50 protein-coding genes and 1 tRNA gene (1 of these 51 cut by a window edge) are annotated in these 42,438 nt (G+C 35.5%); 6 read left to right on the plus strand and 45 right to left on the minus strand.

Annotation, left to right across the window (positions count from 1 at the left end):
* The 5 genes from nuoD to FFS26_RS15615 all read right to left on the minus strand — a co-directional run.
* Nucleotides 1–388 carry the beginning of an NADH dehydrogenase (quinone) subunit D gene (nuoD, locus tag FFS26_RS15595; RefSeq protein WP_002983543.1) on the minus strand. The gene continues 836 nt to the left of window position 1, outside the view, so 388 of the gene's 1,224 nt are visible here — the first part of the coding sequence; the start codon lies at nucleotides 386–388; its stop codon lies off the left edge, out of view.
* Nucleotides 389–450: 62 nt separating this feature from the next.
* Nucleotides 451–945 carry an NADH-quinone oxidoreductase subunit C gene (locus tag FFS26_RS15600; protein ID WP_110009632.1) on the minus strand — a complete coding sequence of 165 codons (495 nt, stop codon included), beginning with the start codon at nucleotides 943–945 and terminating at the stop codon, nucleotides 451–453.
* 6 nt (nucleotides 946–951) lie between these two features.
* Nucleotides 952–1,512, minus strand: coding sequence for an NADH-quinone oxidoreductase subunit B (locus FFS26_RS15605; RefSeq protein WP_002983540.1), 561 nt, complete (start codon nucleotides 1,510–1,512; stop codon nucleotides 952–954).
* A gap of 103 nt (nucleotides 1,513–1,615) precedes the next feature.
* Nucleotides 1,616–1,987: an NADH-quinone oxidoreductase subunit A gene (locus tag FFS26_RS15610; RefSeq protein WP_137905481.1), complete on the minus strand. Its 372-nt coding sequence runs from the start codon at nucleotides 1,985–1,987 to the stop codon at nucleotides 1,616–1,618.
* A 500-nt stretch (nucleotides 1,988–2,487) separates the two neighbouring features.
* Nucleotides 2,488–3,615, minus strand: a complete 1,128-nt coding sequence (locus FFS26_RS15615; RefSeq protein WP_110009631.1) for a GNAT family N-acetyltransferase — start codon at nucleotides 3,613–3,615, stop codon at nucleotides 2,488–2,490.
* A gap of 104 nt (nucleotides 3,616–3,719) precedes the next feature.
* Between FFS26_RS15615 and FFS26_RS15620 the strand changes: the two genes are divergently transcribed.
* Nucleotides 3,720–4,430, plus strand: coding sequence for a zinc metallopeptidase (locus FFS26_RS15620; RefSeq protein ID WP_171006330.1), 711 nt, complete (start codon nucleotides 3,720–3,722; stop codon nucleotides 4,428–4,430).
* Here FFS26_RS15620 and FFS26_RS15625 read toward each other — a convergent pair.
* The 7 genes from FFS26_RS15625 to rbfA all read right to left on the minus strand — a co-directional run bounded on the left by FFS26_RS15625 (nucleotide 4,427) and on the right by rbfA (nucleotide 12,334).
* A complete protein-coding gene (locus FFS26_RS15625) occupies nucleotides 4,427–5,032 on the minus strand; it encodes an IMPACT family protein (RefSeq protein ID WP_110009658.1) in 606 nt (201 codons plus the stop codon). The genes FFS26_RS15620 and FFS26_RS15625 overlap by 4 nt on opposite strands.
* A gap of 95 nt (nucleotides 5,033–5,127) precedes the next feature.
* Complete coding sequence (gene ribD / locus FFS26_RS15630; RefSeq protein ID WP_110009630.1) at nucleotides 5,128–6,153, minus strand: bifunctional diaminohydroxyphosphoribosylaminopyrimidine deaminase/5-amino-6-(5-phosphoribosylamino)uracil reductase RibD; 1,026 nt, start codon at nucleotides 6,151–6,153, stop codon at nucleotides 5,128–5,130.
* 64 nt (nucleotides 6,154–6,217) lie between these two features.
* Nucleotides 6,218–8,017: a DUF349 domain-containing protein gene (locus FFS26_RS15635; RefSeq protein WP_137905482.1), complete on the minus strand. Its 1,800-nt coding sequence runs from the start codon at nucleotides 8,015–8,017 to the stop codon at nucleotides 6,218–6,220.
* Between the two features lie 74 nt (nucleotides 8,018–8,091).
* On the minus strand, nucleotides 8,092–8,829 hold the full coding sequence (locus FFS26_RS15640) for a shikimate dehydrogenase family protein (RefSeq protein WP_137905483.1): 738 nt from the start codon (nucleotides 8,827–8,829) through the stop codon (nucleotides 8,092–8,094).
* A gap of 63 nt (nucleotides 8,830–8,892) precedes the next feature.
* Complete coding sequence (locus FFS26_RS15645) at nucleotides 8,893–10,686, minus strand: endonuclease (protein ID WP_137905484.1); 1,794 nt, start codon at nucleotides 10,684–10,686, stop codon at nucleotides 8,893–8,895.
* Nucleotides 10,687–10,765: 79 nt separating this feature from the next.
* Nucleotides 10,766–11,971, minus strand: a complete 1,206-nt coding sequence (locus tag FFS26_RS15650; protein WP_137905485.1) for an ABC transporter permease — start codon at nucleotides 11,969–11,971, stop codon at nucleotides 10,766–10,768.
* A 3-nt stretch (nucleotides 11,972–11,974) separates the two neighbouring features.
* Entirely contained in the window at nucleotides 11,975–12,334 is a 360-nt protein-coding gene (rbfA, locus tag FFS26_RS15655; RefSeq protein ID WP_002983518.1) for a 30S ribosome-binding factor RbfA, read from the minus strand.
* Nucleotides 12,335–12,427: 93 nt separating this feature from the next.
* Here rbfA and mce point away from each other — a divergent pair, with 93 nt between their 5' ends.
* The 3 genes from mce to FFS26_RS15670 all read left to right on the plus strand — a co-directional run bounded on the left by mce (nucleotide 12,428) and on the right by FFS26_RS15670 (nucleotide 14,316).
* Nucleotides 12,428–12,826, plus strand: coding sequence for a methylmalonyl-CoA epimerase (mce, locus tag FFS26_RS15660; protein WP_137905486.1), 399 nt, complete (start codon nucleotides 12,428–12,430; stop codon nucleotides 12,824–12,826).
* 62 nt (nucleotides 12,827–12,888) lie between these two features.
* Nucleotides 12,889–12,962 (plus strand) — tRNA-Ile (locus tag FFS26_RS15665).
* Nucleotides 12,963–13,068: 106 nt separating this feature from the next.
* On the plus strand, nucleotides 13,069–14,316 hold the full coding sequence (locus FFS26_RS15670) for a hypothetical protein (RefSeq protein ID WP_137905487.1): 1,248 nt from the start codon (nucleotides 13,069–13,071) through the stop codon (nucleotides 14,314–14,316).
* A 3-nt stretch (nucleotides 14,317–14,319) separates the two neighbouring features.
* Here FFS26_RS15670 and FFS26_RS15675 read toward each other — a convergent pair whose 3' ends face one another.
* From FFS26_RS15675 to FFS26_RS15690, 4 genes are all read right to left on the minus strand, one after another.
* Nucleotides 14,320–14,646 (minus strand): hypothetical protein, encoded by a 327-nt coding sequence (locus tag FFS26_RS15675; protein WP_137905488.1) that lies wholly within the window; start codon nucleotides 14,644–14,646, stop codon nucleotides 14,320–14,322.
* A 63-nt stretch (nucleotides 14,647–14,709) separates the two neighbouring features.
* Nucleotides 14,710–15,264 (minus strand): N-acetylmuramidase family protein, encoded by a 555-nt coding sequence (locus FFS26_RS15680; RefSeq protein WP_137905489.1) that lies wholly within the window; start codon nucleotides 15,262–15,264, stop codon nucleotides 14,710–14,712.
* A complete protein-coding gene (locus tag FFS26_RS15685) occupies nucleotides 15,261–15,833 on the minus strand; it encodes a hypothetical protein (protein ID WP_137905490.1) in 573 nt (190 codons plus the stop codon). Before FFS26_RS15685 ends, FFS26_RS15680 begins: the two co-directional genes overlap by 4 nt.
* Complete coding sequence (locus FFS26_RS15690) at nucleotides 15,796–16,353, minus strand: phage holin family protein (RefSeq protein ID WP_137905491.1); 558 nt, start codon at nucleotides 16,351–16,353, stop codon at nucleotides 15,796–15,798. The genes FFS26_RS15685 and FFS26_RS15690 overlap by 38 nt, the downstream gene beginning before the upstream one ends.
* Nucleotides 16,354–16,417: 64 nt before the next feature.
* Between FFS26_RS15690 and FFS26_RS15695 the strand changes: the two genes are divergently transcribed.
* Entirely contained in the window at nucleotides 16,418–17,074 is a 657-nt protein-coding gene (locus FFS26_RS15695) for a GDSL-type esterase/lipase family protein (protein WP_137905492.1), read from the plus strand.
* On the opposite strand, the gene FFS26_RS15700 is transcribed toward FFS26_RS15695, so the two are convergent.
* The 26 genes from FFS26_RS15700 to FFS26_RS15820 all read right to left on the minus strand — a co-directional run bounded on the left by FFS26_RS15700 (nucleotide 17,071) and on the right by FFS26_RS15820 (nucleotide 40,331).
* Nucleotides 17,071–18,141, minus strand: coding sequence for an SGNH/GDSL hydrolase family protein (locus FFS26_RS15700; protein WP_137905493.1), 1,071 nt, complete (start codon nucleotides 18,139–18,141; stop codon nucleotides 17,071–17,073). The two genes, FFS26_RS15695 and FFS26_RS15700, sit on opposite strands and share 4 nt — an antisense overlap.
* Entirely contained in the window at nucleotides 18,141–19,547 is a 1,407-nt protein-coding gene (locus FFS26_RS15705; protein WP_137905494.1) for a hypothetical protein, read from the minus strand. The genes FFS26_RS15700 and FFS26_RS15705 overlap by 1 nt, the downstream gene beginning before the upstream one ends.
* Nucleotides 19,547–20,419 (minus strand): hypothetical protein, encoded by an 873-nt coding sequence (locus FFS26_RS15710; RefSeq protein WP_137905495.1) that lies wholly within the window; start codon nucleotides 20,417–20,419, stop codon nucleotides 19,547–19,549. The genes FFS26_RS15705 and FFS26_RS15710 overlap by 1 nt, the downstream gene beginning before the upstream one ends.
* Nucleotides 20,420–20,487: 68 nt before the next feature.
* A complete protein-coding gene (locus FFS26_RS15715) occupies nucleotides 20,488–23,706 on the minus strand; it encodes a hypothetical protein (RefSeq protein WP_137905496.1) in 3,219 nt (1,072 codons plus the stop codon).
* On the minus strand, nucleotides 23,703–27,653 hold the full coding sequence (locus FFS26_RS15720; RefSeq protein ID WP_137905497.1) for a tape measure protein: 3,951 nt from the start codon (nucleotides 27,651–27,653) through the stop codon (nucleotides 23,703–23,705). Before FFS26_RS15720 ends, FFS26_RS15715 begins: the two co-directional genes overlap by 4 nt.
* Complete coding sequence (locus FFS26_RS15725) at nucleotides 27,643–28,389, minus strand: hypothetical protein (RefSeq protein WP_137905498.1); 747 nt, start codon at nucleotides 28,387–28,389, stop codon at nucleotides 27,643–27,645. Before FFS26_RS15725 ends, FFS26_RS15720 begins: the two co-directional genes overlap by 11 nt.
* A complete protein-coding gene (locus tag FFS26_RS15730) occupies nucleotides 28,376–28,621 on the minus strand; it encodes a hypothetical protein (protein WP_137905499.1) in 246 nt (81 codons plus the stop codon). The genes FFS26_RS15725 and FFS26_RS15730 overlap by 14 nt, the downstream gene beginning before the upstream one ends.
* Nucleotides 28,621–29,118 carry a hypothetical protein gene (locus FFS26_RS15735; protein ID WP_137905500.1) on the minus strand — a complete coding sequence of 166 codons (498 nt, stop codon included), beginning with the start codon at nucleotides 29,116–29,118 and terminating at the stop codon, nucleotides 28,621–28,623. Before FFS26_RS15735 ends, FFS26_RS15730 begins: the two co-directional genes overlap by 1 nt.
* Nucleotides 29,119–29,262: 144 nt before the next feature.
* On the minus strand, nucleotides 29,263–30,162 hold the full coding sequence (locus tag FFS26_RS15740) for a hypothetical protein (RefSeq protein WP_137905501.1): 900 nt from the start codon (nucleotides 30,160–30,162) through the stop codon (nucleotides 29,263–29,265).
* An 11-nt stretch (nucleotides 30,163–30,173) separates the two neighbouring features.
* A complete protein-coding gene (locus FFS26_RS15745; protein ID WP_137905502.1) occupies nucleotides 30,174–30,695 on the minus strand; it encodes a hypothetical protein in 522 nt (173 codons plus the stop codon).
* Complete coding sequence (locus FFS26_RS15750) at nucleotides 30,692–31,354, minus strand: hypothetical protein (RefSeq protein ID WP_137905503.1); 663 nt, start codon at nucleotides 31,352–31,354, stop codon at nucleotides 30,692–30,694. The genes FFS26_RS15745 and FFS26_RS15750 overlap by 4 nt, the downstream gene beginning before the upstream one ends.
* An 11-nt stretch (nucleotides 31,355–31,365) precedes the next feature.
* Nucleotides 31,366–31,605 (minus strand): hypothetical protein, encoded by a 240-nt coding sequence (locus FFS26_RS15755; protein WP_137905504.1) that lies wholly within the window; start codon nucleotides 31,603–31,605, stop codon nucleotides 31,366–31,368.
* 18 nt (nucleotides 31,606–31,623) lie between these two features.
* Nucleotides 31,624–32,853 carry a hypothetical protein gene (locus FFS26_RS15760; protein WP_137905505.1) on the minus strand — a complete coding sequence of 410 codons (1,230 nt, stop codon included), beginning with the start codon at nucleotides 32,851–32,853 and terminating at the stop codon, nucleotides 31,624–31,626.
* A 1-nt stretch (nucleotide 32,854) separates the two neighbouring features.
* Nucleotides 32,855–33,694, minus strand: coding sequence for a hypothetical protein (locus FFS26_RS15765; RefSeq protein ID WP_137905506.1), 840 nt, complete (start codon nucleotides 33,692–33,694; stop codon nucleotides 32,855–32,857).
* Nucleotides 33,691–33,816 carry a hypothetical protein gene (locus FFS26_RS22900; protein ID WP_262710323.1) on the minus strand — a complete coding sequence of 42 codons (126 nt, stop codon included), beginning with the start codon at nucleotides 33,814–33,816 and terminating at the stop codon, nucleotides 33,691–33,693. Before FFS26_RS22900 ends, FFS26_RS15765 begins: the two co-directional genes overlap by 4 nt.
* A 1-nt stretch (nucleotide 33,817) precedes the next feature.
* Nucleotides 33,818–35,146 carry a phage portal protein gene (locus tag FFS26_RS15770; RefSeq protein ID WP_137905507.1) on the minus strand — a complete coding sequence of 443 codons (1,329 nt, stop codon included), beginning with the start codon at nucleotides 35,144–35,146 and terminating at the stop codon, nucleotides 33,818–33,820.
* Nucleotides 35,147–35,228: 82 nt separating this feature from the next.
* Complete coding sequence (locus tag FFS26_RS15775) at nucleotides 35,229–35,624, minus strand: hypothetical protein (protein WP_137905508.1); 396 nt, start codon at nucleotides 35,622–35,624, stop codon at nucleotides 35,229–35,231.
* Between the two features lie 12 nt (nucleotides 35,625–35,636).
* Nucleotides 35,637–35,942: a hypothetical protein gene (locus FFS26_RS15780; RefSeq protein WP_137905509.1), complete on the minus strand. Its 306-nt coding sequence runs from the start codon at nucleotides 35,940–35,942 to the stop codon at nucleotides 35,637–35,639.
* Nucleotides 35,943–36,066: 124 nt separating this feature from the next.
* On the minus strand, nucleotides 36,067–37,566 hold the full coding sequence (locus FFS26_RS15785; RefSeq protein WP_137905510.1) for a phage terminase large subunit: 1,500 nt from the start codon (nucleotides 37,564–37,566) through the stop codon (nucleotides 36,067–36,069).
* Entirely contained in the window at nucleotides 37,553–38,056 is a 504-nt protein-coding gene (locus tag FFS26_RS15790) for a hypothetical protein (protein ID WP_137905511.1), read from the minus strand. The genes FFS26_RS15785 and FFS26_RS15790 overlap by 14 nt, the downstream gene beginning before the upstream one ends.
* Nucleotides 38,057–38,058: 2 nt before the next feature.
* Nucleotides 38,059–38,571, minus strand: coding sequence for a ParB N-terminal domain-containing protein (locus tag FFS26_RS15795; protein ID WP_137905512.1), 513 nt, complete (start codon nucleotides 38,569–38,571; stop codon nucleotides 38,059–38,061).
* A complete protein-coding gene (locus FFS26_RS15800) occupies nucleotides 38,568–38,771 on the minus strand; it encodes a hypothetical protein (protein ID WP_137905513.1) in 204 nt (67 codons plus the stop codon). Before FFS26_RS15800 ends, FFS26_RS15795 begins: the two co-directional genes overlap by 4 nt.
* Nucleotides 38,772–38,773: 2 nt before the next feature.
* On the minus strand, nucleotides 38,774–39,157 hold the full coding sequence (locus FFS26_RS15805) for a hypothetical protein (protein WP_137905514.1): 384 nt from the start codon (nucleotides 39,155–39,157) through the stop codon (nucleotides 38,774–38,776).
* A gap of 2 nt (nucleotides 39,158–39,159) precedes the next feature.
* Nucleotides 39,160–39,714: an NUMOD4 domain-containing protein gene (locus FFS26_RS15810; RefSeq protein WP_137905515.1), complete on the minus strand. Its 555-nt coding sequence runs from the start codon at nucleotides 39,712–39,714 to the stop codon at nucleotides 39,160–39,162.
* A gap of 19 nt (nucleotides 39,715–39,733) precedes the next feature.
* Nucleotides 39,734–39,952 (minus strand): hypothetical protein, encoded by a 219-nt coding sequence (locus FFS26_RS15815; protein ID WP_137905516.1) that lies wholly within the window; start codon nucleotides 39,950–39,952, stop codon nucleotides 39,734–39,736.
* 127 nt (nucleotides 39,953–40,079) lie between these two features.
* On the minus strand, nucleotides 40,080–40,331 hold the full coding sequence (locus FFS26_RS15820) for a helix-turn-helix domain-containing protein (protein ID WP_137905517.1): 252 nt from the start codon (nucleotides 40,329–40,331) through the stop codon (nucleotides 40,080–40,082).
* Between the two features lie 168 nt (nucleotides 40,332–40,499).
* Between FFS26_RS15820 and FFS26_RS15825 the strand changes: the two genes are divergently transcribed.
* Complete coding sequence (locus FFS26_RS15825) at nucleotides 40,500–40,808, plus strand: hypothetical protein (RefSeq protein WP_137905518.1); 309 nt, start codon at nucleotides 40,500–40,502, stop codon at nucleotides 40,806–40,808.
* Between the two features lie 359 nt (nucleotides 40,809–41,167).
* Here the strand turns inward: FFS26_RS15825 and FFS26_RS15835 are convergent, their stop codons facing one another.
* From FFS26_RS15835 to FFS26_RS15845, 3 genes are read right to left on the minus strand one after another with little or no spacing between them, the layout of a single operon-like run.
* Nucleotides 41,168–41,521 (minus strand): hypothetical protein, encoded by a 354-nt coding sequence (locus tag FFS26_RS15835; RefSeq protein WP_137905520.1) that lies wholly within the window; start codon nucleotides 41,519–41,521, stop codon nucleotides 41,168–41,170.
* A 2-nt stretch (nucleotides 41,522–41,523) separates the two neighbouring features.
* Nucleotides 41,524–41,973 (minus strand): hypothetical protein, encoded by a 450-nt coding sequence (locus FFS26_RS15840; RefSeq protein ID WP_137905521.1) that lies wholly within the window; start codon nucleotides 41,971–41,973, stop codon nucleotides 41,524–41,526.
* 1 nt (nucleotide 41,974) lies between these two features.
* On the minus strand, nucleotides 41,975–42,337 hold the full coding sequence (locus tag FFS26_RS15845; protein ID WP_137905522.1) for a hypothetical protein: 363 nt from the start codon (nucleotides 42,335–42,337) through the stop codon (nucleotides 41,975–41,977).
* Nucleotides 42,338–42,438: the final 101 nt, after the last annotated feature.

Raw genomic sequence — 42,438 nt, forward strand, 5'->3', positions numbered from 1 at the left:
AGATCAGGTGGTCACCGATTCTGGCAAGCTCCATCAGGATAACACGCATATAGTCTACACGTTTTGGAACTTCTACGCCAATCAGTTTTTCTACTGTCATGTGCCAGCCTAAGTTATTGATTGGTGCAGAACAGTAATTCATACGGTCCGTAAGGGTAGTGATCTGAGAATAGTTTCTTCTTTCGGAAATTTTCTCAAATGCTCTGTGGATATATCCTACGGTTTGCTCAGCATGAAGGATTCTCTCTCCGTCCATCGTTAAGATATTCTGGAAAATCCCGTGCGTAGCAGGGTGGGTAGGTCCCAGATTCAGGGTATATAATTGTCCGTCAATCTGTTCCTTACTTTCGTACTGGTTTAGTATATTAGATAATGAGTTATCTTTCATAATGATTGCTTTTAGCTATTTGCTTCTGGCTATTGGCTAGCTGCCATTGGCCATTCGCTTTTTTATCTTCCGAACATACTATCGTTCTTGTCGGTTCTTGTACCGTCTTCAAGGCGATATTCCTTCAACATTGGGTGGTATCCCAGGTCTTCCATATTCAGGATAGGTCTCAGATCCGGGTGTCCTTTAAATTTAATCCCATAAAAATCAAACGTTTCTCTTTCCATCCAGTTGGCTCCTACATACAGATCTACAAGAGAGTCTACTTCAATATTTTCTCTGGACATAAAGATTTTCAGACGTAATCTGAAATTGGCCATCATATTATGCAAATGGTATACAACGCCAATTTCCTTTTCAGGGAATTCAGGATAGTGAATACCGCAGATATCCGTAAGGAAATTAAATTCCAGAGATGAATCTTTCAGATAGTGAATGATTTTCTTAATATCTTCTTTCTTCACTTCAATCGTCAGCATCCCATAAGGTTCTGAACTTGAAATAACAGATTCCGGAAATTCTCTTGTGATTGCTTCTAATACAAATTCGTTTGTCATTTCCGTTTAGTTGCTTATGTTGTAAGAATCTAATAATTTCTGATATTCAGGCATGTCTCTTCTTCTGATGCTTTCGCTTTCTGCAAGAGCCTGTACCTGCATTACACCTTCAATGATCTGCTCAGGTCTTGGAGGGCATCCGGGAACGTAAACGTCTACCGGAATAATTTTATCAATTCCCTGAAGTACAGAATACGTATCAAAAATACCACCGCTGGAAGCACAAGCTCCAACTGCTACCACCCATTTCGGCTCAGCCATCTGAGTGTACACTTCTTTCAGGACAGGTCCCAATTTCTTTGATATAGTTCCGCAAACCATCAGCATATCTGCCTGTCTTGGAGAGAAAGAGTTTCTTTCCATACCAAATCTTGAAGCATCATATGTCGGGTTCAGGGTAGCCATAAACTCGATACCACAACAAGAGGTTGCAAATGGTAACGGCCAAAGTGAAAACTTTCTTGCCATTCCGATTACACTGCTCAGTTTTGTTGCGAAAAACCCTTCTCCTTCATAGCCTTCGGGAGCAGGTGCATCTGTTCTTATTACTGGTTTTTTATCTGACATCTTGTAGATGATTTTAGATTTTAAATTTTAGATTTTAAATTAATTCTTAATGGCATAACTTAAAATCACCATCTAAAATGTTTAATTAAAATTTATAATTACTTTATTTATCCCAATCCAGCGCACCGCGTTTCCAGACATAGAAAAACGCTACGAAGAATATCGCAACGAATGTAAGTACGGCAAGGAATCCTTCCATACCGAATTCTCTGAAGCTGACAGCATAAGGATAAAAGAATACGATTTCAATATCGAATAGTACGAACAATACCGCAGTCAGGAAGTACTTGATAGAAAACGGTGTTCTGGCATTTCCTTCTACAGGAACCCCACATTCCCAGCTTTGGTTTTTTACAGAGTTTCCTTTTTTCTGCTGTGGCCCCAAGAAATGTGCCCCAAGCAAAGAAACTGCTACAAATCCTACTGCTACACCAGCCTGGATAAGGATTGGAATATAACTTTCAGGTAAATTCATTTTTGCATTATTATCTCAATTTGCAAATTTAGCGAATAAACAAGAAAGCATGAAATTTATCAGCTTAAAAGTAGGATGAAAATGAGTTAAACCGGTAATTTAGAATCAATAAAAATTAGCTTTTTATGATTATTTTTTTGGTGTGTTTTTCCCCATTTTTTGTAGTATCTGTGGAAAGACGGACTCTCTTTCCCTGCATTTGGAATATTTTGAATTTATTTAATACCCGAAAGAGCTTACATGACAAACCAGTGCTGCTACTGTTTTATGGTCTTATTTTTTCATTTTTTTCAGAAGAGTATAAGCCATAAAAGAAATGTAACCAAAAAGAATACTCGCAAAAAGAATATTGATCACGGTGTTTGTTTTGTCATCAGGTGACTGGAAAAAGATATTATAACTGATAAATCCAGCAATTAAAATAGCAAATATAATGAGCTGCGGTTTCATAAAATTCAAAGTTTAGGTGATAAATTTATATCGTAAAAAGACGGTATCAATTATTTGATTTCCATTGAATAGGTTCTTCTTCTTTTATGATTCACCGGATTATAATCCTGCCATAGCAGCTGAATGCTTTTGTTTTCTTCGAGTTCCGGGTTGGTTTCAAGGTATTTTACTCCTTTTTTTCTGAAAATATCCCAGATTTCTTTGAAAATAATAGAAGTGACCCCTCTTCTCTGATAATCAGGGTGAATACCGATCAGGTAAAAATTGGCTCTGTCATTTTTCTTTCCTGCCTGTAAAAAATGCCACCAGCCGAATGGAAGCAGTTTTCCGCCGGACTTCTGCAACGCCTTGGAATAAGAGGGCATTGTAATGGCGAATGAGATCAGATTGTTGTGTTCATCAGCAATACAAACAATGAAATCTTTATCAATAAGTTTGAAATATTTCTCTTTGTAGGTTTTGCGCTGTTCATCCGAAATAGGGGTATATGTGGAAAGATGTTTATAAGTCTCATCCAGAAGATCAAACATAGGATCCACATACTGAATAATCTCTTCTTTCGTTTTGAATTTTAAAACTTTCAGTTTGTACTTTTCAGAAATAAGCTGATTGAACTTGTGGATTTTTTCCGGCAAGGTTTCAGGGAAAATGATTTCAAATTCTACCCATTCTTTTTCTTTGGTTAAACCCAGGTTTTCAAGATGCTGAGGATAATACGCATGGTTGTAAATTCCAATCATGGTTGCAAGCTGGTCGAAACCTTTTACCAGCATTCCTGCTTTGTCAAGATTGGTGAAGCCCATAGGCCCTTCAATTTTGTCAATACTTTTTTCTTTAGCGTAATCAACTGCTTTTTGAATCAATGCCTTTGAAACTTCAGCATCATCAATAAAGTCGATCCATCCGAAACGAACTTTTTTAATTCCTAATTCTCTCTCTTCCTTATGATTGATCAGAACGGCAATTCTTCCAACGATCTTATCATTCTTATAGGCCAGATACTGTTTTGCCTCAGAATATTGAAGCGCAGGATTTTCATCAGCATTCCAGATGTTGATTTCGTCATTGATAAAAGACGGAACATAGTAGGGATTGTTTTTATACAAATCCATCGGAAACTTTACGAATTGCTTGAGCTGACCCGCTGTTTTTACTTCAATAATTGAAACTGTAGACATGTTTTTTGAGAGGAATTAAAGGACAAATATAAATAATAATATCGTATACTTTGGCACAGTTTTTATTTGATTATGGGTAAAATTAAACACAAAATTTATATAAAATGGTGGGTTATTATATCATTATTGGTATTTCAATGTTGGTGAGCTGGTGGGTTTCGTCCAGATTGAAATCGAAATTTGAATATTATTCCAATGTACACCTTCGAAATGGCCTTTCAGGCAAAGAAGTAGCGGAAAAGATGTTGAGAGATAACGGGATAAATGATGTTCAGGTCATATCAGTACCCGGGCAGTTGACGGACCACTATAATCCGGCAGATAAAACAGTGAACCTTTCTGAGGGTGTTTATATGCAGAGAAACGCAGCGGCCGCGGCAGTAGCAGCTCACGAGTGTGGGCATGCAGTGCAGCATGCGGTAGGATATTCTATGCTGAATTTACGTTCAAAACTGGTTCCGATTGTAAATATTAGTTCTAATCTGATGCAGTTTGTTCTTATTGCAGGTATCGCAGTAATGGCGGCATCAAGAACAATTGAAAACCCAAATGGAAATACGACTGTTCTTGCTATCGGAGTAGCAATGTTTGCGATGACCACTCTTTTTGCTTTTGTAACGCTTCCTGTAGAATACGATGCGAGTAACAGGGCAATGAAGTGGCTTAAAGACACGGGAACTGTAACTGCAGAAGAATTTGTTGGAGTACAGGATAGTTTGAAATGGGCAGCAAGAACTTACGTGGTGGCAGCCTTAGGCTCTCTGGCACAACTTCTTTACTGGGCATCTTTGCTTCTTGGAGGAAGAAGGGATTAATCATTAAATTCAAATGAAACATATTGCATCTCGGAAAGCTTTTCTGAGATGCTTTCTTTTTGTGCCAGTTTCAGTGAGGCGGTAAGAATACAGTTTTCATTCGCATCGAAGTTCAAAACTTTAGCATCAAATTTTGAAAGCAAGGTGAAAATCGTGTTCTGCTGATTGAAGTTGAACCTGATCTCTACTTCTATTTCCAGTTCTCTGGTAATGATGCTGGCTTCTTCCAATGTGATCTTTGCCGATTCTTTATAGGTTTTTACCAATCCTGAAACCCCTAATTTGGTTCCCCCGTAATAACGGACAACAATGACAAGCACATTCGTGATTTCATTAGCCAGAAGCTGGTTGTAAATTGGTAAACCTGCACTTCCGGAAGGCTCACCATCATCATTGGCACGGTAATTTTCACCATTTAATCCCATTCTGAAGGCATAGCAGTGATGAGTAGCTTTCGGATGTTCTTCTCTGATCTTTTCCAGCGCACTCTTTAATTCTTTTTCATTGGTTACCGGGAAAGCAAATCCGATGAATTTGCTCCCTTTTTCTTTTAAAAGAGTATTTTCTATGGGTTTTTCTATGGTTTTATATTCAAACGTCATTGGAGGTTCCTGCTTTGTTGATGCAAAAATATTAAATGCTTTACGATTCTGCACCATGATCATAAATTAAGCCGTCAGTTTAGACGGCTTTTATTTTATTTTTGTTTGAAAAATGAGATCGTATTATCTCTGAAGTTTTCAACTTTAGTAGGTGTATAATTGAATTCAGGGGCTTTTGTACCATTTTCAAGGATAAGATTTTCATTTTTTATCACTATTGCTTCATCCCAGAGACCTGCATTAATAAATTCCTGCAGCGTAAAACGGCCGCCCTCGATAATAACTGACTGTATCTGTTCTTTATACAATGCCATCATGAGTTCAGCCAGAAAATCAGCCTTGTTGATTTTAATGAATTGAATATGTCCTTCAATACCTTCTTTCACAGAATTTAAAACCAATGTTCTTGCTTCATTGTTATAAATATTGAAGCTGGCAGGAACTTTTAGATCAAAATCAATTAAAATCCGGACAGGGTTTACTCCTTCTGCATTTCTTACGGTAAGACTTGGATTGTCATTGAATGCAGTTTGAGTTCCTACTAAAATGGCATGCTCGTCAGCTCTTAACTGATGAACAAACTGATTCACTAACGAGTTTGAAACAGCAGTCGGTTTAAAATCTTTATCAAGAAAACCATCACCGGATTCTGCCCATTTTAAAATGATATAGGGTCTTTTCTTTTCGTGGTAGGTGAAAAATCTTTTGTTCAGTTCAATGCATTCTTTTTCAAGAATTCCTGATACGGCTTCAATTCCAGCATCCTGAATGATTTTTTTTCCCTTGCCGTTCACTTTGTCATGAGAATCCATAGCACCAATCACCACTTTTTTAAAGCCCAGTTCTTTAATCTTTAAAGCACAAGGCGGTGTCTTGCCATAATGGGCGCACGGTTCGAGTGATACATAGATCGTTGATTCCGGGATCAGATCTTTATTTTTAACGGAATTGATGGCATTGATTTCTGCGTGGTTTTCTCCCGCCTTATGATGATATCCTTCACCTATAATTTCCCCATTGTGCACTATAACGCTTCCTACAAGAGGATTGGGATAGGTGTTGCCGAGAGCTTTTTGAGCCAGTTCGATACATCTTTTAATATAAAATTCGTCGTTGTTCATGTTTTATAAAAAGAAAAAGCGAAGACAAATTGCTTTGCTCCGCCTTTATTCATTTTGTTATGTATTATTCTCCGCTGATAATGCTGTGGAGATTTTGTTTTAATGTTTCAAGATGAGCTTTTTTCTCATCAATCGTGTTATAAGTATCTTTCAACAGAGGGTTTTCTCTCGACGGTTTGTTGAAGAAAGAAAGGTTGTTTTCCAGTTTTACGATTTCTGCCTCAAGATCAGAGATTTGATTTTTGATCTTTCTTGCTTTGTCGGTAAGCTGATTTTCCGATAAACCTTCTTCTTTCAGCTCAAGCTCGTTGATCTTGTTTATTTTCAATTTCTCTCTCAATGTTTTGTTGAATTCAGAGTTGATTGAAATTTTGTCTCTCGGAACTTTTCCGATGTTATTCCATGAAGTCTTGATCTGCTCAATTCTTTCGATGCTTCCCTCTTCATTGGAAACTTCTTTCAGTTCATCAAGAAGTGCTTTTTTGTTTTTATAGTTTTCCTTCCAGTTGTCGGTAGAAGTATTGCTCTTCTCTCTGTAATTGTTGAAGAATGCATTACAGGCGTCACGGAATTCATCCCATATTTTATTGGTCATGCTCTTTGGAACGTGGCCGATTTTTTTCCAGTCTTCCTGAAGTTTTTTAAATAACGGAACAGCAATATCCCATTCCTCATTATTCATATTGTCCTGTGCGGTCTGGATCAGTTTTAATTTTTCTTCAAGATTCGCTTGCTGAGAACCTTTCAACGATTTATAATAGTTGTTTTTCGTTGTATTGAAACCTCTTAGTGTCGTTTTGAAGTCATTCCAGTTTTGGTTGGAAAGTTTTCTTGGAACACTTCCTGTTTTTAAGAATTCAGAACGCAGATCTTCCACTCTTTTAATGGCATTCTGCCAGTAGTTGTGGTTGGGCGTTTCCGAAGGTTCAGACAGTTTCTTGATTTCAGCGATGATCTCATTCTTCTTTTCAAGGTTCACAGCCTGCTCTTTTTCAATGGATGCGGAAAGTTCAGACTTTCTTTCGTGAATTTTGTTGGAAATTTCTTTGAATTCCTCCCATGTTTTTTCGCGGAACTCTTCAGCAACAGGCTCTGCTTCTTCTTTCCAGAGTTTGTGAAGATATTGAAGCTCGTTTAACGCTTTCTGAATTACAGGCTCATTTTCAAGCTCTTTGGCACGGGCAATGATATGTTCTCTCTTTTCCAGGTTGTGGCTGTATTCCTGTTCCAGAAATTCTTTATTCAGATCCAGCATCTGATAAAACTGATTCAGATGGTGGAAATAATTATTATTAAGAATCTTGAATTCAGACTTGGCAACCTGTCCGGCTTTTGACCAGTCTTCTTTAATCTCACGAATAGATTTGAAAAGATTGATTCCCGGTTCTGAGCTTGTGTATAGATTTTTAAGTCTTTCGATAATACTTTGGCGGTGGTCCAGATTCTTCTTTTGTTCTTCTTCCTGTCCTTTCTGGAAGTCATCATGTTTTTCCTTGAAGATATTAACCAATGCAGAATACTTTGCCTGAGATGGATGTTCATAGCTGAAATTTTCAACAGGATTTCCGGCTTCTACATATTCATGCTTTTTATCTTCCACTTCATCATGGATATAATGACTTGCTTTTTCCTTCAGCTGATTGAATCTTTTGAAATTCTCACCGGCATTGGGAGTGTTGATGATTTTTTCCATTTCCTTTAAAGCATCGGCAAGGGAAATTTCTTCTTCATGTTCATCCAGGTGTTCTGTATCATCGTCATGGTGGTTTGCATCATGAGAAACCGTGTTTTCTGATGTGTCCTGAGATACTTCGTTAGGATTTTTCTTTTCTTCGTTTTCAGAAAGATTGTTTTCTGTAGTCATAGCAAATCTTTTATGTGAGTGGCGTTAATATCCTTTAAATATAGCTGTAAGGCCAATTAAAGTACTAATTTATGTTATTTTTTTTGAAAATTCCAAATTTCCCAGGCTTTTTCTGCTTGCTGTTCAAGCATATAGTAGCCATTCACGGTTTTTGCTCCTTTTTCAGAGGCATTGATGATGAATTGGGTGTAGTTGGGATTGTAAATCAGGTCGATAACCAAATGATCTGAAGAAAGCCCGTCAAAAGGAAAATTAAGACAGTCTTTCACATTCGGGAAAGTACCTACCGGCGTACACTGAATGATAATTTTATGGTCGGCAACAGTTTCCTGATCAAGATTTTCAAAATTGATTTCCGTACTTCTGGAAATGGTGACTGAAGGAATACTGTGTTTATCCAATGCATATTTTACGGCTTTTGCAGCTCCTCCGTTTCCTAAAATCAAAGCTTTATCCTGTGACGATTTTCTGTGCAAAAGAAGCGTCTTTTCAAAACCGAATGCATCTGTATTATAGCCTGTTTTCTTACCATCCTGAATAAGAACGCAGTTTACGGCGCCTATTTTCTCCGCTTCATCACTTAATTCATCCAGATAATCCATTATTTTTTCTTTGTAGGGAATCGTTACATTGAATCCTAACAGGTCCGGAGACGTAAAAAGTTTTTCTACTTCATTAATTTCGTTCAGATCAAAAATATCGTAGGAGAAGTTCTTCAGCATGAGCTTTTGGAACTTGTTTTCGAAGAATTTTTTAGAAAAAGAATAGGAAATGTTTCGTCCTATCAATCCTAATTTTTTATTGGAATCCATCTATCAAAAGTAAAAAAAAGACCGGATAAATCCAGTCTTTTAATTTGAAATATTTTTTAATAATTAATCTACGATAAATTTAGTAGAGAAATTATCTGTTTTCAGAATGTAAGTTCCTTTAAGCAAACCTTTAAGGCTGATCCTATTTGAATGTCTGAAAGGGTTGGCAATCGTTTCAATTAATTTTCCGGAAAGATCATAGATGTCAGCTTTTGAAATTTTGCTAAGGTTTTCTCCTTTTACAAATAATTCATTATTTCTTACCGGGTTAGGGTAGATGGTAAACGCTGATTTATCATTTTGGTTTTCGGTAGTAGCCAAAGTAGTTCCGAAACATGTCCAGCTTAGGTCATCCAGAGCAACTCTGTTGGTAAGAGAAGAATTGGTCAGTTTAATGACAGCATTTCCGCTTACATTTATATTATTAATGGTAGTTGTAGTAACAACATTACTGTAAGGAATAGTTCCTACATTGACGTCGTTTACAAGAACATTGAAGTATCCTGCGCTTCCGGAGAATTTCAATTGAGTTGTTAATGTTAAACTCTGAACTCCACCTGAGAAAGTTGAACTTGTTAAAGTTCCATTTTTTATGGTAATAGCTTTATTATTGATGGTCTGGTCAACTCTTGCGTCTGTAGCAGTCCATGAAATTCCATTATTGGTCCAGTTTACTGTCATGTATGTATTTACAGGACCGGTGATCATTTCAAAATTTTCAGTTCCGCAGCTTCCTCCTCCGGCAGGTGTGTCAAGAGTGGTTTCTGTAGCGGTTGTACTTTGTGGAGAAGAGTTTGAGAAAGCATCTTTAGCAATGATATAGAATGTATATTGAGTAAGCGGGGATAATCCTGAAACAATAGTAGATGTTGTTGTTCCTGAAACAGTAGCTTTTAATGTTCCGTTGGCGTAAATCTGGTAAGACGTTACTCCTACATTATCTGTTGCAGCTGTCCAGCTTAAAGCAATAGAGTTTGAAGTTGGATTGCTGGCAACAAGATTGGTTGCTGCTGTAGGGGCCTGGCTGTCAATAACCGGAGCTCCCCAGATCTGGGTAACATATTCAGGGTGATCAATGAAAGGGTTTCTGTTTCCCTGATAGGTATAAGAAGCATTGTTTCTGGCAATTTCTTCCGGCGATACCGGATCCATTGCATTCCATGCTAAATATTGATTAAGTGCCCAGGGCTGTAATCCCGGAAATGCGGTGTTGCCAAGCATATCACCAGTAGTGAAATTAGGAAGTTTATCCTCATATCTTGTTACGAAATAAAGAATCATTCTTGCGATATCTCCTTTGAAAGCATCAATGGGTTCAAATACGGTACCTGCATATCCTGCAGATACAGATGTGCCTAGTTTTGATCCGTTTTTAGAGGTGAAAGAAGGGGTTCCTACAATTCCGAAAGGGTAGTTGGATCTCATTCCGTTTACTTTTCCGTCTGTAGCACGGATAAAATGAATGTCAGCTACCATTGGGGAGGCATTGTTGAACAAACTTTGAGGAACAACGTGCTCTCTGTTGTAGCAGTCACCTTCATTAGAATATCCGGCAGATCCGCACTGACTGGTCCCCAAGGTGAAATTATATTGATCTGGCCCATTTGGATTTTCAGAATAAATATCCAGAATAGTTCCATCATTTTCATAAAAATAATCACGGTCAGTATTGGCATAGCCAGTCCATAAACCTCCATAGCCATTGTCTATATGTCCGTTGCTGATAATAGTTTTCAGAGCTGTTTTCAGAGCTGCACCTGTTAAGGTCGGTGATTGGTTATAATATCCAGCCGGAGCCTGTGCCAAAGCGCTTATAAATGTCACGCTTAAAAGAAAAAAAGATAAAATTTGTTTCATTTTTTAAAATTGGGGCGTAAAGGTACGAAAAAATGAAACCCAAGTATATTAATTGTGTGTAATATATATACTTAAAATATTAGTTTTTAGTAATATATTCTTTGCTGATTTTTGAAAAGAACCAAGAAATAGTGATTCCAAATAAGGAAGCCGTAAGGGCTACAATAAGATAGTTCTTTCCTACAATTTTTACCGGGAATGGCAGAACCTCATTGGCTCTGAAGAATTCTGTGTAAAGCTGGAAATAGCAAAGTGCTGTTCCAAGAATTAATCCGGTAATTACTCCGGAAATAACAATCAGGAGTCCGGTGTAGAAATAGGTCATTCTTAAGTGGCTTAAAGGGAAGCCGAGTGATATCAATGATTTTGCCTGCTCTTTTTTATCAAGCTGAAGGATGATAATTGCTCCGGCAAGATTAAAGGTGGTAATAAAGATGACCAATGCAAAGATCAGGTAAATAAAAAGCTTTTCAGTGTTGATCATTTTCCAGAAAGCAGCATTCTCTTCTTCCTTGGTTTTGATCTCAATATTTTTTCCGAGTGAAGAAAGCAGACTTTGTTTTACTGCATCTGCATTTTCCGGATTTTTCAATTTAATAACAATCTGGTAAGCCGAATTTTTAGGAAGACTAAGCAATTCTTCCGTAAGCTCAATAGGAGAAACGATATAATTGTCCAGCTGGTCTTTTCCGGGGAAAACACCCGTTACCAGAATATCTCTTTTATTATAGATGTCTTCTTCCTTGGTAATAATCCCTGTTCCCGGTTTGGGCATGAAGACTGTTGCATAATGATTGGAAGAATCTACAGGAATTGATAGTCTGTTATCCAGACTGTTCTCCATCAATACCTCATTGGAGTATCTGAAACTTGGATACGTTCCGTAGAATACTTCTTTATTGATAGGATTTACCTTCACATAGGCAGAATCTACACCTCTTAAATAGGCAATGTCACCCTTTCCGTTGAAGCTGATGTATACTTTTTCTTCAATAACACGGGAGAAACTGCTGATTTCTTTGTTGCTGGTGAGAGTTTTTGTGACATTATCCAGATTTTTAATTGTTTTTCCGGAAGTGCTTTTTAAAGTAAGATCAGCATGAAGATTGGAAATGAGGTCTTTATTCAGGTCTTCAAGTCCTGAAAATACCGAAATAATGACGAACATTGCAGCCACAGCAACCGTCATGGCACCCACGGCCAGCCACGTAATGAACGTAACGGCAGTACTTCCTTTTTTAGCCAAAAGGTATCTGGATGCTATGTAAAATGCAATATTCTTCAAGATCTATAAAACAGGATTGTCGCCTTCGCCTCTTAATTCTCTTTCCAGTCTTTCAACATCATCAAGAGCGGTATCCAGGTAAAAGTTAAGTTGTGGAATAATACGCACCTGCTTTGCCATTTTCTGGCCAATGAAATTTCTGTATTGAGGTTTGTTTTCTTCAATCTCCTTCATCACAGCGGTACGGAACTCCTGTGGAAAAATGCTTAAATAAATTTTGGCAATTCCTAAGTCGGCAGTTACTTTTACATCCGAAACAGATACCAATATGCTCTGTTTGCTTTCTGCAGCCTGTTTGCGGAAAAGCTCCGCGAAGTCTTCCTGAATGATCTGTGCTACTTTTCTTTGTCTGTTACTTTCCATAATTTCTGCAAATTTAGTACTTTTGTTTGAATTGATACTTTGAAATTCAACTGTAGTATCAAATTTACGATTTAATTATATTGATTACTATTTATGAAGCTAGAACATATTGGTATTGCCGTAAAGTCTTTAGGCGTTTCTGATGAACTTTTTACAAAACTATTAGGAAAAGAATCCTATAAAAAAGAAACGGTGGAAAGAGAAGGTGTGGTGACTTCTTTTTACGAAACAGGAGAAAGTAAAATTGAACTTCTGGAAGCCAGTAATCCTGAAAGTCCGATCTCTAAATTTATTGATAAAAAGGGAGAGGGCATCCATCATCTCGCATTTGGGGTTGAAAATATCCTAGAGGAAGTAAAAAGATTAAAAAAAGAAGGATTTCAGTTTATCTCTGAAGAACCGAAAGAAGGTGCTGATAACAAATTAGTTGTATTCCTTCATCCGAAGTCTACCAACGGCGTGCTGGTAGAACTTTGCCAAGAAAAGCAATAAAAAATTTTGTAGTGAAAGAAATTTTACTATTTTTGCAAACACAAAATTTAACCAAGTTTTGAGGTCCTATAGCTCAGTTGGTTAGAGCACCTGACTCATAATCAGGTGGTCCCTGGTTCGAGCCCAGGTGGGACCACTACTCGGAAAACCATTTGCCACATTAGGTTTTCCGAGTTTTATACAGCTTTAACATGAGTAGAAAAAGTCTGAAGGGTAACTTTTCGGGTAACTTTTACTACATCATGAAAAAAAATCTTTTAAATGGTTGTTCAAGAACCAGTGTATTTATAAGTCCAGCGGGCTATAAAAAATTCACAAAAAAATCTAAATTTCCTCGACAATGGAGAGTGAAGTGTATTTTTCACGATCCTACACAAACAGATAAATATCCTAACGGATTTCAGTTTGTGAAGAAATTTTCAAGTGATGATCTTGCCTATTTGAAGGAAGAAGCAGAACTTCAAAAGGATATCATGGAAGACATGTTGGATAATAGGAACTATAATCCTATTACGCATCAATACATGACTAAAAAAGTTGTTAAGCTGCATCCTAAACTTCCTATTATTGAGGCTCTCAAAATAGCCCATCAAAATAAGTCCAAAAAATGGAGTACCGGATATTCTAACGATGTATTAAGGCTGGTTAATGATATTGATAAAATACTTATTGAAGTCGGTTTTATGAAACTATTGATTGGAGATGTGGAAACCTGGCATATTAAAACAATCCTTGATTATTTGAATCTTACAGATAGTGTTTTTAATCATTCAAGAAGCCACTTGCAGTCACTTTTTAAAGAATTGAAGCAATATGGTTGTACTGGCAAAGAAAACCCTGTAAATGATGTTGAAAAGAGGGTAGAAGAGATAAAAATCAGAGAGGTGCTTACTATAGAAGATATGATTTGCGTTCATAAGTATCTTCAAACAAAATGTTACACATTCTTCAGGTATGGAAAAATATTTTTTTATGCTGCAGGTAGATCAACAGAATTTATGCATATCCAGAAAAAACACGTTGATTTGGATAATCAGGAATATCAGGTTTTAATAAAGAAAGGAAAACAATATACCTGGGAAAAGAAAATTATATTAAGGGCTGCGATTCCATATTGGAGAGAGATTTTATCTGAATGCCAGGATGATGATGATTATTTATTTTCCGCCGGCTTGGTTCCAGGAGAAAAGCCGATAAGCGCAAAACAAATTTCAAGACGCTGGAAAAGGCATGTAAAAGATTCTGATGATATAATGGACTCTGAAGGTAATATTTTAAAAGTGACAGCTGACTTCTATACTCACAAACACTTATTTCTTGATATTCTTGATGAGATGCACGACGACAGATTGAAAGATCTGGAAGCCCCAGCGCAAAGAATGGCAAACCATACAACTGACACGACAACTGGTAAATATGCAGTAGGTAGAAAAAATAGAAAAAACAAAGATTTGAAAGAAATAATTGTTGACACATTGGAGCGTAGCTAAAAACTACGCTTTTTTATCTTTTCCCAATCTGAGTTCACCAATGGTAGGACCCTCCCTGAAGTCATCTTTTTTGCGTTTCCCCTGGACTATTCTCGTAGGAAAAATAATATAGTATAACCACAACTTACATAGCTTTTCACCACGTAGTTCTATAAACTCAGGAGCTACAGCGAACGCAACAATAGATCGTACTATTACAATATGTTCTGTGAGTAGCTGTTTCTTTTTGGGAGTCAAAAAAATATCAAAATCTTTTGTCTTACCGTAAAGGTTAGATTTTACTACAACTTTTGTGTCTGATATGCTTACTACTTCACCTCTTATTTCCATGTTTCAAATTTGAGACAATTTGTATCTATATCAAAATTTTAATGATACAATTTGTAACAAATTTTATTTTGAATACTTTTTATATGCAGCTGCCATTTTCTCATCATAAGCATTTATATGATAATTTCTACCATTATATATGCGGGCGAAATCGGACCATCTTTTATCTCTTAATTCATCATCCAGCTTATTTGCTTTAATGAATTTTACAAAGGCTTTTAGCTGTTCCCCTTCACTTTTATACATGGCATTGATAAAATCTTGCAGAACAGGGAAACCAACCAAACTATGATTAAAACCCATAATCTGGAATTTTCCCCATGAAGCAGATTTTAAAGCTGCAGTTCTATTTAATTTTGCAGCTTTGTCAAGTCTGGCATGTTCATTTTCCTTTGTATATCCTCCCGGACGTTCATTTGATATATCCGGAAACTCTTTACTGTATTTTCCTTTAGTGAATTCATGGAACTTATGACGTTCAAATAATATTGTCGGTCTGCCATCTGCCTGAAAACCACCTTTAGGAGCTTCAACTTCACTCACAGTCTTTATTGCTGCAACTTCACAACCTAATTCTTTGGCTGCATTTATATAATCTTGTTCTGTTAATGTTTTCATTTTCTTTTTAAGTATTTATAAATTCCAAATATTATAATTGCCACGACTCCGAAAACAGCCAGGACAATCCACAATCCAGCCTGAAAGCCTTTTGCTTTGATGTCATTGGTTTTCTTCTCAACTTCTGCAGCAACTTTTTTTATAGTCTCTTTCGACACGGCCGTTTTTGCAAGATCCTGAATTATGTTTGTTTTTTCTTCGCTGGATCTTTCTTGTTTATCTTCTGCAGACTTCCGGTAGTGATTGTTTATGTAATAATCAGCGGTTCCGCGAATGACAATACTTTGAAGTGTATCACCAGAGACTACATTGTGAAAGACCAGCGGGTTTAAAGTGTCAGATTTTCCTTTTATGACAATATCCCCGGAAAAATCTTGCAGATTCTTTTTAACAGTCTGATCGGTTACTTTCTTGGTTGACTCTTTTACCGCTTTTTCTTTAACTGAATCCAGTTTCAAACGTTCAATTTCCGTTCGTCCTTCCTTGGAATAGAAAGACGTTTTATGCTTTGTCCTACAACCGAGTAACAAACTACTCAGAAGTATTATTATCAGTATTTTCAGTTTCATTTGCTGTATTTTTCAAGTCTTTTAAATCTCCTGTTTTATTGAACTTTGCAATCCTATTAAGCACAAACAATGGTGGAAATTTTCCACCCGTAAGAATTCCCATATTGACCATTACATTTCCAGCTGGCCAGGCGAAAAGTAAAATTCTTAGAAATCCGGTTATAGCTAAAGACTCATATCCAGAATCCTGTAAAATCTGTAAAAATGCTTCTGAGAAAAAGTAAAAAAGGATAGAAAACGCCAGTTTCTTTGTAAATCCCCATAGCATTTTTTCAAAGGAAAAACTATGATTTTCCAAATGCTTCCAAACACCTAAAATCAAATCAGCAATTAAAGAGAAGGCCAATATTATTATAAAGCTTTCTCTTTCAAGATACCAACCTGTTATCCTTTCTGAAATAGATAATCCAACAGCTGGAACAGCAGCCAATTTTAAAGCCGAAAACGCTTTACTATATGCTGGACCTGAATGAATCGAAATCAGGTTATTAACGATAAAATTTATTATTGGATTTCCCATTTCATTTTTTATAGATTATTAGATAAATACTTTTGCTTTAATATTTTTTATATTTTTGTTTAGCATGAAAAAATTATTTATACTCTCATTATTAGTTTGTTGTTGTTCCAAGCAAGAACCAAAAGACAAAAATCTTGTTACTATTACATATAATAAAAAGGACCTGGATAACGCCAAAATCCAAATACAGAATTCCTTCCCTATTAAAGAATCGGATATAGTACTTCTCGGCGACAGTAAAACAGAAGGCTTTCCAACACAGGAGATTTTTAATGACCTGAACATCAAAAACAGAGGAATAGCCGGAAATAAAACAACTGATGTTTTGTCTCGACTCCGTAACATTGTTATAGGAAGACCAAAAAAAATATTCTTAGAGATCGGATTAAACGATCTCAGTGAAAACAATAAAGTTGAGACTGTCTTTTTTAACTTCTCTAAAATTTGTGACCAAATAGAAAAAGTGAGTCCTAATACCATAATAATTGTTCAATCTGTTTTACCTACTGGTTTTGATAAAAAACATCTAAATTCTTCTATAAATACATACAATTCTATGCTTAGAAATTATTGCCTTAAAAACAATATTTCTTACATTGATTTAAACTCTCATTTTTTGAAAAACGGTGAATTAGATTCCCGCTATACTTTTGATGGCGTTCATCTGAATGCCAAAGGTTATTTTCTTTGGAAAAACTTAATAAATCCATATTTAAATTAATTATGCCATTGCATTAATATACTTGCTATTAGTGAGTTGTTACCTGGCGGATTTAAGGGAGTAAATGTATAATATGGCGAAGCCAATACATAATTTCCTATTGCTTGATGTCCTGCATTATTTGGGTGGACATTATCCCCAGAATTATATTCCGGCTTCATATTTGAGTTTCCAGACTGTTTAGTAATCGAAAAAACATCAAAATATTTACTGAAATTTGCAGCTATATAAGTTTGATATGCCGTCATATCTCTGTTAGAATTCGCATAAGGCGTTATCAGAATAAATACAATGTTTCTTTGGCTAATCGAAGATTTAAAAGCTTGTAGATTAGTTTTCCAAACCTCAATATCTAAATCGTTGGTTCCAAATGCATATATTACACGCTTTGGTTTAATAATATTCGTAATCTCATAAAGTAATTGTAAAGCTTCTGAACTTGTGTCTCCCGGACTTCCTTCCACTTGAAAACCTGCAATGGTTCCCCATCTAAGGCTTGATGTCGTTGCACTGCTTCCATATGCAATAGAATCTCCAACCAACAAATTAAGAGGCTGATATTCCTGATCTGATGTCTTGATTAAACTAATTACTTCTAATGCAGATGCGGACCATAATCTCAACTTATGTATAGTTACAGCAACTGGTGCAGTAACCGTTGTTTCAGTTCCGGTGGTAATATTTTTTACCGTAAAGGAGATGGTCCATTGATTTTTGGTAATTTGATATTCTAAAACGTCACTAGGGCCTATTGAAATCGCTGACGATGATAGCCCTGACGTATTATTATAAGCATAATTCCATTTTGCCTTCCCCGATTCAACACTAAAAGTTGTTCTGATATTATTATCGGAACGAATACCATATAATTGAACATTAAGTGCTGCAGAGTTCGTACGAATTTTCCATAAAAAATTATCTAATGCAGAGGCATATCTATATTGTAAAATAGAGTTTCCGCCGGAAGAAATTAGTTTCCCTGCTGAAATCTCCCAGTTACCTTTTAGATCAAATTCAGTTAGATCTGTAAAGCTGTTTTTACTATAAATTGTACCTATTGCTGCCATTATCTTCCAATTGCTGACATTAATGTATTAAAATCAGTAGTTATTGCTGCAGCTTCTGAATCAGACAAGCCATCAGCTAAAAATGCCCATTTCGTAGTTCTTGTATCATCAGCGATTGTTCCATTATCATTGTACCCACCTATTGCAAAATTTATATTTGGCAATGTAGCTGACCCCTGCGATGCCGAATGCGTTAAAATCGCAGATCCATTCTTATATAATTTTGCGGTTGTACCTCCCGTTCTTGAAACAACATAGGCTCCTAAAGAATCAGCATTAGCAATCTGTCCAAAAACATCCCTATTTGGTCCAGAAATTAATGATTGTCCTGAAGGCGAGGTTCCAGTTATCAAGAACGTGATTCCGCTCGTGGCACTAACTCCACACCCCATACTACGAATATTGCTATATATTGCTGTAGTGTTATGTAAGCCGTACGAAAAACTAGTTAAGCTGAATATATCAGACGGTTTCATTCCTGAATCTAATACGCCCCCGATTCCGTCTGCTGTAATAGTTCCAGAAGCAAGTGTAGCATCAGGTCGACCAGAAATACCATTAAGTAGTTTTGCAGCTGCATTACTACCTAGAACAAAATAAAGACCTTTTAACTTTGAAAAATATCCATTTGCTTTGGCCGCCAAATAGAAGTTGTTCATTGCATTGGTTTCTGCTGTCGAAAGTGTAGCCCCTGCAGCAAGAATTTTGTCATAGTAAATTTGTGCATCTGGATCTAAATCAACAGGGGTTACTTGTCCGGACTTGGCAACATTAACAATAACAGCGGGGATTTTAAACTCCACCAATTCTGGACGTGTAAAATAGATCTCTTGATTTTTTGTTTTGTCAATTTCTCCAATGACATCAAATGATGATGAGAAGTTAATATCGCTTACACCATCAGAAACAATGTAACGTTTGTCAATAGCTTCTTTGGTTACTCCAGATGGGTCATAAGTGAAATTTATCGTTCCAGCTTGATTAATTGTCGAATATTTTTTCTTTTGATCAAATTTTACAACACTAGTAAAAGTTACTTTTACTGAATCATCAGCCTTTGGCAAACCTACTTCAGTTTTAATCCAGTTAGTTCCATCATACCAAAAAAGAGTATCATATCCTACACGGGCTTTCAAGCTTCCTGCATTTGGATAATTTGTCCCGGGATCAACGCTACTTGTAGTGGGTTTATACCATGAGTTTGCAATAAAAGGCCCCGCATCCGTTGGAGAAATAGGTTTTGCAATACTATGCAGTATCTGATAAAACGTATCTGTACTAATTCTATACTCTTTACCATCTTCAGCTTGATACAGCATATGTCCCCCCGGTTCAAGAGAAGTTTTTTCTGGTAATCCATCAATTGGTTCTACTTCAATGAATGGTATTGGAATTAAATTTTCCATTATCTTGTTTTTATTGCTTTGTTAGTATTGTATACATACACTTTTGTTTTCTCTTTATTTCCTAATGCATATTTGAATACATCAGCGAAAATTTGTCTTTCATCCATAATGATATTCAATCCGTTTTCGTCTTTTACATTTGCAAACTTCATTGTAATCTCATTGGTGAAGTCGGTTATTTCTGGTTTTTCCTTCCGGGTTCTTTTGGTTCCATCAATATATAAATCTTGGTTTGTGGAGTGAACTGCTATAAATGAGAGAATATTGTTATCTCCTTCAGCTCGGATCTTGTATGAAACATTCTCTTCAGTCCATGCTGCATTTATAATAGTAGAGCCTAAATTGCTAGTTTTCGAAGACTTAATATCTTCATCAATATCAAATTCACCCATACAATAAGCCGGAAGAGTTGTGATCATCCAGTCATGTTGTTCATCAGCATAAGAGAAAAGATTTCTGTTGTAGTTGCATTGTGTTGCAATTCTTATGAATTTTCTTCCATCATAGTCTGTGCTATCAACAAACCTCACACAATTTGAATAAAAAATAGCTGTTCCGGAAGAATCTCTTATTTCAAAGTGTCCCTGTATTTCATCGAAAGAAATAAAGGTAATACGGAAAAGCTTTCCATCACTTATACCAAACTCACACGGTATTTGAACTTCATCATCACCAACCAAAAACAAACTTAACTCCTGCGTTGTAACTTCATTCTGGTAATTTGGTATCAGATATCTGTGATAAGAATTTACTTCCAAAGGATATGGTTTAACGTGCCCGTAATACTGTGCGTTTTGCGGGTTTGTCATATCTTCTAACTCTTCGAGAGTTTTATAGAATCTTACCGGGCTATGATACCAGAACATGTGCATAAAACAAAATTATGCTGGCTGCATTATGGTATTGTCAAGTATAAGTATACAATTTGATTTACAACGACTTATTCCGACGGAGAATAATTCGTGTACTTCTTGTCTGTTAAGGTCATCAAATCAAATTCTTTTGATGTATTTGTGATTGTATCAGTAAATTTTACAAGCAAGTTGGCAAATACAGTATAAATATCATTCCCAAATTTGCAATTCAAAGGCTGTAAATTTTCCGTTTTATCAGAATTTAATAACTCCATGAACAAACGTCCTGTATTACCACTAATATTTAACGTTGTAGTCTCCGTTCCTGACACTGGAAGCCCGTACCCGGTCTCAATTATTACATTTCCTCCGGTACCATCCAAATTCGTAACATATAGTTTACCACCACCTGGCGAAAATTCGTAACTGTATTCAATTTCAAAATTAGCCGTTCCCCTGACATCTATAACTAATCGGCTGTAACCACAATCAGCATTTTCCGCTTTATTATTTACTAATATTATGTATGGATTAAACTGCCAGTTTACAGTTAACGTATTCGATATTTTATTGTAAAAATCATCGGCATTAACAATGATTCTGAAATAAACATCTGTCCCTGAAATTATGCTGGTAAAAACATCATCTATAATTACACCTTCTTTTGTACTTCCGTATTGACGAAGTGTTATCCAGTTGATTCCATCAAGTGAATATTGAACATCAATAATAGTATTTACATATTCTTCTGCATAATCCCAATGTAATGTGACTGTATTTTTGTTGTCCTGCACAACAGATACAAGAACTGGATTAGCTACGGATTTTCCTTTTATTTTACCTTTGAAACTAAGAATGTTTGTTTTACGATCATGAGAAAAGGCACCATCACCAAACGGATATGCATCATAAATACCGATCGGAGTATTCAAAGTTACATATCCACGGCTTTCCAATCTATTACCTTCAATTCCGTATCTCCAATTTTCATACAGTGATATGAACTCTTGGAATGTTACGTTGGTGTAAGAAATTTCAATTTTTTCTCCGGAGAAAAAAGGCTGTTTATAAGATCTCATTCTTCCCAAGTTTTCATCCGCTCCTACAGTAATTAAACTAGGTAATTCATTGGCAAGATCAGTTGAATTTATTTTCATCTGAGCCTTGTCGTTATTCTTGTAGTTCGTCACCTTTAATAACTCTGAACTTTGCTTTTTTCTTAATCCGCTACCAAACCATTGAAACCACCTTGCCATATGATATTTTGGATTGTGACGTGAATTCGTAGAAGTTTCAGGATTTCTTACATATTGATCTTCTGTAAATCCATCTCTTATGGATCTATTTTTTACCAGTGATGGTATATTATATCTGATTGGAGTATCATTTGTGCCAGATTCTATTCCTGATGTTTTATTTAAAGTTAATTCAGCTTTGTTTATATTTAAAATAGTCCAAGTACCAGAATTATAACCTTCAGTAATTTGAACGCTTGATCCAACCTCCATAAATGTCGTATCGAAGGCCAATTGAGCACATGTTAAAACTAATTTATTGTCTTTATTTTGATGTATACAATTTGGGAAAACTCCTGAATCCCAATAATCTGTTTCATTAACCATATCAATCATAACCAAATCATCATCGTTATCATTGGTTGAAGAACTTTTATCTTCTATAAGTTCTTGAATCTTATATTCATCAACAATTAAATCAGTTTGTTTATCAAATTTATTTTTGATGCTTTTAATTGGGGTCGTAAATTCTGCCGATGTTATAAAGTTTTGGATATCATCTTTTACATTTTTTGAAAACTTTTTTGAACCAAAAAGCATGGTGTTAAAAACAACATCTTTATCATGTTCTACACTAAACCCTTCTTGCATGTATATTTTATCAGATAAATCAAAAACCTTTACATCTTTAAAAAAATATCCTAAATCTTCTATTATGACATTTTCATTAAGGACATCAAATCCTAAAACCAATAATTTGGCCGCCCCTTCAGTAATCAATGATTTGAAAGATGTTTTAATTTTTTGACCTGCAGTATAAATAGTCGGTAGCCCTCTTAAATATACACCTGTAGATACGGATGTGTTGTAATAAATTCCCCCTAAGCCTAAATAATTACTAACGACACTTAATCCTGATGCTGTATAATTTTTTACTACCTGTTTTATAGCATCAAGTAAGCGTATCCCGCTAGTTTTAACAATAGGAGATTCCATATTAGTAGTGATTTCAATACTGGTATTAGTTTTTAACGATGTCATTATAAATTGATCATTTATATCTGTTGTTAAAAACAAAAAGCTTAAATTTTGCCCAGGTGATATATTGGAAACGTCATTTATATTTAATGTGAAAATTTCATTGTCAATTTTTATTTCAGAACTATTTCCAGATTGTGATGTAAAATTTTTCAATAATTGTGTATAAAAAAATCCTGACCCGGAAATAACGGCGTATAAACCAACATTTGGAGGAATAGTAATAGAACTATTAAATCTACCAAATACAACTTGCATATTGCTTACTTCAATTTTTATTGATTTTAAAGTAATATTCGTTGATACAAACGGCCCCTGATCAAATGTAACTGTTCCAATACTTCCCAAATTAACATTCTTTATTCCACAATATTCATTAGTATTACTACCAAACTCATATTCTTCTGATCTACTAAAAGAAAAGAATCCTGATGTACTTGGTTTAATGCTTAATATATCTTGTGAAATGTCCCATGAATAAAAATTTGAAAGTTTTGCAGCTCCCTTCTTGTAACCCAATTGAAATGTTTCTACAGGAGTAATAGTATTTTCGTCAAGATCTTTAGTCCCGAACAAATCTATAGTAACATCATCCCGATTAAATAGCTTATTTTGGGACTCGCTTTTTATCAGGTCCACATCAATAACGAAAGTATTGTTTTCGAGTGTATTTTTGTACTTATTCATATTCACCTCGAAATTATCTTGTAGCAGATCATACTCTACACCATTTTTAACGGCTAACCATTTAAAGATAATCCGGCCGTCAGTACCTTGTTCTTCTTTTACGTTGTAAAGTACATCATAAGCTATTTTGTTACTGTACTGGTAGAATTTCAGCTTTGTATTTTCACCAATGATAAAGTCTTTCACAAACAATAATTCATCATCAATATTGACAATAGAGTCTACATCATCCCACCCGTCAGGTTTATTTATGACATATTCCCCCTGGAAAGATCCAGAGGGTACTATGAATTTGAAAATATTTTTAACACCGTTTTCGTTTATAATATGGTTAATTGGTATCATCTGTAATATTTTTCTTCTAATGTTTTTAAATCATATTCTCCGACAAGTTCAGCATTATTAGCGCCCCTATGTCTAAGTATCTGCCCAAAAACTCTTTCAGTAGTTGGATGTGAGTATTTCTCTAATTTTCTGTCTAGATATTCTCCAATCTTTCGCGAAAGTTCGTCTGAATTATCTCTGTAATTATTCACTATGGAAATTTGCGGGGCAATCATGCTTTCTCTTGCAATTCTTTGAAAAACCTTATTCCCAATTTTAGCAGAAGGACCCATAGTCTTTAAAATCCGCTTCGTTTCATCAGCTGTGTAAACAGTATCACCTTTATCAAGCCATGTCATTTTATCCCCGGAATCAGAACCTAACGATTTAATACGACCGTCTTCACCTGCAATAATCTCACGTCCCCGATCTTGTGTAATTGCGAATTCTGCTTTTCCTCCAGTTCTACCTTTCCAATATTTCGGAACTGGATCTTTTGACATAATAGCAACTGATTGAGCGATACCAAAACCAAGAGCGAGGGCGGCCGGAATTGCGCCGGCAATAAATCCCATCTGAGCGAGTGTCATCGTAGCGGCCAAAGCACCATTAATAAGGGCCTGTTGAGCTGCAGCTTTTTGTTCGGCTCGTGCTTTTTGAGTTTCAATAAGTTTTTCACGTTGTCTTTGCTGATCTTTATAAACTCTTGCTTCATCTTCTAGTCTATTTCTATCGGCCGTCTGTTCTGCTGTAAGCTCTTCAAGACTATTTAAAGCTTCTAAACGGCTATTTATGAAACCTAATTCCTGTTCGGTTGCTTCTTGGGAATATTTCAGCTGCTCATCTAAAGCAGAAATAGTTTTTTCTTTTTGAGCATTGGTAAACATTTGGGCGAAATCAGAAATTACAGCTCCTGCTGCTTCAAATATTTCCTTATTCGATAAAGAAAAGTCCTTTCCTTCATCCAGAATTTTCTGATACATTTTTGTAAACTGATCCGAAACCCGATTCAATCCCAGATCGTTTAGTCCGCTGGAAATCAAATTTACAAAGGGCTCAAAACCTTTTGCAATCTTATCAAAGTTTAGGAGATCAAGATCTTTCTTATTCTGAATATTTACATTTGTTAACCTTTCTATTTCAGCACCATATTCAGCAAGTAATTTTATATCTTCCTTCGTTGGGGTTCCAGGTAAACCAATTGCCTTTTCATTAAGAAGGCGACTAGTTATTGAGTCTCTAAGCTTTGTCTGTTTTTCAATTTCCTGCTCAGTAGTCTTGATCTCGTTTTGCTTATCCAGAACAGCTAACTGATAGGACCTTTCTTCTGCACTTAGCTTTTTATTGGTAAGGATTAATTGTCTTTGTTTTTCATAAGAAATATCCTTGTTTGCAGAAAGAATCTCACTTTGATATTCGATTTCACTTCTGATCGCTTCAGGAATAGCAGCCATACGCTGAAGCCTTTGATCTTCTATTTTAGCAATCTCTTCATCCCTATCACGTTCCAGCTCTAACACTCTTTGTCCCATACTGGCCGCCAGCTGGATTCTTTTTTCATAAGAATCAGCTGTTTTCTGAATAAGTTCGGAATCAATATCAATTTGCTGCCTTAATCGGTCGGCATCGCTTATGTTTTGGTTTTTTTGAATTTCTCTATTCTTACCTTCAATAATATTCTTTTCTTTATTGAAATTAGTTTCTAGGTTTTTAGATCTTTCGCTATAAAGTTTTTCATTTGATTGCACGGCTGCATCGAGAGCTTTTTTATAAGAAGCACCCTTCAACTTGATCTCTTTGGCGTTTGCGCCTTTTAAAAAGTCCTGAAGTTTTTTATCATATCGGATAGCAATGTTTTCTTTTTCCTGAAGATAATCTTCATAACCAATTTTTAAAGCAAGCCTGTCACGTTCTAAATTTGCCAGCTCAGTACTTCTTTCCCCATCTAAAATCATGAGGAAATCTTTTTGACCACCTGTTAAGGAAGATCCTCTTTGTCTTGATGGTTTATTGTCACCTGGTAAAACGGTTTTTTTAACTTGTGTCTTTTTTTCTAGCTTATCACCCCGATCAATGTATTCATCAAGGCTTTTACCTGTATTTCTACCTGTTGAAGTGGAGAAATATTTTCCTTGGTAATTAAAATATGCTGCCTTAGACGCTTTTGCATCATCCCAGGCTTTTTTGTATCTATTTGTCTCTTCCTCTCTTTGTCTTATAGCTCTTTCGTTTGGAGTTAATCCAGAAAATAATCTATCAGCATCATTAGTAAGCTTATCCCACTTTTTGTATGAATTTATGAGACTATCTGCACTTTTTTCCATTTTCTGGCTAAACTTATCCCATCCATTCTCCTCAAACATTGTTGAGAAAAAGTTTGAAACAACACTTGTCAGATATTTAATGGCAGAAGCTAAAATATTTACATCAGCACTCACAAACTGTAATGTAGCTTGGAATTTCTCCATCTTGGTAGATGTGGTCTCTGTAATACCAGTAACAGTGCCTAAAGCATCAAACAACGAGCCTATAATATCAATCAAGCCTCCTACAATTTCTCTTCCAGCTGATCCATCTTTAACCAGAATATCCAGTAAGAACTTAACAGCATAAGACAATGCATCTATACTACCAGCGAGGAAATCTACATTATCTTTATTATCAGTGAAATCACTTAAGAAAGATGTCCACTCGTTTTTTAGACGGTTTTGAGCAGCTGCTATCGTGTCAATGTTTCCTGCAGTATCTAAATTGTAAACCTCAGAAAGTCTTTCCGCAACCTGAGGTAGTACATTATCTGCTACAACCGTTCCCGCTTTCAACATTTTATCCAGTTCAGCCGTGGAAACCCCCATACCATCAGCAAACAATTTGAATGCACCTGCCATTCTATCGCCTAACTGCCCGCGTAATTCTTCAGCTTGAATTTTGCCCTTGGAAATCATCTGTTCCAAAGCCTTGAATATACCAGTAGATTGTTCAGCTGATAATCCTAATTTTGCAGAAGCGCCGGAAAAGCTATCAAATATTTTTCGGGCCTGTTCACCTTCCAGGTATGTACCTTTTACAGCGGCCGAATACTTCACATATGCATCTGTAGTAGATACCAGCTCTAATCCATATTTGTTGGTTAATTCAGATAGGTATTCTTTCTGAAATGCCATTTGAGCTTCAGTCTCAAACACGCTTTTTAACGCTAGATTTTGAGCATCTAACGCTTTTACAGTCTCATATGCATCTGTAGCAATTCCAACAATTCCGGTGGCAATATTACCGATAGCACTAGCACCTACAACACCTTTTAAGATATCCGTAACTCTTCCCTGTAACGCACCGCTTCTTTGATTGGATGGTAATGTCTGTTGATTTACACGTCTAAGTTCTCTCTCAAGACGTATTGCTTCATTCGTTGTACTTCTGAAATCTCTATTAAGTTGAGATATTTGGCTTCTGTATTCACGTTGAGAAATTGTACCTTGTCTGAGCCTTTCTCTCAATAATACCATTTCGGAACCATAATCCCGGGCCGTCTGTCTTGCTTGCCGGGTTTGTTTTGTCAGTTGAGCATGAGCACTGGTTGCTTCTCTGTTAGCTCTCGCTTCTGCTGCAGCTTCTCTTGCTGACTGTTGTCTTTCACGGCTTTCTGATCTTCTAGCTTCTGCTAGTTCTCTTCTGGTTCTGGCTTGTTCGGTTTGAAGTCTCGCTTGTTGACGTTCTAAATTTGCTGTTCTAGCCAAAGATTCAGCTAATTGTCTTTCTGTATTTACATATTGAGTAGTAATGGAATTTAATTCTCTGAAAGAAGCTGTATAATCTCTTAATCTTCCAGAATTAAATCCATTATTTATTTTTTCGGTTTGTTTTACAGTTTCCTTGAAAGTAGTATTAAGCTTTCTTGCTTCAGATTCAACCGCTTTTAATTCCGCAATAATAGCTTGAGCTTGCAATATGGCTAATTTATCTGGCATCTCTGTTCATTTTATTTATTTCGTCAACTCTTTTAATGAGAGCCTTCACCATCAAACCGTACTGGAATAAGGTTATTTTTGAATCATCAACTGGAATTTCCAAACCAATACAAACACTTACAAACTGCTCTTCAATATCAAAATCAGACTCAATATTATTTTCCTTTACTTTTTCTAACTGGCTGTTAAGTTTTAAAAGCTGGTTATTAAGCTTATCAAGTCTGTTTTGAAGGAATTGCCTTTGTTTGTATAGATCATCACTTTTTTGCACTTTAAAATCAGCAAGAAGATCCTTTATATCTGAAGCATCAAACTCAGAATGTTCCATTGAAGACAAAGCCATAAGCATTTCAATTTCTTCAGCATCTGATTCTTTATCATCTTCTGCGATTTCCTTAATCAATTCTTGCAATTTTGCTCTAAGTTCCTGTGCCTTGATAGCCTGTTCAACAAAAAGAAGGAGAATATTAAACTTGTTGAATTCGTTTGTAACAATTGCAACTTCACCATAGGTAAGCACATCAGAGTTTTTGGTGTTGATCGAAGCAGCATAATCTTCTTCTATCTCCTTAAATTTAGCCTTCAAAACATCAACATCTGCATTGATGGAATCACCAGATTCATATCCTTTTACCATGTAATAAAAATCCCCTGTCTGTACTATTCTCTTGTAGTTCAAAAAGGGGATTTCTTTACTGTCTTGGTATATTCTTATATTTTTACTAAGTTTTTTCATATAAACATGGGTGCTCACGCACGAAATACCATTCAGGCAATCCATCAGATCCGATAAATTCTCTTTCAATGGCAATTTGGTTTGGGTTTATTTCTTTGGGCACTTGAGCGATTTCTAAACCTCGTTCACCGTCAAAAACATGGTAAATGAAAGTTCTGCCTTCCGGGTCTTCAACATATTTCCTGAGAATCTGACATTCTGTTTTTGTGATGGGTTTACTGCAGTTACACATTATTTTTTTAATTTTCCTTCGTTTATTATTCCAAGGATCTGTCTTTCAAGTTTTGGCTTGTTTTTGATCTGAGCATCAATCATCTGTTGTTTTGTTATACCGATAATTCTATGTTTTGGAATGATATAGTAAATATCTCGCATGTACACCGGACTGTAGTTAGTGGAGAACTGAACGTTTTTTAGCGTAATTTTTACTTTGATACTACGATAAAATAAGCCGTCATACTTTTTATTCCACCAGTGCTTTAAATCCCATCTACGATTGTTCAAAGGGTTCATCCTATTCTTGTAGTCAGCATAGAATACATTTCCCCGGCGATACTTTTTAGAGTAAGGGGGCATTCGGCCCCCGTCACTCGTTTTTCCTCTTAATAGGTTATCCTGGTTTATTAATGGAAGGTTTGACTCTTTTAACGCCTGCTGTACCAGTTTCGGTGTCATCTTGGATGCCAGCTGAATTCTCTTCAGGAAGGTTTCCGGATTTATCGTTGCCATTATTGGTAATTTTAGGCGTTAGATGCTTTTCGATCGTCTTAACATCCAATTCTGGATATTTTTCTTGGATGTATTCCACCGCCTTTTCGAAAGAAGGAAAAGGCTTTGGTGGAACAATCTTATAGATTCCAACTGCATATTCCATTACGCTGATACTTTTTCGGTTATAGATTTCCCGGCGTAATAGTCGGTGTCTAATACATAGACCGAATATCCAGCGTCATTAATTTCAAAGGAAATATCCTGATTAGCAACCAAAGGAGCATGAGTGAAAGTATATTCACCATTTAGTTCTGCAACTGCTGTCACAGCCTCCAATGTTCCGTTTCTTCTCATTCCCCAATTTTCTGGAACTGTAAGGCCTGTAACTCTACTATCTGCACACTGGTTTGTTACTAAAACTTTTGTAGATGTTGCAGCAGCTACCAAAGGAGAAGTAATATCAACGGAAACGCCTGTTACTGGATTTAGTTCATTGAAATCAACTTCTTTACTTTCTACAATAGCAGATTGACCCTGCCAATATTTCATGGCATCTGGAAGAATATCCACTCTCAATACTGAACCACCGCCTTCTGCAGCTGTTTTAATTTTTTTGACACCAGTGAATAGTTTTACATTGAATCCTTTGATTTTTCCGTCTTTCATCAACTGGCCCAGAATTGAACCGCTTTTGAAAATCGGAAGGAATGAATATCTTTCACTTCTGTCAAGCTTTTGAATTTCGTTCTGGAAACAGTTTCCTTTATTGAACATAAAGTTCCATTTCTTGATTCCGTCTGTATTCTTGGTACTTTCACCGGTAGAAGAATCGGTATAAGTTGGATCTACATCAATATCTTCTGCTGAAAAGAATTTTATAGCTCCAATAATCTTATCCTGTTGAATTAAATTATCCAATACAGTTTTAGTGAAAGTTGCAGGATCAAGTCTGACAGATCTATCCATCAGTAGGAATCCATAAACCTGCTCTTCATCGCAGAATAGACCGCCAAGTCTGGCAACCATATCTGAAATACTACATTTTTTAATTGTTAATGGCATATTTTTATTTTTTATTTAATTATTAAATCTGGAAAACAATCATTTGAAATGGTAATATCTGTTTCAAACAGAACAGCATCCCATACATCAGTGATTGCGGTTAATTCTGGAATTGGATTGCCTTTATCATCTTTTGCAATGTCATTAAGAGGAAATACCATGTAAGAATCATTATCTGCAGCAGTAAGGCCTTTTGTTTTTCTAAACTTCTCATCCATTCTTTTAAGCAAAGGATAAAGTATATGATCATAAGTGCTTTCAAATCTATTTTCATACCTGGCTGTCTTGCTTCCAAGGGTGATCAAAAAAAACTTGCATCCTACCATTTTGGTAATTCCTTCCTGCTTTCTTCTTTCAACTGAATATCCTGTCTGAAGCCAGATGATAGGGTACTTTGTTGTTGAATCTTCCAGTTTTGCTACAAGCTCAAAAAGATCTCCTTCTGTGTAATTGACAACCCAGTCACGATCTTGGAATTTTATTATGATTGTACGGTCCAGAACCTGATACATCAATTTATTATGGTTTATCATATTCCGAATTCGTTTTTAAATTCTCCAAAACGTCTATAATTATGATCAAGCATAGGGTAAGACTCTTTATTATCAAACAGGAATTGCATTAATGATACTTCTCCATCTTTCGGATAAATGCCATAATAATCTCTACAACCCTTGATTATCCAATAAGGACGTCCCTCAATTGTGAATCCTGCAGGATTAGATCTGAAACCACCATGAAGTTTTGATATGAACCTGTTCCATACCTTTACGATTTTAGGAATCATAGAGGTGCTGTTTCCGACTTTACTTTCAATCTTGGCTTCACCTATACCCGTTGTAGTTGTGACATCATCAGTATGGTATTGACAATAAACATAATCCGCTAAAAGACTTTCCTTTGTTTCTTCCTGAATAAGACCGGTCCAAAAGCACTTTTTTCCATCTTTTAAATAGGATTTACCGATGATTATGTCTTTGTAATGCTGTGGCGTCAATGGGTCCATTCCGTTGGAAATATAAGGCTTGAAATCATTCCACATTTCTATTCCAAAGGCAAAAGACAGTACATCACGCTCACCCTTAACTATATCAAGTTTAAGAACGTTACCGGTTTTCTTGTCCGGGTCCGGCTCCGTAACGTTTGCTACTATATTGGAGTCAATGAAATATGTACTGTCTATTAGTGGCATGATAATACTTTTTAGTCTTCGATGATTTGAGTTTGAGATTTGGCGACTTCAATCGATCCCTTTGCCTCTGTTGCAGCCTTCTTCCCAATTAGCCTTTTCGCTAAATGCTTATGCTCAACATATACAGGACCTGTAGGTTTTCCGTCTGGACCATTCAATTGAATAGCCATATAGTCCTCGGCTGAATTGAAAGAAATTTTTTCTCCCTCAATCTTTTTGTCTTTCTCCGTTTCTTTTATTTTTGCTGACATTTTATAATATTTTTAAGGTTATGCAGCAGGTTTTTGAAGCGCTGCTTTTACTGTTGCTAGGTTCACTTTAACGATACCAGGATAATGAGCTGGTGCAGCATTTAGAACAGAGAATACTTCTCCGATGGCTGTATATTCGTTTTTGATAAATTGATCATCATACTGACCTCTTCTGAAGATAAATCCAGTGTGGATCTCTTTATAAATTCCGAACTCACCAACTAAAGCTGTTCCAGCATCCATTTTTAGAGAAGGAACCAGCCTTACACCTCCAATTCTGTTTCCGTTAGCATCGATGTATGGTTTCAATTGCAGATTTCCATTTGCATCCTGCGTGTAGATAGCAGCATCAATATCAACCGGATTCATTACAACAGCATCCGGAATAAATCCAAGCGCTTTAATTTGTTGCATAGTAGCGATGATTGCAAGCCCGTTATCAGGGTTGATCAATGTATCATCTAAGGATGAAGAAACATAAGCGGTTGCATTAGCTTCGATAGTCTCAATGATACCATCTTGCCATGCTGTCAGCACGTCTCTTTCAAACATTTCAATGATAGCATCCAGTAACGCTTCAAAATCCATTTCAAATTCTTCCGTCCACTCAATACGACCAGCGTATTTTTTTCTTTTAGTGGCTGTATTTTGGAACTTATACTGAACTAAAGGCTTAATACCTCCTTCAGCAACAACAGCAACTGCGCCTTCACCTGGTACTTGTTGTTTTTTTACTACCATTTCTGGCACTTTGGATCTTTGGTTATTTCGGATAATTGAAAGAATAAAGTTCTCAGGAACTCTGATCATTGCAATATCGTTATCCATTTCAAAAGTTCCGGTAGGGAAGTTTTCAAGGCCTGCGACATTGGTAACTGTACCGTTGTTTGTCATATGCATTGCAGCAACCTTTTCGATAATGAATTTCTTTGATCCTTTTTCCTTGAAATTCTTTACAATTTCTTCGTGATTCTCTTTGATAACCGTATGAAGGAAATTCTTTAATTCAGGACCTACTTTTGATTTCATAGCCTCCTTAATTGCATTTACATCTTCCATCACGGTAGCCATATCTTGACCCGCTTTATCCTGGTTTGAAACGATAGGCTTTAAAGCTTCAGCAATAGAAGCGTCCAGTTGATCTTTTGCAACTTTGTCTTCATGAGTCTTTTTGTCAGCCAGATACTTTTCTTGTTCGTCCGGCGACATAGCATTAATCTCTGCTACTGTTTTGTATTTAAAATCCATTTTAAATAAATAAGTTTAAATTAATAATTGGTTTCTGTTCACTTTTTGGAGTGGCGGTCGCCGGGTCCGGTGTATCTTTTTCTGTTTTTGTTGAAGTGTCTGTAACGGGTTCAACTGACATGGTAGGTGTAGCGAAGTTAGAACCGAACACTACAGCACTACCTTCTCTTATTTGCTGTTCTAATACAGCCCAGAAATAGCCGTACTGATCAACATCTTCTTTATTTGCAATTTTAGGATAGTATTTATCCCAAACTTCCTTTTCTTCTCTATTCCATTCAGCTTCTGAATTGATAGCAAGTTCAATCTGAATATATCTTAATCCTGCTGAATGTTCTTTTACATAGCCTTTAGCGTATTGTTCAAACATGAATGGATTGCGGTCTTTTCTTAACCGGGCATAGAACACAAGACATTCTGTGCTACCTTCGTAATCGAAGCCTAAATCTTTCCAGCTAATAACTTCTACTTTCAATTCGATTTCATCTGAAATAATTTTATCAAATTGTGCTTTGTGAGCTTCCAGTAATAGAACCCTTTTCGCGTTCTTCACTGTACGGTTCCAACTGCTATCTATTGAAACATCACTGTGTGAATCAAAAAGGTTACAGCTATTGATAACCACTTTTACATCCAATACGTTGATCTCTTCAAATCGTACTTCACCAGCTTTTAAAGCTTCTTTCTTTTCATTAACAGCGAATGAATAGGCTATGCTGTCAGACTCTTTCATCTGAAGCATTTTATTAGCCTTTAAAAGAGCCTTATTTGCAGACAATTCTTTAAACAACTCTTCTTTTGTTGCGAACTGTTTGCCTGGGAATTCTTTTACTGTTATCATTTCTTTACCGTTTTATTTTTAGAAAGGATCTCTTTCTTTTTTTCTAAGTCTGCTTTTAAAACCGGATCTAAATCTTTGCGGTTTAAAGCCTTTTCAATTTTTATGATCACTTCTTTTTCCATTTTAAGTCTGTTTAAAGAATTCGGTTAACTGGTTATTGATCAGAAATTGATCATATGGAGCATCCGGGTATACGGTTTTGTATCTTTCGTATGCATCAATACAAGCTGAAATTGACTGTACACGCTTAAGCAAGCCTTCATTTTTCAATTTCTTAGTAGTTTCAACTACTGCTTCAACATGTTCGTATGAACCTATCAATCTTGTTCCTTTCCTCTTGAAGTATTCAGGACTCTTGTTTGTTAAAGTATTGCAGAAATTATCTGTAATAGTCTTTGCAGGACCTAAAGTAAACCTGGCTTCAGAGAACTGTTTATTTTCGTATGTGGAATCTCCAAAGTAGTCTTTAGGTATTGAAAGTCTGGTTCTTACATTTTCCTTTGCATTATTCTGCATTTCGATATTCTGAAGCTTTTTGTTATCTCTAACCATATCCAGCTTCTTATATGGAATGTTTGTAACAATGATATCTCCAATTTTACCTCTTCCGGCTCCATATTTACCACGTCCACTTAATTTCTCTTCTGCATCATGCTTCTGATCATCAGCAGTAGGAGCGTGATCACTCTTTTCTTTGGATAAAACAGAATTAACAGGGCTATTGACTAAATACGCCATAGTTTCCTGTGAACTTATAAGAGTGTGTAAATTGGAAAGTAAAGGGAATATTCTTGATGTTGGATTAAAAAAATTACGGCTATTAAAACCTTCTTCAGAAAATCCCTTTTGGGGAATTCTATCATAGAAATAAGCAAGCTCGTACAGCCTCAGATCCCTGCGTTCCGAACCTTCTAATTGCTCTTTGAATATCAACTCCGAAATAGCTTTCTTTGTCAATAAATAAGGGTTTTTAATCCTTGGTGTAGATAATCTGTTGAAGTCTATATTGTATAACTGAGCATCTGATCTTAGATTTCCATTTTTGAAGAAATTTCCATAGCTAATTGATATCCCAGATGTCAAATTATTAATAACCATTTCTGAAATTAATTCAGATTGATTTTGTAGACCGTTCGGCTCCTGTAGAAAAGAAACGTATTCTGAATTTGGAACTTCGTTACCTTTGGAATCAACTTCCATTAGTTTCACCCTATTGCATGTATCAACATAAATATCTATGCAGTCAGATAAAAAGAAACATTCAAAGTAGTATGACTTTAGATTTTGGTAAGGGGTGTAATAAGGGGTTCCTATTCCAAGGTAGCTCAAAAGATTAGCAGGCTCATAGTAGAAGTGAGTTCCGTCATCTAAACGCTCATAAGGGGCGCTTCCGCCTCCCCATGATTTTACAGCCGCATAAATCGCATTATCTAATTTGGTTAAAATACTCACTAATACTTTGTTTTAAAGCAAAAGTAAATACCTGTTATTATGGTGTTGTGAAGTATAAAGCAGAAACAAAAAAAACAGCCTGTTAAGACTGTTCTAATTTTAATTCTTCTTGCTGGGTAGCAAAATATAGATTTTGTAGCTGATGTACATATTTTATTTTCTTGTATTCGAATAGAGTTCTATTTACATCTTGCAGTGTAATTCCTTTATCTTTATTCCAACATATCCACTTTTCTTTTTGAATTTTCAATAAATACATGTCTAATGATTCGGAATGAAAAAATCCAAACTCAAGCAACCACCACTCATTTAAAGGTATTCCAACGATGGTGTCATATGGGAATCTAAATCCTTTCTCGTCTTTCATTCCATCTTTAGTGAGTTCATGAACTACGATTTCATTAAAAGTAAAAGTTTCAACACCATTACTTACAACAGCGTTTAAAATGTTTCCTATTCTCAATTCTTTTGCATCCATATGGCTGTGAAATTAATTCATTTTCTCGGTATATATTTTCATAAGCTCTGTAATTTCCACATGAAATTTTGTAAACGCTGCAAAAGCATCCGATTCAATCGGGTTTGCCTTCTTCTGTATTTTATACACCGGAAGACCATCATTCTTTTTGTATAAAATACTGAGTATATCAACATAAGCGTTAATATCTTCAATAAGCTTATCATTACACTTTCCTTGAGCGTGTAAGATATTGAAAAAGCCTACTATCTCGGTAGCCTTGATTCTATTTTCTTTCTTGATCAATCCGTGGATTAATTTTGCTTCTGTGTTTGTCATATTCAAATTTAATTATTTTGGCAATATTTATTTTTTTTTAAATAACCCAATTGTTATTTTGGGTTTATTAAAAACCCACTGGGTTTTTTGGGTTTTTATTTTAACCCAATTTATATTTTGGGTTTTATAATTGGATGTTATAATATTCTTTAACACCCCATGAAACATATTCTGTAGCGTTCATATAGTGATCATCTTTTTTTACCGGCTTTCCGGTAGGAGTATCATTGATATATTCCCATTGATAACGGTCTAATTCATATTCAAACTTACCCTTTTCATCATATCCGTTCTCTTTATCATCTAATCCTGCATCTTCAACGTAATAGAAAATACAATTACTCATAAAATCAAACCTTGCCTTATATGTAGGCTTGTTTGTCTTGAATAGATTTAGATTGTAATTCGATCTTAAACCATTTGTTAAAGGCATATCGCTGCCTGGATCTGCGTCACTACTATCAGCCCAACCAATAGACTTGTTTCCAGGAATAGCGCCGGCAGCAATTAATTCTTCACCTAAAGGATTTCTCATTTTATTCATAGGCCTGTATAAGCAAGGTAGTATGTAAAACGATCTATCCCCGTCAAATTTAACCTTTACAAAGGCAGAAGGAGAAGCAGAACCATAATCTAACCCCATGAACTCCATTAGGTCCAAAGAATCGTATTTCTCCCTTGTGATAGGATAGAAGTTATGATGAATTCGTTTCGGGTTTTCTGCCTTTAATCCAAGTCCGTAAACTATCCACTTATATTTGTTAATTGTTTTACGCTCCTTGTTTATTTTATGTACAGGCGGTTCATGATTTCCTGTTACTGGCTTACCTTGATACATTATCTTTCCGTCAATAACTTCATAGGAATCAGATTCCCAAGGCTCATAACCTAAAATCTTCATCTTTTGACCAGCTGGACAAAATGGATTATCCCGGAAAGTGGAGTAAATAACCTTACATCTTGGATTCTTTACAAGCTTTTCAGCCCAAGACAACCCGACTGGGTTAATATCTATAATAACCTGATTAGAACGTTGGTCAATCTGATCAAACTCATCTTCTCCAATTTTGTAAGGTTCGTTTAGCCATGCAATATCCTGAGTGGTTCCGTGTGCATTTGTTTGATCTGCTCCTTTAGGTGAAATAATTGAACCGTTTTTAAATACAATTGGAGTAGTATTTCTATTCATCCGCATTGTTCGTCCGGATAATGGAATAAGCTTCCTAAAATCCTTCCAAATTGTGTCAGTCAAAGCCTCGCGGCTATCTCTCCATATGTTAATATGCAAATTTGGCGTATTCTCAGCCTCTCTTAAAGTCCATTCTTCTAACGACCATGATTTAGAACTCCTGGAAGATCCTTCGTGAATAATATATTTATATCTGGGAAAAGCTCCAAAATCTTCTTTTTCACAATACGAGTAATAAAGTCCTGATTCATAAGTAAGCAGCTTATCAGCTTCATACTTTTTCTCTGGCACTTTTACAAAAAACTCTGTTGCAATAGCTTCATCACCACTATCTAAGTAAATTCGCCCTTCATTGTCGAAAAGACGAATTCTCAAAGAAGCGTAGAAATCATGCTTTACAAAGACTTCTGTTACACCGTATTTATATTTCTTCATCTACCTTCAATTCTTTTTTAAGATCCTCGTAACTTCTGCCATCTTCAAGCACCAAAGGAATGGAACCAGGTATTTTTTCACCGTCAGAGGTAAGATCAAGCTTATCACCGTATTTTTTCGGAGCCATTTTTGAAATAGCCCATTTGAGTGTGTCTACCTTTAATTTTCTATGTCCTAACATATCTCCCTGGGTCTTTTTCATTTCCTTTTTCCCTTCTTTACCGCCTTTTTGAGTCATTTCAACAGTTTCTCCAATTTCAGGAGTAAAAGCGATTTCAATCATTTCGTCAAAAAAAATATCGGCCCTAATCTCGCAGGCGCGCGCGTACCGTTTCGCTTTGGATTCATCGTCTTCTAACCATTCAAAGAAAGTACTAGGAGAAGGTGACCATTTTTCTTTTAAAATCTGTCTAATAGGTAACCCATCATCTGCAATAGCATTTATTATCCTATTGAAAACCTTATTCTTTCTTTCTTCTGTGTAAGCCATGATTAATAATCTTCTGTACAGCTAAATCCTTTCAATAAAAGATCAGCCATTAATTTATTTTTTTCGGATTCTGTCTTGCAGGTTACTTCAAAGCGAAATACAGGGACATACGTTTGCTCTTCCGGTTCTTCTTCATCTTCTGATACTACAGGAAATTTTACATCAAGGCCCCAGTCTTCAAGCAAATCAGTGTCCCATTCGTTCAATAACATATCCCAGTCCCATTCACCGCCGGAAACATTATCCTTTATTAAAAATTCTCTTTGCTGCTCTTCTGTGAGGTTATCAGCAATAATAATGGGAACTTCTTTTAATCCGGCTTCCTGACATGCTTTTAATCGCATATTTCCCCCAAGAACTACCATATCACCGTTGACAACTATCGGCCTTATTTCAAGCATTTGAGGAAATTCCTCAATGGATTTTACCAACTTTCTAAACTTGTCATCCTTTATCAATCTGGGATTATTAGGATTTACCTTTACTTCTGATATTTTTACTTTTTTTGTTTTCATTTTTTCACCAATATATTTACAGGATTCTTACCTTTTTTGATTAGATATTTATCTACAGCCAAAGCCGCACTTCTTATATCATCGTATAGTTTCCCGACACCTGCAGCCATCGAAGCCTTATATCTTATTTTCCCATGCTGATGGACTTCTGTTACAGACTTATACTGCGTTTTATAGTGTTTTGCTGTACATGTTTTCATGATTATAGTGTTAAATACCAGTTAATAAGTTTTACTATATCGTTGAAATTCCATTGAAAGGAAGCATGATAACCGAGACCTTTAAGCTTGGAAATTGTTTTGCTTTGCTCCTGAATGTGCTTATTGCTTTTAAGTTCTCCGTTGAGTTTATAGGGTGATTCAACTTTTAATTCGATGAATAAACCATGATACCCACCTTTAGGATAGAAAATCAAAAGATCAGGGGTTTTAAATCCTGGCTTCTGGATCTGTGAGTTTCGTATGGCTTGAAATTTTGTAAGCTTTACACTTGCGATAGTATCAGACATGAAAAACAAATCCGGATGAACCGCCCTTAAATAGGTGCAAACTCTTTTTTGCAGATCAAATTCAGGTTGCTGTTTCATTGTTAAGCCGTTTTCCAGGTTCTATTTTCAACTATCTTTTGAATACATGGTATAGATACCTTGTAAGCATCAGAAAGTTGTTTTAAAGTCTTTCCATTGCGCTTGTCAGCTCTTATTTCCCTGGCTTTTGATGGGTTTATCAATGCCATTCCGTGATTTATACCCGAAACCCTGGGAACTCTTTTTACAGTTCTTAAAACAACTGAACGCCGGGAAACCCACCTTGTGTTGTTTGCTTGATCATTCCTTTGGTTTCTGTCCAGGTATTCTAAAACTTCATTTTCTTCTGGCTTTCTATTGAAAAGCGTAGCGCACAATCTTCCAGCACTAAAATTTTTCTTTCTGCCAAACCTATCTACTAAAACCACTTTAAACCTGCTGTTTTGGTCCAAAGATTTTTTTAGTATAACTGGCTTTCGCTTAACCACACTCTTGACCCTTGAATAATTTGATACTTCATACCTATCTTCATATCCGGGAACTTCTTCCCAAATTTCACCAGGCAAATTCTCCAACTCCGTACTTAACGTGTCTTTTACAGTAATTAATCCTTTCATTTATGCAGTTTTTAATAGTTTATATTGGGTTATCTAAGTTTGAATACTTCTCTTTAACAACAGGTCCTGAAATCAATTTAGAACATAGCTCCATAGATAAATCAGGAGGATGGTTTTCAAGCCCTTCCAGTATTTTTCTAAGAATAAATTCCTGATCATTAGAAAGATTATATTCTTCATTAAATTTTTCAACAACCTTGTTTATTTTATTATTTAATAATGTAAGTTTACAATTCATTATAGCATTTATTTCAAGTATTACTTTAAGTGTGAAACAAAAATAATAATAAATTTTTACATTATTTTTTTGCATAAAAAAACCTCCCTTGAAAAAAGGAGGTTGTGTTTTTTTTAAAACTGTATACTTATTTCTTTCTAATTCCGAGCCATTCGCCCGTCTCAGGATTATAATCATGAATATAGCCTATAGGCGCCTCGAATAACTCTATAAATTCACAGTTAAAAGCAGCTGCTATTTTTTCCAAAGTTTTAAGAGGTGGCATTCTGGCAGATGTTTTATAATTTGAAACCTGTTGATCACTCACGTTTATTTTGTTTCCCAATTCTTCGTTGGAAAACTTATTTTTTTTCTGAAGCTCAGCAATTCTTAATACCATATGACAAAGATATAAATCTTTCAATATTTAAATACAACTTATTGTTGTATTTAGAATTATTATAAATTACAACTATTTGTTATTTTTTTACTTTATCTCTTGTTTTGTTACAACTATTTGTTGTATATTTGTATCAACAAAAACGATAACAATTAAAATTACAACGTCATGACATTGATCTTTTCTAGTGAAATAAAACAATTTGAATCTAAAGCAGGTAAATATTTCAAACTTGTCAAAGACATTTACTTTTATGGAAGTGATAGTTTTATTTCAAGTGGCGAAATCGTTAGATGTGATGATATAAGAGTGAGAAATGATGGCAAATCCCAATGGTCAGAATTTGATAATTACCGTTTGGAAATAAAAGTTAATAATCTTGACTTTGGCATTAGAGAAATTAAACTTTCAATATATGATGTTAAAAACATTAAAGACATTGAAGATTATTTTAAATCAATTTTTCAGAAAATATAAACCAAACAAGTTTAAAAATTCACATGGTTAGTTTTTCCGGGTGGCGTTTTGATCCATCATGTCGCCCGGGTTTTTACGGAAAACCACAATTATACAACCCAAACATCAAATAAATTCGTAATATGGAAATCAACACAATAATTTTAATTGTAATACTTTTGTTTTTAGTAATAGCAATCTTAATGTATTTAAGAGAGTCCGCAAAAGTAGATAAGAACTATGATAGACTATCTAAAATGTTCGATGAACTTAAAAAGGACTATGACGATCTTTTAAAAGAACATCAAGACTTATTAAAACTACTCAAATAAAAAACACCCTGGAAATTCCGGGGTGTTTGGTATTGTGGGTTTCCGTAATTAATAATTATCTGCATTATATTTGTAAGATACTAAATCACCATACTTATCATAAACAGCTTCAAACATTATTTGTATAACTTCTGTTATCTCAATATCTTTTGGCTTTATAATGTTCATGTCAAAGTCAGGATATAACTCTTTAAAATCTCCCATAAACATTGAACCTATCACCAAATCTCTATTATCTACAATGCAATAATATTTTGTTCCATCATTTAGCTCACTTGTTTTCTTAGGTTTCTTCTTAAAAAAGAAAATTGCTTCGTAATGTCCTCCATAGCTACCAATCCACACCTTTTTAATTTGCGTCTTTGGATGTATATATTTTGCGATAGGAATTTTTGTTTTCATCTTTACAGTATTTCAAAGATTATACATTTTGATGGGTTGAAGGTCCTGGATTCGGCTCTTTCCCATTCAATCCTATTTTTATGACGCTTTTCCCAATTCATTTCGTTTTCTTTGAACTTCACAGGATTCTCTCCCCAATGGTAGCCTGAAGCCTCGATAGAAGAAATGAAGGATTGCATTGGCGGAAAGAAATCATCATTTAATGGCTCTTTAGATACATAATCCCAATTCCAAGAAACTAAAAATTCGCTTATTTCGTTTTTGATCAATGATCTTAAAATCTCCTCAGTAAGCTCTGAGCCTCCACATATAGGTTTAACCTTATGCCCGTGATTAACTATATTTGGATTATTAAAAGCATGCATTAACGCCCATTCAATTGCACATTCAGCTTCTGTATCATACTCCACAATAAGGAGTCTTTTATTTGTTTTTATCTCTAGCTGTTTCATTCTAATTTCCGTGTTTAATTACAAAATATAGTTTCCCTGGTTCTGCTCCCCATTCTGGATTTCCTTCTCGGATCTCAATTCCTGCATGTTTAAACTCTAAAATCTTCTCGGTATCTGTTGATTTTGGGTAACCTAAAGTCATTTTATTAGTCGAGAAATACTTCATTCTATTTTTTGAAAAATGATCTCTATGTTCAATAATATGACTAATTACACCTTGTTCATCCCTCCATGTATCCCTGTTAAAAATTGGCTGAACAAGACGTTGTATCCAATGCTTGTTTATTTCTCTATAATCTTCGGTTTTAATTCCGGCTTTCGTCATTTCAAACCATTTCTTTTTTAGTGAAAGTTGTAGATTCATGATTCTTTAATTTTAAGTTCTTCCCCGGTAAGGGCGAAAAATAAGTTCTGCAATTCGTGAACATACCTTACATATCGTATTGATTTTTCATCATCGCAAAA

Source organism: Chryseobacterium sp. 2VB (assembly GCF_005503635.1).
Classification (GTDB): domain Bacteria; phylum Bacteroidota; class Bacteroidia; order Flavobacteriales; family Weeksellaceae; genus Chryseobacterium; species Chryseobacterium cupriresistens.

Bases quoted from the DNA above. Each gene is read 5' to 3' on its own strand.
- FFS26_RS15625 (WP_110009658.1), bottom strand. From the start codon at position 5,032: ATGACGTTTGAATATAAAACCATAGAAAAACCCATAGAAAATACTCTT.
- FFS26_RS15730 (WP_137905499.1), bottom strand. From the start codon at position 28,621: ATGTGTAACTGCAGTAAACCCATCACAAAAACAGAATGTCAGATTCTC.
- FFS26_RS15710 (WP_137905495.1), bottom strand. From the start codon at position 20,419: ATGCACATGTTCTGGTATCATAGCCCGGTAAGATTCTATAAAACTCTC.
- FFS26_RS15695 (WP_137905492.1), top strand. From the start codon at position 16,418: ATGAAAAAATTATTTATACTCTCATTATTAGTTTGTTGTTGTTCCAAG.
- FFS26_RS15615 (WP_110009631.1), bottom strand. From the start codon at position 3,615: ATGTCTACAGTTTCAATTATTGAAGTAAAAACAGCGGGTCAGCTCAAG.
- FFS26_RS22900 (WP_262710323.1), bottom strand. From the start codon at position 33,816: ATGGAAAAAGAAGTGATCATAAAAATTGAAAAGGCTTTAAACCGCAAA.
- FFS26_RS15820 (WP_137905517.1), bottom strand. From the start codon at position 40,331: ATGGTATTAAGAATTGCTGAGCTTCAGAAAAAAAATAAGTTTTCCAAC.
- FFS26_RS15825 (WP_137905518.1), top strand. From the start codon at position 40,500: ATGACATTGATCTTTTCTAGTGAAATAAAACAATTTGAATCTAAAGCA.
- FFS26_RS15775 (WP_137905508.1), bottom strand. From the start codon at position 35,624: ATGGATGCAAAAGAATTGAGAATAGGAAACATTTTAAACGCTGTTGTA.
- FFS26_RS15690 (WP_137905491.1), bottom strand. From the start codon at position 16,353: ATGGGAAATCCAATAATAAATTTTATCGTTAATAACCTGATTTCGATT.
- FFS26_RS15640 (WP_137905483.1), bottom strand. From the start codon at position 8,829: ATGGATTCCAATAAAAAATTAGGATTGATAGGACGAAACATTTCCTAT.
- FFS26_RS15735 (WP_137905500.1), bottom strand. From the start codon at position 29,118: ATGGCAACGATAAATCCGGAAACCTTCCTGAAGAGAATTCAGCTGGCA.
- FFS26_RS15680 (WP_137905489.1), bottom strand. From the start codon at position 15,264: ATGAAAACATTAACAGAACAAGATTATATAAATGCAGCCAAAGAATTA.
- FFS26_RS15605 (WP_002983540.1), bottom strand. From the start codon at position 1,512: ATGTCAGATAAAAAACCAGTAATAAGAACAGATGCACCTGCTCCCGAA.
- FFS26_RS15745 (WP_137905502.1), bottom strand. From the start codon at position 30,695: ATGATAAACCATAATAAATTGATGTATCAGGTTCTGGACCGTACAATC.
- FFS26_RS15800 (WP_137905513.1), bottom strand. From the start codon at position 38,771: ATGAAAACATGTACAGCAAAACACTATAAAACGCAGTATAAGTCTGTA.
- FFS26_RS15670 (WP_137905487.1), top strand. From the start codon at position 13,069: ATGAAAAAAAATCTTTTAAATGGTTGTTCAAGAACCAGTGTATTTATA.
- FFS26_RS15720 (WP_137905497.1), bottom strand. From the start codon at position 27,653: ATGCCAGATAAATTAGCCATATTGCAAGCTCAAGCTATTATTGCGGAA.
- FFS26_RS15840 (WP_137905521.1), bottom strand. From the start codon at position 41,973: ATGAAACAGCTAGAGATAAAAACAAATAAAAGACTCCTTATTGTGGAG.
- FFS26_RS15740 (WP_137905501.1), bottom strand. From the start codon at position 30,162: ATGCCATTAACAATTAAAAAATGTAGTATTTCAGATATGGTTGCCAGA.
- FFS26_RS15790 (WP_137905511.1), bottom strand. From the start codon at position 38,056: ATGGCTTACACAGAAGAAAGAAAGAATAAGGTTTTCAATAGGATAATA.
- FFS26_RS15810 (WP_137905515.1), bottom strand. From the start codon at position 39,714: ATGAAAGGATTAATTACTGTAAAAGACACGTTAAGTACGGAGTTGGAG.
- FFS26_RS15645 (WP_137905484.1), bottom strand. From the start codon at position 10,686: ATGAAACAAATTTTATCTTTTTTTCTTTTAAGCGTGACATTTATAAGC.
- FFS26_RS15760 (WP_137905505.1), bottom strand. From the start codon at position 32,853: ATGGATTTTAAATACAAAACAGTAGCAGAGATTAATGCTATGTCGCCG.
- FFS26_RS15620 (WP_171006330.1), top strand. From the start codon at position 3,720: ATGGTGGGTTATTATATCATTATTGGTATTTCAATGTTGGTGAGCTGG.
- FFS26_RS15675 (WP_137905488.1), bottom strand. From the start codon at position 14,646: ATGGAAATAAGAGGTGAAGTAGTAAGCATATCAGACACAAAAGTTGTA.
- FFS26_RS15795 (WP_137905512.1), bottom strand. From the start codon at position 38,571: ATGAAAACAAAAAAAGTAAAAATATCAGAAGTAAAGGTAAATCCTAAT.
- FFS26_RS15725 (WP_137905498.1), bottom strand. From the start codon at position 28,389: ATGAAAAAACTTAGTAAAAATATAAGAATATACCAAGACAGTAAAGAA.
- FFS26_RS15765 (WP_137905506.1), bottom strand. From the start codon at position 33,694: ATGATAACAGTAAAAGAATTCCCAGGCAAACAGTTCGCAACAAAAGAA.
- FFS26_RS15635 (WP_137905482.1), bottom strand. From the start codon at position 8,017: ATGACTACAGAAAACAATCTTTCTGAAAACGAAGAAAAGAAAAATCCT.
- FFS26_RS15610 (WP_137905481.1), bottom strand. From the start codon at position 1,987: ATGAATTTACCTGAAAGTTATATTCCAATCCTTATCCAGGCTGGTGTA.
- FFS26_RS15780 (WP_137905509.1), bottom strand. From the start codon at position 35,942: ATGACAAACACAGAAGCAAAATTAATCCACGGATTGATCAAGAAAGAA.
- mce (WP_137905486.1), top strand. From the start codon at position 12,428: ATGAAGCTAGAACATATTGGTATTGCCGTAAAGTCTTTAGGCGTTTCT.
- FFS26_RS15785 (WP_137905510.1), bottom strand. From the start codon at position 37,566: ATGAAGAAATATAAATACGGTGTAACAGAAGTCTTTGTAAAGCATGAT.
- rbfA (WP_002983518.1), bottom strand. From the start codon at position 12,334: ATGGAAAGTAACAGACAAAGAAAAGTAGCACAGATCATTCAGGAAGAC.
- ribD (WP_110009630.1), bottom strand. From the start codon at position 6,153: ATGAACAACGACGAATTTTATATTAAAAGATGTATCGAACTGGCTCAA.
- FFS26_RS15600 (WP_110009632.1), bottom strand. From the start codon at position 945: ATGACAAACGAATTTGTATTAGAAGCAATCACAAGAGAATTTCCGGAA.
- FFS26_RS15755 (WP_137905504.1), bottom strand. From the start codon at position 31,605: ATGTCAGCAAAAATAAAAGAAACGGAGAAAGACAAAAAGATTGAGGGA.
- FFS26_RS15815 (WP_137905516.1), bottom strand. From the start codon at position 39,952: ATGAATTGTAAACTTACATTATTAAATAATAAAATAAACAAGGTTGTT.
- FFS26_RS15750 (WP_137905503.1), bottom strand. From the start codon at position 31,354: ATGCCACTAATAGACAGTACATATTTCATTGACTCCAATATAGTAGCA.
- FFS26_RS15845 (WP_137905522.1), bottom strand. From the start codon at position 42,337: ATGAATCTACAACTTTCACTAAAAAAGAAATGGTTTGAAATGACGAAA.
- FFS26_RS15805 (WP_137905514.1), bottom strand. From the start codon at position 39,157: ATGAAACAGCAACCTGAATTTGATCTGCAAAAAAGAGTTTGCACCTAT.
- FFS26_RS15705 (WP_137905494.1), bottom strand. From the start codon at position 19,547: ATGGAAAATTTAATTCCAATACCATTCATTGAAGTAGAACCAATTGAT.
- FFS26_RS15685 (WP_137905490.1), bottom strand. From the start codon at position 15,833: ATGAAACTGAAAATACTGATAATAATACTTCTGAGTAGTTTGTTACTC.
- FFS26_RS15700 (WP_137905493.1), bottom strand. From the start codon at position 18,141: ATGGCAGCAATAGGTACAATTTATAGTAAAAACAGCTTTACAGATCTA.
- FFS26_RS15715 (WP_137905496.1), bottom strand. From the start codon at position 23,706: ATGATACCAATTAACCATATTATAAACGAAAACGGTGTTAAAAATATT.
- FFS26_RS15835 (WP_137905520.1), bottom strand. From the start codon at position 41,521: ATGAAAACAAAAATTCCTATCGCAAAATATATACATCCAAAGACGCAA.